This window comes from Streptomyces sp. NBC_01433, from assembly GCF_026340105.1.
In the GTDB taxonomy this organism is placed as follows: Bacteria; Actinomycetota; Actinomycetes; order Streptomycetales; family Streptomycetaceae; genus Streptomyces.
Genome location: NZ_JAPEPM010000007.1, coordinates 1 through 57,671, shown reverse-complemented (window position 1 = coordinate 57,671; position 57,671 = coordinate 1). Strand labels below are relative to the sequence as shown.

Annotated in this window: 43 protein-coding genes and 1 pseudogene (1 of these 44 running past the window's edge); 21 read left to right on the top strand and 23 right to left on the bottom strand. The window is 70.8% G+C overall.

Translation table 11 applies throughout. The annotated features are described in order from the left end of the window. Window positions 1-1,784, bottom strand: the 5' portion of a protein-coding gene (locus OG413_RS45270) for a hypothetical protein (RefSeq protein WP_266814357.1). 28 nt of this gene lie to the left of the window's left edge; the window shows 1,784 of its 1,812 coding nt (coding positions 1-1,784); it begins with the start codon at window positions 1,782-1,784; the stop codon falls past the left edge of the window. A 435-nt stretch (window positions 1,785-2,219) separates the two neighbouring features. Continuing rightward, window positions 2,220-3,146, bottom strand: coding sequence for a hypothetical protein (locus tag OG413_RS45265; protein WP_266814355.1), 927 nt, complete (start codon window positions 3,144-3,146; stop codon window positions 2,220-2,222). Between the two features lie 255 nt (window positions 3,147-3,401). Between OG413_RS45265 and OG413_RS45260 the strand changes: the two genes are divergently transcribed. The 4 genes from OG413_RS45260 to OG413_RS45245 all read left to right on the top strand — a co-directional run bounded on the left by OG413_RS45260 (window position 3,402) and on the right by OG413_RS45245 (window position 6,557). Next, on the top strand, window positions 3,402-4,538 hold the full coding sequence (locus tag OG413_RS45260; protein ID WP_266814354.1) for a competence protein CoiA family protein: 1,137 nt from the start codon (window positions 3,402-3,404) through the stop codon (window positions 4,536-4,538). Between the two features lie 14 nt (window positions 4,539-4,552). Next, window positions 4,553-4,702, top strand: a complete 150-nt coding sequence (locus tag OG413_RS45255) for a hypothetical protein (RefSeq protein WP_266814352.1) — start codon at window positions 4,553-4,555, stop codon at window positions 4,700-4,702. Between the two features lie 8 nt (window positions 4,703-4,710). After that, entirely contained in the window at window positions 4,711-5,616 is a 906-nt protein-coding gene (locus tag OG413_RS45250; RefSeq protein ID WP_266814350.1) for a M48 family metalloprotease, read from the top strand. 152 nt (window positions 5,617-5,768) lie between these two features. Then, window positions 5,769-6,557, top strand: coding sequence for a GltA (locus OG413_RS45245; RefSeq protein WP_266814348.1), 789 nt, complete (start codon window positions 5,769-5,771; stop codon window positions 6,555-6,557). Between the two features lie 257 nt (window positions 6,558-6,814). On the opposite strand, the gene OG413_RS45240 is transcribed toward OG413_RS45245, so the two are convergent. Both OG413_RS45240 and OG413_RS45235 read right to left on the bottom strand, forming a co-directional pair. Continuing rightward, a complete protein-coding gene (locus tag OG413_RS45240; RefSeq protein WP_266814346.1) occupies window positions 6,815-7,099 on the bottom strand; it encodes a hypothetical protein in 285 nt (94 codons plus the stop codon). Between the two features lie 260 nt (window positions 7,100-7,359). After that, window positions 7,360-7,896 carry a hypothetical protein gene (locus OG413_RS45235; RefSeq protein WP_266814344.1) on the bottom strand — a complete coding sequence of 179 codons (537 nt, stop codon included), beginning with the start codon at window positions 7,894-7,896 and terminating at the stop codon, window positions 7,360-7,362. A gap of 234 nt (window positions 7,897-8,130) precedes the next feature. Here OG413_RS45235 and OG413_RS45230 point away from each other — a divergent pair, with 234 nt between their 5' ends. Next, a complete protein-coding gene (locus OG413_RS45230; protein ID WP_266814342.1) occupies window positions 8,131-10,164 on the top strand; it encodes a hypothetical protein in 2,034 nt (677 codons plus the stop codon). 249 nt (window positions 10,165-10,413) lie between these two features. Here OG413_RS45230 and OG413_RS45225 read toward each other — a convergent pair whose 3' ends face one another. Continuing rightward, window positions 10,414-10,890, bottom strand: coding sequence for a GntR family transcriptional regulator (locus OG413_RS45225; protein WP_266814340.1), 477 nt, complete (start codon window positions 10,888-10,890; stop codon window positions 10,414-10,416). Window positions 10,891-12,007: 1,117 nt separating this feature from the next. On the opposite strand from OG413_RS45225, the gene OG413_RS45220 reads away from it, so the two are divergent. Further along, a complete protein-coding gene (locus OG413_RS45220; RefSeq protein ID WP_266814338.1) occupies window positions 12,008-12,814 on the top strand; it encodes a hypothetical protein in 807 nt (268 codons plus the stop codon). A gap of 115 nt (window positions 12,815-12,929) precedes the next feature. Here OG413_RS45220 and OG413_RS45215 read toward each other — a convergent pair whose 3' ends face one another. Beyond that, window positions 12,930-14,246 carry a hypothetical protein gene (locus OG413_RS45215; RefSeq protein ID WP_266814335.1) on the bottom strand — a complete coding sequence of 439 codons (1,317 nt, stop codon included), beginning with the start codon at window positions 14,244-14,246 and terminating at the stop codon, window positions 12,930-12,932. Window positions 14,247-14,431: 185 nt separating this feature from the next. Here OG413_RS45215 and OG413_RS45210 point away from each other — a divergent pair, with 185 nt between their 5' ends. From OG413_RS45210 to OG413_RS45190, 5 genes are all read left to right on the top strand, one after another. After that, window positions 14,432-14,779, top strand: coding sequence for a hypothetical protein (locus tag OG413_RS45210; RefSeq protein WP_266814334.1), 348 nt, complete (start codon window positions 14,432-14,434; stop codon window positions 14,777-14,779). 293 nt (window positions 14,780-15,072) lie between these two features. Then, complete coding sequence (locus tag OG413_RS45205; protein ID WP_266814333.1) at window positions 15,073-16,146, top strand: NYN domain-containing protein; 1,074 nt, start codon at window positions 15,073-15,075, stop codon at window positions 16,144-16,146. A gap of 165 nt (window positions 16,147-16,311) precedes the next feature. Then, window positions 16,312-16,794, top strand: coding sequence for a GntR family transcriptional regulator (locus OG413_RS45200; protein ID WP_266814331.1), 483 nt, complete (start codon window positions 16,312-16,314; stop codon window positions 16,792-16,794). Between the two features lie 257 nt (window positions 16,795-17,051). Continuing rightward, the gene (locus tag OG413_RS45195; protein ID WP_266814975.1) at window positions 17,052-17,288 is read left to right on the top strand and encodes a hypothetical protein; all 237 of its coding nucleotides are present in this window, start codon (window positions 17,052-17,054) and stop codon (window positions 17,286-17,288) included. A gap of 1,072 nt (window positions 17,289-18,360) precedes the next feature. Beyond that, window positions 18,361-18,711: a hypothetical protein gene (locus OG413_RS45190; protein WP_266814329.1), complete on the top strand. Its 351-nt coding sequence runs from the start codon at window positions 18,361-18,363 to the stop codon at window positions 18,709-18,711. Between the two features lie 5 nt (window positions 18,712-18,716). Here the strand turns inward: OG413_RS45190 and OG413_RS45185 are convergent, their stop codons facing one another. Next, window positions 18,717-19,109: a DUF3307 domain-containing protein gene (locus OG413_RS45185; RefSeq protein ID WP_266814328.1), complete on the bottom strand. Its 393-nt coding sequence runs from the start codon at window positions 19,107-19,109 to the stop codon at window positions 18,717-18,719. A gap of 423 nt (window positions 19,110-19,532) precedes the next feature. On the opposite strand from OG413_RS45185, the gene OG413_RS45175 reads away from it, so the two are divergent. The 3 genes from OG413_RS45175 to OG413_RS45165 all read left to right on the top strand — a co-directional run bounded on the left by OG413_RS45175 (window position 19,533) and on the right by OG413_RS45165 (window position 21,531). After that, window positions 19,533-19,832 (top strand): hypothetical protein, encoded by a 300-nt coding sequence (locus tag OG413_RS45175; protein WP_266814326.1) that lies wholly within the window; start codon window positions 19,533-19,535, stop codon window positions 19,830-19,832. A 144-nt stretch (window positions 19,833-19,976) separates the two neighbouring features. Next, complete coding sequence (locus OG413_RS45170) at window positions 19,977-20,558, top strand: hypothetical protein (protein ID WP_266814325.1); 582 nt, start codon at window positions 19,977-19,979, stop codon at window positions 20,556-20,558. A gap of 223 nt (window positions 20,559-20,781) precedes the next feature. Beyond that, entirely contained in the window at window positions 20,782-21,531 is a 750-nt protein-coding gene (locus OG413_RS45165) for a SpoIIE family protein phosphatase (protein ID WP_266814323.1), read from the top strand. On the opposite strand, the gene OG413_RS45160 is transcribed toward OG413_RS45165, so the two are convergent. The 11 genes from OG413_RS45160 to OG413_RS45110 form a co-directional block, all read right to left on the bottom strand. After that, entirely contained in the window at window positions 21,519-22,991 is a 1,473-nt protein-coding gene (locus OG413_RS45160; protein ID WP_266814321.1) for a hypothetical protein, read from the bottom strand. The two genes, OG413_RS45165 and OG413_RS45160, sit on opposite strands and share 13 nt — an antisense overlap. A gap of 71 nt (window positions 22,992-23,062) precedes the next feature. Further along, window positions 23,063-25,339: a hypothetical protein gene (locus OG413_RS45155; protein ID WP_266814319.1), complete on the bottom strand. Its 2,277-nt coding sequence runs from the start codon at window positions 25,337-25,339 to the stop codon at window positions 23,063-23,065. A 129-nt stretch (window positions 25,340-25,468) separates the two neighbouring features. Continuing rightward, a complete protein-coding gene (locus OG413_RS45150; protein ID WP_266815865.1) occupies window positions 25,469-26,467 on the bottom strand; it encodes a hypothetical protein in 999 nt (332 codons plus the stop codon). A 5-nt stretch (window positions 26,468-26,472) separates the two neighbouring features. After that, complete coding sequence (locus OG413_RS45145; protein ID WP_323138047.1) at window positions 26,473-29,292, bottom strand: DEAD/DEAH box helicase; 2,820 nt, start codon at window positions 29,290-29,292, stop codon at window positions 26,473-26,475. A 236-nt stretch (window positions 29,293-29,528) separates the two neighbouring features. Beyond that, a complete protein-coding gene (locus OG413_RS45140) occupies window positions 29,529-30,716 on the bottom strand; it encodes a hypothetical protein (RefSeq protein ID WP_266815864.1) in 1,188 nt (395 codons plus the stop codon). 52 nt (window positions 30,717-30,768) lie between these two features. Beyond that, on the bottom strand, window positions 30,769-33,492 hold the full coding sequence (locus tag OG413_RS45135) for a Gfo/Idh/MocA family oxidoreductase (protein WP_266815863.1): 2,724 nt from the start codon (window positions 33,490-33,492) through the stop codon (window positions 30,769-30,771). Window positions 33,493-33,532: 40 nt separating this feature from the next. Beyond that, window positions 33,533-34,576, bottom strand: a complete 1,044-nt coding sequence (locus OG413_RS45130) for a phosphotransferase enzyme family protein (protein ID WP_266815862.1) — start codon at window positions 34,574-34,576, stop codon at window positions 33,533-33,535. 41 nt (window positions 34,577-34,617) lie between these two features. After that, window positions 34,618-35,427 carry an AP endonuclease gene (locus OG413_RS45125; protein WP_266815861.1) on the bottom strand — a complete coding sequence of 270 codons (810 nt, stop codon included), beginning with the start codon at window positions 35,425-35,427 and terminating at the stop codon, window positions 34,618-34,620. Then, window positions 35,424-36,317 carry a hypothetical protein gene (locus OG413_RS45120; protein ID WP_266815860.1) on the bottom strand — a complete coding sequence of 298 codons (894 nt, stop codon included), beginning with the start codon at window positions 36,315-36,317 and terminating at the stop codon, window positions 35,424-35,426. Before OG413_RS45120 ends, OG413_RS45125 begins: the two co-directional genes overlap by 4 nt. Further along, complete coding sequence (locus OG413_RS45115; RefSeq protein WP_266815859.1) at window positions 36,317-37,009, bottom strand: hypothetical protein; 693 nt, start codon at window positions 37,007-37,009, stop codon at window positions 36,317-36,319. Before OG413_RS45115 ends, OG413_RS45120 begins: the two co-directional genes overlap by 1 nt. Before the next feature lie 197 nt (window positions 37,010-37,206). Then, window positions 37,207-38,322, bottom strand: coding sequence for a hypothetical protein (locus OG413_RS45110; RefSeq protein WP_266815858.1), 1,116 nt, complete (start codon window positions 38,320-38,322; stop codon window positions 37,207-37,209). Between the two features lie 180 nt (window positions 38,323-38,502). Here OG413_RS45110 and OG413_RS45105 point away from each other — a divergent pair, with 180 nt between their 5' ends. Further along, window positions 38,503-39,813, top strand: a complete 1,311-nt coding sequence (locus tag OG413_RS45105; protein WP_266815857.1) for an XRE family transcriptional regulator — start codon at window positions 38,503-38,505, stop codon at window positions 39,811-39,813. A gap of 543 nt (window positions 39,814-40,356) precedes the next feature. Here the strand turns inward: OG413_RS45105 and OG413_RS45100 are convergent. Both OG413_RS45100 and OG413_RS45095 read right to left on the bottom strand, forming a co-directional pair. Further along, window positions 40,357-42,129 (bottom strand): hypothetical protein, encoded by a 1,773-nt coding sequence (locus OG413_RS45100; protein ID WP_266815856.1) that lies wholly within the window; start codon window positions 42,127-42,129, stop codon window positions 40,357-40,359. Between the two features lie 375 nt (window positions 42,130-42,504). Further along, entirely contained in the window at window positions 42,505-43,203 is a 699-nt protein-coding gene (locus OG413_RS45095; protein ID WP_266815855.1) for a hypothetical protein, read from the bottom strand. 317 nt (window positions 43,204-43,520) lie between these two features. On the opposite strand from OG413_RS45095, the gene OG413_RS45090 reads away from it, so the two are divergent. From OG413_RS45090 to mobF, 3 genes and pseudogenes are all read left to right on the top strand, one after another. Beyond that, window positions 43,521-43,970: a hypothetical protein gene (locus OG413_RS45090; protein WP_266815854.1), complete on the top strand. Its 450-nt coding sequence runs from the start codon at window positions 43,521-43,523 to the stop codon at window positions 43,968-43,970. Between the two features lie 202 nt (window positions 43,971-44,172). Continuing rightward, window positions 44,173-44,361, top strand: a pseudogene (locus tag OG413_RS45085) (DciA family protein); the annotation flags it as partial. Window positions 44,362-45,304: 943 nt separating this feature from the next. Beyond that, complete coding sequence (gene mobF, locus OG413_RS45080; protein WP_266815853.1) at window positions 45,305-46,750, top strand: MobF family relaxase; 1,446 nt, start codon at window positions 45,305-45,307, stop codon at window positions 46,748-46,750. A gap of 65 nt (window positions 46,751-46,815) precedes the next feature. On the opposite strand, the gene OG413_RS45075 is transcribed toward mobF, so the two are convergent. Then, on the bottom strand, window positions 46,816-47,211 hold the full coding sequence (locus OG413_RS45075; RefSeq protein WP_266815852.1) for a hypothetical protein: 396 nt from the start codon (window positions 47,209-47,211) through the stop codon (window positions 46,816-46,818). A gap of 441 nt (window positions 47,212-47,652) precedes the next feature. On the opposite strand from OG413_RS45075, the gene OG413_RS45070 reads away from it, so the two are divergent. The 3 genes from OG413_RS45070 to OG413_RS45060 all read left to right on the top strand — a co-directional run bounded on the left by OG413_RS45070 (window position 47,653) and on the right by OG413_RS45060 (window position 53,557). Then, entirely contained in the window at window positions 47,653-49,932 is a 2,280-nt protein-coding gene (locus OG413_RS45070; RefSeq protein WP_266815851.1) for a helix-turn-helix transcriptional regulator, read from the top strand. Window positions 49,933-50,417: 485 nt separating this feature from the next. Then, the gene (locus OG413_RS45065; RefSeq protein ID WP_266815850.1) at window positions 50,418-52,406 is read left to right on the top strand and encodes a hypothetical protein; all 1,989 of its coding nucleotides are present in this window, start codon (window positions 50,418-50,420) and stop codon (window positions 52,404-52,406) included. Between the two features lie 959 nt (window positions 52,407-53,365). Continuing rightward, window positions 53,366-53,557: a hypothetical protein gene (locus OG413_RS45060; protein ID WP_266815849.1), complete on the top strand. Its 192-nt coding sequence runs from the start codon at window positions 53,366-53,368 to the stop codon at window positions 53,555-53,557. A gap of 111 nt (window positions 53,558-53,668) precedes the next feature. Here OG413_RS45060 and OG413_RS45055 read toward each other — a convergent pair whose 3' ends face one another. Further along, window positions 53,669-54,097 (bottom strand): hypothetical protein, encoded by a 429-nt coding sequence (locus tag OG413_RS45055; protein ID WP_266815848.1) that lies wholly within the window; start codon window positions 54,095-54,097, stop codon window positions 53,669-53,671. A gap of 470 nt (window positions 54,098-54,567) precedes the next feature. After that, window positions 54,568-57,120 (bottom strand): DEAD/DEAH box helicase, encoded by a 2,553-nt coding sequence (locus tag OG413_RS45050; protein ID WP_266815847.1) that lies wholly within the window; start codon window positions 57,118-57,120, stop codon window positions 54,568-54,570. Window positions 57,121-57,671 lie beyond the last annotated feature (551 nt).

The following is a 57,671-nucleotide window of genomic DNA, read 5'->3' as shown; positions in this document are numbered from 1 at the left end:
CGGATATGGCGCTGCGGTACGGCAACGGCCGCCGTGCCGCCAGCGGAAGCCGGCTCGTACGGCGTCCACAACGGAGCATCCCGGTAGGGGTGGTTCTGGTCCCAGCGGGGCGCACCGGCCAGCGCTACCACCCGGCTCAGCGGAATCCGGACCGCGTGGTGCTCTCCGCCTGGCTTGAGCGCCAGCATCCCGTCACCGACCTCGTCGAGACTGCCGTACAGGCTCGCCCACACCCCGTCACCGTCCGTGGGCCCGCACCACATGTCCAGGCGCAGAACCTGCCAGCGCAGCCAGCGCCGAAGTTCCTTGAGGAACGCGGTCTGCTCGCTCCCGCCCGGGATCCAGCAGCCGTGGCCGTCGGCGAGGGAGGACGCGATCCGCGAGGCCCGCTCGCCGTCGTCGCCGGGCTCATGCCGGTAGCTCGACGCGGCGCGGGCGCGGCGCTGCTCCTCGACCGGCTCCGGCACGGCGTCCGGGGCGCTGTCGGCGTCCGTGGGCAGCACGGGGAAGGCGGTGCGCAGCAGCGTGAGAGCTGCCGCCGTATCGGTTCGGCGGCGGCCGGTGACGGGCCCGGCGGCCACGAACCGGGGCGGGTTGTGCCGGTCCTGGACTGCGGCCTGCTCCCTCTCCAGCTTGGCGACGATGTGCCCGGGCGCGGCGATGACCGCTGAGTAGGACGGCCCGGCGGCATCCCCGGCCCCGCTGAAGTAGCCGGTGCGCCGGTAGCCGAAGGGCACCAGCGGGCCGATCACCGGGGAGGCGGCGAGATAGGCGACGGGCGTGTCCCGGGTGTTGGTGAGCGGCCAGTCGTGGACGAGTAGCAGCCGCGGCCCTGTGTGGGCCGAGTCGGCCTCGAACTCCGTCTCCATCCGCGCACACGCCTCGGCGACCGCGCGCGGCCACCACACCGCCAGCTCGGCATCCGCCCAGGCCGAGGGGCTGTCGTACCCGCCGCCCTCGGTCTGCGGCGCCGGGAGACGGGCCACGTCCACGACGCGCGCCCCGGCCAGCTCCCGGGACACAGTGTCCTGCACCAGCTCGGCGGTCCGGGCGGCGTCCAGGCCGCGCGAACGGGCCGCCAGCCACACCCCGCTCACCAGCTGCCACACCTCGACCTCCGGCTCCAACTCGTACTGCCGTGCGCGCCGGGCGGACTTCCCCGCGACCGCGGCCGTCACCTCGTCCAGCACCCGCCGCTCCTGGCTGCCGGCCGTGCGGCGCACCGCATCGCGGGCGCCGTTGTAGGCGTCCACCTCCGGGCAGTCGGCCGCGTACCCGGTCAGGAACTCGGCGAACCCGGCGGCCAGTTCCTTGCGGGCCGCGGCCAGCGTCCGGGCGTCCTTGGCGAGCTTGCGGTCGGTACGCGCCTGCTTGAGCCAGGCCTCGAACTGCTCCTCGTCACGGGGCTGTTGCTGGGCGGTGTAGCGGGCGTAGCCGAGCCAGGTGCGCGCCGCCCGGTCCCCGCAGGCGCGCTGCAGGGCCGCCGCCTTCTCGGCGGTGAACGCGGCGGCCCGCCACAGGGCATCCGGCGCGCCGGGCAGGGTGACGGAGCACTTCTTGCAGATCTCGCCGAAGACCTCGAACAAGGGATAGGTGGCCGCGTCTGCCGCGGGCCGGGCGTAGCGGCAGCCGTCGTAGGAGTAGCGGCGCAGATCGGAGTGGGGGACGTGGTACTTCCCGCTGCCTCCGCCGGTCAAGGCGATGCGGATCGCGGCGAGCGCGGGCAGCTGAATGCCCAGAGCAGAGAAGCCCTGGGCGGAGATCGCCGAAAGGGACCGGGTCATGGATCAGCCCTCGTGTCCGGCAGCAGAGGCGAAAGGGCGCAGCCGCAGGAGCGACATACGCCGCCACGACGATACAGGGCAGCAATCGCACCGCGTGACGCGATCGCCGGCACCCAGGGGGTCTGGGGGAGAAGACGGGCGAACCCGGGTACTGGCTGCGTCGGCAACGCAGGCGCAGCCGGCCCGGGCCAGTCGGGCGCGCGCGAACTGGACGGTACGGACGCGGCGCAGCCCGGCCTACAGCCCCTACCGGCGAAGGCTGCCGCTACGGCAAAGCCGTCCCAGCGGTACGGGGGCATCCACTGGGACGGCTTCCTCCAGCGTACGCACCGATGCCCGCCGCGCGGCCGAATATGGAGAACGTGTCCGGATGCGGGTGCCCCGTTTTCTTCGCCGCTCGTGAACTTGCAGGTCCTGCCGGTGAGGCTGAGCCGGTCACACCGGGCCCATCTCCAACGGCTCGATGGCCATCGCCCGGTTGGCGCGCACCAGAGCGTCCAGGCCACCTGCCTTCAAGGCGGGGCGGACCAAGCACTCGACGGCCACCTTGGCGAGCTGCGGCACGCGTACCGAGGTGCCGACCAGCTGGCGGACCCGCTGGTAGGCCAGGGCCCTCTCGTGCTCGGTGTCGCCCCCGCGCACGACAGCCATCAGGTCCGCGGCCTTCGCCAGACGGCGGGAAACCTCGGGCTCGAGATACGACGTGCCCAGGCGCCGCGCGTGAGCGCGGGCGATACGCCAGGACACCTCCAGCTCGGCCACCGCCGCGTGGTACGCAGCAGCCAGATCCTCGCCCGCGCCGTGGCGCACGGCGATGCGGGCATCGTCGGTGTCGATCCTCGCCCGGTCGAACCGCTCGGTCTCACTGATGGACGGATCGTTCAGCGCGGGACACTCCAGCGCCGACAGGAAGTCCACGAGATGCTCACCGAACTCCTCAAGCACCGCATCGTGCCGTGCCACAACGGACTCGATGCGCTCCTGCACCGCTCTCTCAGCCTGCTGAGCCTTCCTGTGGCGGGCCTGCCGGCGGCGCCACGCACGGACACTCACCGCGAGGACGACCCCGACCACCACGGCGGCGGCGAGTCCGCCGACCACGAGCCCGATGGCCCGCCATGGTATGGACACCGACGACTGCCGGTCCGCACCACCGTCCGCGTCGGGCAGCCGCGCCTGGACGACCACGGTGACCACGGTCACGAGGACCGCGCCCACCCAGTGGGCCACGGCACGCTGCCAGGCCTCGCGCCCCTCATACGTTGAGGACGACCGCGCGCACGCTCTCAGCGTGCTCAGCGCGGCGACCAGCAGCGTCATCGTCGCCAAGAGCGAGAGAAGAACGGGGATCGTACGGCTCACCGGGGCTGACCTCCTACGGGCACCTGGCCCTACGGCCTGGACGACGAGGGCGGCCCCTCGCCCCCGCAGCCTGTGGCACATCCCGCCCCACCTGTCCCCGATGGCGCTCCGCATCCCGCCCGGCGGAACGCGACAGAAGGTGCTCCGCGTACGCGGTCCGCCGGGCGGGACGCCGGGTCCTCACGGCGTTCACCAGTACCCGGGTGCCGAAAACTGCCAGCACCGAGCGGGCTTGAGGACAACCGGGGGCAGCGCATGGCAGCGGACGATCTGCTGGTGGTCGGGCTCGACCTGGACACCGGGCGGGAAGTCCACATCGAGGACCGCCCGATGGACCAGTGGCGCACGCTGGGCTACCGCCACCGAGAGAGCCTGGTGTGCGCGGCGTGCTTCCACGGCCTGGACGGGACGGTGCCCGGCACACACGTTCCGCTGATTCCGAAAGGGAAGATCGGCGGTGCCCGGCGCCACCACTTCGCACATCCGCCGCACATGGCCCCGCCCGGCGGCCACCGCCCCGAGACCCTCTGGCACCTGGAGGCCAAGGCCCAGCTCGAACGGTGGGCGCGCTCACTGCCGGGCGTCGTCCAGGTCCGTCAGGAACAGTGGACCCCTGGCCGCGAGCGCCGCGCCGACGTCGATGTCCAGCTCGCCGACAAAAACCGGATCGCTCTGGAGGCCCAGAGCGGCCTGATCACCGACCAGTTGTGGCAGCACCGCCATCGGGACTACGCCGAAGCCGGCATCCGCGACCTCTGGTTCATGCGCCCGGGCACGGCACTGCCCCACGTCCTGCTCGCCGAGCAGACCCCGGTGTGCTTCCTCGACCTGTCCGACCGCGCGGTCCGCGTCGTGTGGGGCCGGCCCCACACACGCTCCGGCCGCTGGTGGGAGAGCGAGGACCCGGCCGTCTACGCCCTGCACCACCCGCCGTGCCCAGGAGATGATCTCCACGAGGAGACCGTCGACTTGGCCGAACTCGGCCTGAGTGCCGCGGGGTTGATTCTGCCGGAGAGCCTCATGCGCCGCCTTGCCGACGAACGCCGCAGGGCGCGTCGCGAGGCCGACGACCGCAGGAGTGCCGAAGAGCAGCAGCGCCGCCGTCTGGCCGCGCAGGCGGCCAGCAGCCCGGACACCGCCCCGCTCTCGTCCATCGGACCGGCCCCCCGGCCACGCCCCGCCGTCGCGCCGCGCACCGTCCGGCCGCGCTGCGCGGTGTGCGGCGGTCGCCTCGCCGACGTCCTGGCCTCCTACGGCGCGCATGTCTCGATCCGCACCGGCGACGGCTGGATGGACTGCCTCGACCGGCCGTGCACCCCCCAACGTCCGCAGCCGATCCCCGACACGCCCGCACACGACGCCCCCGCCGCGTCCTGGCCGCACGCCGCCTGAACCTGGGAGTTTCCATGCACACCACACTGATCCGGCTCAGTGCGCCCGCCGCGCCCGTTCCGCACGCCCCCGCGCCGCGGGGGCCCGGCGAACTGCGCGCCGCCCGCCGCGGGCACCGGCCCTTCACGCAGCGCAGGGCGCTGCCCGACCGCGCAGAGCGGTGATGCAGACGATGAGCTGGATACGGGACCGGTTCTGGAGCCACTTCGTCGTCTGCTGGGTGCTGACGACCGCCGTCCTCACGCGGTGGGGAAGCGGGCCGGATCTAGGTCTCCACGCCATCCCCCTGGCCGTGATCGCAAGCTGGGCCTGGACACTGCACTGCGTTCGTGACCGCCGCGTCCAGGTGGCCGACGGCTTCCGGGCCCAGCACCACACCTGGAACAGCCTCCTGCGCTCCCACCCCCCACACGATCCCAGCCCCCTCTACCGCGAGTTCGTACAGCGGATGAGCCATGCCGAGCAGCACCTGCGCGCCGTGGCCCGCCAATACCGCCTGCAGCGCCTGAGTATCGCGTTCACCGACGGCTGGCACCCCGACGGCGATGGAAACGACGCCGCCTCCATCAGCGACGGGCGCCGGAGTCACTTGTGGCTGGGCAGCAACTGGTTCGGGCCCGAGGAGACCGTCCACCTGCCAGTCGTCCTTGAGCACGAACTCGGCCACATCCTGCGCCGTGACAACCAGCGCGCGACCGTACTCCAGGCCGTCGGGGTGCTCCTGGTGGTCATGGCGACCGCGTGGCTTCCCCTGCCCGTCGCCGTCCTGACCGCAGCAGCACTCCGGCTGCTGTACATCGGGTGGTCGTGGCGCAGCGAGCTCGCCTGCGACGCACGCGCGGCACGTGCCTGCGGCCGCGACTCCGTGATCCTCCTGTGGAGGCGCAACACCGAGCTGCTGCGCACTCTCCCGCGGCCCACGCGCCTGTGGCACAGCCTACGTTCGGCCTCCACCCATCCCCCGGTCCGGCTGCGCATCTGGTGGGCCCAGCACCTCAGCGCACCCGCCGCCCCTAAGCCCCACCCCCTCGCCGCGCTGCCCGATACCCACGACAGGATCCGGCCCCTCGCCGCCTGAGCGTGACGCCCGGCCGATCCCGTGCGACGGCCCAGGAACACAAGGCGTCGGCCCACCCTTCCCGGACGGCGGGAGCTGCGCAGTACGCGCCGTCCACGGCCGAGGAAGGCTGCGCACACTGCCCGGCACGATCGACACAGAAGGGCCCGCTCATGCCGGTGATCAGCGTCATCACGCCCGTCCATCCCGCCGCCGCTGGATTCGTCGACGAGACCTACCACTGCCTCGCCGGTCAAAGGCTGCCTGCCGGCTGGTCCTTGCAGTGGCTGGTGCAGGCCGATGGCCCCGTCGACCTGAAACACCTGCCGGACGAGCCGTGGATCTCCACCGGCACCGGACGCCCCGGCGGTGCCGCACGGGCACGGACTCTCGCCCTGGCCCGGGCCAGGGGAGTGCTGCTGCGTCAGCTCGACGCCGACGACCTGCTTCCCGACCCGCTCACCCTGGCACGCGACATCCACACCCTGATCGACAATCCGACCATCGCCTGGGTCGTCTCACCCTGCTTGGATCTCCGCGCGGACGGCTCCACCGCCCTGGGCCCCTACGACCCCGCTCCCGGTCTCCTTCCGCCGCGCACACTGCTCGACGGGCTGCTCGCCGAGCGACTTCCGGTCATGGGGACCACGATCACCCTTTACACCGAACTGGCCCGCGCACTGGGCGCCTGGCCCGCCCTGCCCTATGGCCAGGACGTCGCCCTCAGCCTCAACGCGGAAGCGGTGTCCGCCGGCTGGATGCAGGAGCAGCCGGGCGAGCTCTACCGCCAGCACCCCGGCCAGGCGACCCTGTTCCGCCCGGCCGGGGAACGCCGGATCGCCCGCAAGGTGCTGGCGGACCAGGCACAAGCCCTGCACCGAACCGACTGGGCCTACCGCCCCCCGGCCGAGGTCCTCCGCGAAGGTCCGGGCCACCCGAAGGCCCCACCGCTCGCCAGTTGACCACCGAACCAGCGGGGCCACCCAGGTAGGCCCGGACCTGCCCGTCGGTAAGCAACGCGCGGACTAAGAGCGCGTCTTCGGAAGTGACCGGTCGCCGGTCGGCACGCAGCTCGGCGGGCCAGACGCTGTCCAGGGCGACGTCGACGGAGTCCATGGGGCTCAGCGTGGCAGCCGGCCGGCCCACGGGCACCCGATTCGGCCCCGGCCCTGATCGACTCGCACCGGGCGTCGGAGCATGGCCGGCGCCCGGTCGTGAGTCAGTGCTTCGGCTGTGGGTCGATGTAGTCGAATCCCTGGGACGCTCCGATGCGCATGACCAGGGACCTTGCGGCGGCCTGGGGGTGCTGGGCGATCCACGCGCACACTGAGGGCGGCAGGTCAGCGGTGTTCTCCGGGTTGTCGGGCAGCGTCGAGTGGCAGACGGTCCACCCCTCGTCGTACGACCCGTCCGGCCGCAGCCCGAGAAGTTCACGGCGCCGCTCATCGCTGAGCCCGGCAGGGTTGCTGCGGCGCCCGATGCACGTAGTGCACTTGCCGCTCATGACGCGTGTCTTCCCGGTCTCCGGGTCGAAGACGGACGGGGCCGCAGTATCCGAGGGGCCAGCTTGTACCGGCCGGGCAGGAGGCGCTGGTCGCGGCGCGTGGTTGGCCGGATCCTGACAGAAGTTGCGCATGCTGATCAGATCGTTCCCAGGGGTGGCCATCGCCTTCTCCTCATCCGTACACGTCGGCCCGGATTCTGTCAGATCGCCGGGAGAGCGGACCGCTCAACGGCCTGACCCGCACGCCGCGTGGGGCCCTGTCAGGCCAGGGTGTCGTGCCAGCGGCGGGAACCGTCGGCCAGGTCGTCCAGAGCGGCGCGCAGCTCGGTGGGCAGCGGCTCGGTGCTGTCAACGGCACGGCGCAGCGCCGCGATGAGCTCGGCGGCCGCAGAGCGCGGGTAGAGGTCGATCACGGCGAACATGCGGACGTGCAGAGCACGATCGAGCTCGGCCACATCCTGCTCTTCCCCGACGCGCGCCGCCTCCAGCTCTTCGGGGTAGGCGCCGTGCCGCAGCAGCCCGGGCAACGGACGGCCGACAGCGGTGCACGCGCGTCGGACGAGGCGATGCCCACGCACCACGACGGCAACGGCCACCAGACCGGCCCACGGGCTGAACAGCCACCCCCGGAAAGCGGCGCTCCCGCTCAACGCCCAGTCGGCAGCTACCACCACCGCCACGAGTACACCCGCGGCGAGGACGGGCACCGCCGCAACCCGCCGGATCCTGCGACGCCACGGCTGCGCGGCCGGCGCGCTGCCGACGACGGCCACGGGCGCGTGTGCCGTGTGATCCATGCTTGCTCGCCCCTCCCTTGTGGTTCGTCGATGGTAGGCCAGCCGCACCGTGGGTGTCGGCCGTGAACAGCGGCGTTGGCTCTCCGCAGGGCAGCTGCGACCGCAGACGGCAGGGCCGGCTCCGCGCTCGGAGCGAACCCCAGGCGGCCGATGTCAACTCCGCGCACTTGATGGCCCTCTGCGGGTACGTCAGATTCGGCCCGGGGCGGTCATCGCGTCGGGCAGGATGGCGTTATGTCCCTGAAGACCAGTCCTGCACGATGTCTGCGCTGCGGAGATCCCCACACCGAAGGCGACGGCGGATGGAACGCCGACTGGCGCCAGGGCCGGGGCCACGGGCTGGTGTGCCCCACCTGCCAGACGCCCGAGGAAGCCGCCGAGGCGTCGGTGAAGACCGCCTACCTCGACTACGACAACGCGGCCGTCGGCAGCGACGGAGCAGCGCGCGTGGCCCCCTTCGGCGGATGGCACAGCGTCCAGGCTGCCCACCACCCCGTGGTCGACAACCCCGCTATCCATCTCGCGGTGACGGCGGAGAAGAGCCGCCTGCTCATCGCGGTCGCCGCCCACAGCGACGCCGCACTGCAGAGAGTCTTCGCCGACGGACCGTGCAGCACCGTGGCCCGCGAGGCACTCGACAAGGCCGGAGCCGTTCCGCGCGACCGGCGGATTGCGGTCCGGCCGCTCGACGGCTGGCCCCACGACAGCGTGATGGTCGCGGAAGACCATGCACTGGCCGCGGACGGCGAGGACCGCGGCGAGCTGGTCCTGGGCTTTGCCCGCGAGATGAATCCTCACCTTCTGGACGCGTTCGCGCCCTGGGCCGCCGACGCCATGCGCCGGCACATGAACACGGTCCCGGAGCGGGGGCCCGCCGCCCTGGAGAGCATCACCGCCTCGGCGCTGCCCGCTCCCCGCCTCGGGCGCCCCCCGGCGGCACCCGACGAGGGCTTGGTCGTCGGCGGACCCGCCTGGCAGCGCTTCTGGTTCGGACCCGCCAGCCAGGGCACCGCGCCCGCCACGGACTTCGACTTCACCACCGCGCTGAAGCAGTTCCGCTCCCGGGTGATGAACGACAGCGGCGCCGCGCAAGTCCTCGCCCAGGAGCATGGCCTGCACTGGGAAGATCTCCCGGCCGACCAGCAAGAGCCGATGCACATCCCCGGCCGGGCATCGGCAGATCCCGGTCTGGACGTGGCAGCCCTGATGCTGCGCACCCGCACCGAGGACTGGACCTGGGACGGCGCCTACGCCCGCGTCACACCCCACCGGCTCACTGAGGACCTGACCGACCTTCACTCGACGGACGTCAGCGCCCTGCGCTGGGGCCTGGTCGCCCCCAGGGCGTTCACTCCCGACCGCCGGATCAGCCCGCAGAGCAGGTCCACGCACGCGCTGGCCGCCGTGACGACCACCGCGGCCTACCTGGCCGTGGATCACACCCACTTCATCCCCGAATACCTCGCCCTGGACGTAGCCACCACTGCTGCCCTCAGCGCGAACAACCGGGCCGCCCTGCGGCTGCCCGGACCCTGGACGATGGTCCTGCACGAGCCGGTGCCACTGGCCGCCGTCCATGCCGACGACGAGGGACTCGATGCGCTGCTCGGCGGGGACCAGATCCCGCAATCCAGCCACGCCGTCCTGGGCGGCGTCCTGGCCGCGCACCCGGACCACACGATCGACACCACCCTCGGCCTCATCCTGATGACGGCCGTCCACGCCCAGCGCGGCCGCCAGTGGTATCTGCAGCCCGCCGCATACGGGGCCCACGGCGCAGGCCGCCTGCTGTACTCCTACGCCGCCCAACTCGCCTTCGCCAAGTGGCGCAAACCACCGGCACCACCTGCTCAGGAGCGCGGAAAGCCCGGCTCGACGAAGGCCCTCAAGCGCCTGGCCAAGCACCCGGACGCCCGCGCCGGAGCACTGCACCGCATGAACATCCTCGACTACACCCCGCCCCCCGCCGAACCCCGCCCCGAAGCCGACACGGCGAGCGCCCCCGGGACGGGCCTGGAATACGGCACCTGGCGACGAGCCAAATGGACAGAAAGAACACGCATCGGCATCCGGGACGAGAACGACAGACTCGTCGGCCCGGTCTACAAGGACGGCGCCATCGAGGGCGAGACCTACACCCGCGGCTCCGTCTTCCGCCCCCGCACCCGCGTACGCCCCGACCTCCCGCTACGCCCCGACACCCGCACCGTCTACCGGCTGCGCGACACACCCCCAGCAGAAGGTCCCACCGGGAGCGCAACCTCCTGAGGGCCTGTGCTCCCCAGGCGCCGTGCCGGTCACCCGGGCCTCCGCCCCTGCTGCAACAGGGCGATCAGCACGGAGTTGGGACAGCCAGCGTTCTGGTGGAGCGACCACGCCTCGTCCCAGAGGAACACCAGAGGCCTGGCATGAGGGCCCCGCGCGGCCCGGAATCGCTCGATCGGCGCCGGCGCCGGCGCCTCGCCGACCATGTCCGCGCCAGGGAGCGCCTGCGCCGCGACCGGAACCTCCCGTCGGCTATGCGGCACGGCTGCCGTGCACCCGGCCGCCGCGAAAACCCAGCCGCGCGAGCACACCACCCGTCCCGCGCAGCACGGCCACGCCGCGCGACACGGAACGCTCCAGCCACGCCCCAACACCGACACCCTGCCCTTGAACCGTGGGAGCGGCCGGAGAAGAGCCGTTGAGGAGCTGCGCGAGCTGCACCTCGACGACCTCCAGCCGCCGAAAGGCCTGCGCAAGCTCGGACTGCGCGACATCCGGCCCTTCCTCGGACACATACAGAGCCGCGCTGTACGCGTCGGGCCGCACCCGCCCCTCCTGCGTCAGGACGTCCATCGCGGAGCGCACGACCGTGTCGGATACGCGGTACTGCCGGGCGAAGCTCTTCTGGGTCGGCAGCTTCGATCCCACCTCGAACTCGCCCAGGCTGATCCTGTGCCGTATCGCCGCGGCGACCTTCAGATACGCCGAAATCCGGATGTCCGTGACCACGTGAACCCTCCTGTCGATCGCGCGGTCGCAACGCGCCCGCCCGGAATGCCCCTCCACCCAGGTGCGAGCGGGAGGGGCTGGCTCACTGTGTACCGCGCCCCGCCGCCGTTATCCGTCCGCCCGGGGTAGGCGTGCCGCGCTGGTGGACGCCGAGTTCGGTCTGCGTCCCTCCACGCGGGACCGGTCGGCGCCGATCGTGCTCGGCTTCCTCAGGAGAACCTGACCTATCCCAGGAACGAGCGTGAACAGCCAGCCGGAGCAAGAACGCTGGAGCTGCCGGTCCGTCCTGCGCAACCGGAAGTACACCGCTCGCACCGCTTCTCCCGCCAAGCGGGACAGAACTCCTCATCGCCGCAAACGAGCTGCTGAGGCCGCCCACACTTCCGGTGACGGACAGGACCACGTTGCCCGACGGCTCCCCGCCGGGCCCGAGCGGAAAGCCTCCCTTGATCCACCACACCCCGGAAGCTGTCCAAGCGGAGATACAGGAGCGTCTGCGCAAGGCCGAGAACCAGCGCCTAGTCAGAGCTGCGTCCGCAGAGCACCGCCGTCGGCGCCGCGCCGCGCGCGCGGTACGCCCCAGCCGCCTGCGCCGCGCAGTCAGGACCCTGCGGCGGGCGGCCGCCGGGAGCCTTCGCGTCCGGGACAGCAAGCAGGCCTGACCCCGGCGACGGCGTACGACGCGCGCCCGGTGCCCGCCGCCGAGCCCAACACCCCCCACTGCCGGGGCCTCTACCCGCCGCCCTCTGTTCCGGCCTCGCACCACGGGAGGGGCCACCAGAACGCAGCCCGCAGAGCGGGACAGCACCCGCGGCCCCAGCCAGCCGGCCGTCCCAGCCGTGCAGGGTGACAAGGACCGCATCACCAGCGGCGTACTGCCGCGCCCGACCCTTCGGAGACAGCCATTTCCGCCACACGCAAGACCCTCGCCGTCGCTGCCGCCGTCCTGGCGGGCGCCGTCGCCTGCGGCACAGCAGAGAATCTCACCGCCGCGCAGAAGCTCGACAAGGCCGTCGACAAGCTGGGCCAGCAGACCTCCCTCTCGTTCGAGCTCGGGCTGAACACCGACGCCGCCACCCTGAAGACGCTGGATTCCGAGGCCGCGCCGGGCGAAGAGATGCCCGAGCAGGTCGCCGAGCTCCTCGCCGGCGCCCGCATAGCCGTTTCCGTGCAGTCGAAGAAGCCGCTCCAGGACTCCTCCGAGACCGACATCACCGGCATGGCGATGAAGGTCTCCGGCCCGGACGGTGACCTGCTGGAGTACCGACAGGTCGGCGACTGGGCCTACCTGCGAGCCGGTGTGAAGTCGCTGGAGAAGGCATCCGGCAGCCAGCTCCCCTCCGCCGCGGACCTGCCCCCCGCCGCGACCGACCTCAAGCAGGTCTTGGGCGGCGGCTGGGTCAAGATGCCGGCCGACAGCCTCACCAAGAACCCCTCCGGCAAGGAGACTTCCTCTGCGGACCCCGGTGACCGCGCCCGGCAGAAGGTGGTCATCAAGGGGCTGCAGCAGCTGGTTGGCCGCGAGGTCCAGCTCAAGGACACCGGAACCAAGGACGGCGCCGACCACATCACCGCCACGGCCCCCTTCCGGACTCTGCTCACCGGACTCGTCGACGAACTCCGCCCGCTGGCCGCAGACCTCCCCCAGGGCGCCAGGCTGCCGACCGGAAAGGACCTCAAGGACGCCCCGAACAAGAAGATCACCGCCGACTTCGCCATCAGGAACGGCGCCCTCAACGAGATGTCGGTGAACCTCGCCCCGCTGGCGGACACCAAGGACGACAAGTTCGCCCTCGTGCTGCGCCTCGGCAAGGGCGACCAGGCCGCTGCTCCCGGTCAGGCCACCCAGATCGACCCGGACGCCCTGGCCCAGCAGCTCTTCGGCGGTCCCGCGATCCCGGGCCAGAAGGAGCCGGCCCTCTGACCGGCAGTGCCTCTCAGCGCAACAGGCGGACCAACGTGCCGAGACCGGCCGACGGCAGGACTCGCCCGGTGATGGTGGCGGCCGTGAGCACCACGCCCGCGGTGGCCACCGCCGGTCATCGAGCCGACTTGTGGCAGCGTCGGTAGTACGTGCACTGCTCAGGCGTGAGCCGGCGGACCGCGAACCCGCCGCACGAGGCACACCAGCGCTCGCCGGAGCGGTCCTTGAACAGGATCTGCTCCCAGAGCTCGGCCACGGTGTCGAATCCCGGCCCGAACTGCGGCTCAGCCACGGGCAGCAGGGGCAGGAACTCGGCGAGCGTGAGGATCTCGTGCTGGGCGTCCACTTCCGGCGCCCAGGAACAGCCGACGCCATGGGACATGCCTTTGTAGTAGCCGTGCGGGTTGCTCGCGTAAACCTGGACATCGCCGAGCGGGCCCAGCGCCGCCCCGTCCTGGAAGGGCGACAGGTCAACACGGTCATCAGACCCAGGGTGCGAACGGCTCCCGGCGAGGAGCGCCCCGGGATCACGTGAGCGGAGCTCGGCCGGCAGCGTACGGAGGTCGGTGGCGGGGGTGAGCGACAGCCAGTCCACGACCGGCCACTCCTCCCCGGCGGCCGCGTCCAGTCCGGCGCTGAGGCAGGGCCCGCGACGGCAGACACATCCGGTGCCTGCCTCGGCATCGCGGGCGGGAGCGAATGCGGGCCACCGGGGGTCTGCTTGAGGTTCGGGGCGGGGGCGGAAGGGGGCGCCCAGGTTGCCGATCACCACCAACTGCTCCGGGGAGCGGTCATCGGAGTCTGTGGCGAAGGTGTGGACCCTGATACCGAGTTGCCGTGCTGCGGCCCGTGCTGCGGAGCGGACCTTCTCGGCTCCGCCGAACTCGTTCACCTCGGGCTGGCCGACGGTCACCGACCAGGGGGCGTCCTGGGGCATGCCCCGTGCGGCGGCGTGCTCCTTGGCTTGGTGCATACGGGTGTTGAGAACCGACACCACGTCCCGCCGGGCCCGGGCGGGGGAACGCGCAGACAGGCGGGCGGCCTCCGCCTGTCCTGTAGTGATCAGTCCCGCCGCCCGGGCGATGCAGATCTGTGCCTCGGGCCGCGAGCCGAACGTGCCCCGCAGGTGTGCGCCCCCAGGCAGTTCCACGGTGAACCCTTCTCCGGTCTGCCGCACCGTGTACGTGCCCGCCGTCGTCTCAGCCGTCCACTGACCGGCTCTCGTCCTCACCAGCGGCACCGCGGCCAGCGCCGCCTCCAGCGGAGTCGGCGCACCGTGCTCCTCGTCGCAGTGCTCTTCGAACGTGCGGCGGGCAAGGGGCTCGAAGCGGTGGGCGCCGTCCAGCTCGCCGCACAGGGGGCACCGCACCGTGAGGCCGTCCTGCGTCGGGCGGAGCGTCGGCTTCAGGTCCCGTGGGGCGATCCGGTTCACGGACCGATGCTAGGTGTTCTCCGCCGGCCCTGTTGCCGGGGCACTCCTCGGTCATGCCGTGCCCGGGCCGGACTTTCATAGTTGTGACGCACATCACTGGGCTGCTGCCAAGATTTATTGTCGGAACTGTCCTCTGCCGGGCCTGGAGAGTAAGAGGTTCACTCAATTTGGTGCTGGAGGACTTGATGATCCCGTCAAAGACGCTTCTTCCGACGATCACTCCGCCGGGGAGGTACGGGCAGCTCGTGGAACTGATCACGGCTGCGGCTGAACTCGGTGAGGCGGAAGCGGAACGGCTCGCCGACGACCTGCTGGCCGGGCTGGGCCTGTACGGACCCACCCCTGAACTGGTTGACGAACTGTGCTCGGCGATGTTCTTCGACGCTGATCCGGACAGCGGCGGATGGGTCCAGTGCGGCGAATCACCGGGGCATGTCCTGCGCGGCGAGGTGCTGCACCGGGGCTTGTGGGGCGAGGGCCGCTGGAGCGACGACCACCGACAGGCCGTACCTGCCGAGGACAACGAGGCCTGACGCTGCCGCGCCCCCGAGCAGGCGGGCCGATGGCGGGGGCGAAACACCGTAACGCCGGGGGTGGGGTCGAGCGGACGGGCATCGGCGGCGAGGAGCTGCTCGGTGTCCGACCACAGGGCCATGGCCGCGTCAGCGCGGCCCGGGAAGCTAGGCACCCCGGGCCGCGCGCGGGGGAGAGAAGGGCGGCAGGCCAACGCCCCGCCCCACGGTGTCAAGCGGTGCCGCAAAACCGGAGGGCGCCCTACGGCGGTTGTGATGGACTGGCGGTCGAATGAGGCCGAGGGGGAAGTTTCGTGGACCGCTGCATCGTCCTGGTGGACGCCGGATACCTTCTGGGCGCGGCGGCGACGCTGCTCAGGGGCGACGCCGCGCGCTCGCGTCTGTCCGTCGACCACGCAGGGCTGATCCAGCAGATCCGCGAACGCGCGCAGACCGAGACCGAGCAGCCGCTGCTGCGGATCTACTGGTTCGACGGGGCACCGGACCGGGTACCCCAGCCCGAGCACCGGCGCCTGCGGGTGATGCCCCGGGTCACGGTGCGCCTGGGAATGCTCACCCGCGTCGGCGGTCGCGTCCAGCAGAAGGGTGTCGACGCCGCCATACACGCGCAGCTCACCGAGCTCGCGCGGCTCAAGGCGGCAAGCGACATCGTGCTGATCACGGGCGACGGTGACCTCCTGCCCGGAGTGATGAAGGCCAAGGAACACGGTGTGGCCATGCACCTGTGGGCCGTGCAGGCCGCCGACGGGGCCTACAACCAGTCCGAGGACCTAGTCGCCGAAGCGGACGAGCGGCAGCTGCTGGACCGCGCCTGGCTCACCCAGGCCATCACCGCCACCGAGCCGACTCCGCCGGAAGTTCCCGTGCAGGCCGCCCCCGACCCGTCCGCGCCCAGCGCCGCACCCCAGGCCCCCCTCCTGGCACCCGTCCGTGCCCCCACTCCGGGAGACCTGGCACGATCCGCGCCCGCTGTGGCCCTGCGCTGGTCCTCGGATTCCGGTTGGGTCGACCCCGACGACGGAATCCCGCTCCTGGAAAGCCTCACCACCTCCCGGCAGGTATGGGTGGACCGTGAGCAGGACCTCTCAGTGGGCGGCGAGCCCCATGAGGTGGGGAAGATTTTCGCCGCTCGCTGGGTAGAACGGCTCCCGCACGATCAGGCCGCCGACCTCCTGGACAGGCTGGACCAGGCGCATCCTCGGATCCCACGCTCCCTCGACAGCGAACTCCTGCGCTACGCAGCGCGGTTCGGCACCATCGCCAATGACGCACTGGACATCAGCGACGGCCACCGGGTGCAACTGCGCACGGGGTTCTGGAGCGGCATCGAGCAGTCGACCGAAGCACTGTCCACGCCGACGCCCTGAAAGACGGCCTGCCGCAGCAGTTCCGGCGATCATCCCTGATGTCACTCCGCGTCCGGATACAGCCGATCTCACGTGCGGGTACATCGAGAAGAACGACGAGTTCAGCATCAGGGGCAACGAATGGGCCCCCAGCTTTAGTTGACGTATCTCACGAAGGAGCCAGTGATGCCACGCCGCCGCTACCTCGTCGAAGGCGAGCGCATTGTCAAAGAGCTCTACAGGGCGATTCGCCAAGAGGAGTTCCCTCCTGGCACACCGCTGCCGCGCATTGAGGAACTCCGAGCTCGGCACGGGACGGATGAGTCGTCTGCCCGCGCCGCCGTGGAGTGCCTGTTCCAGCAGGGAGTTTTGGCCTTTCCGCTGGAAGGGGACGGATACTACTTCGTCAGGTTCGTGCCCACCCGCCCGTCTCGCTTCCGCCGGCGGGCCCGGCCGGTGCGTGGCTTCCGCCCACTCGTGCACCTGCACCGCCCGGCCTACCAAGAGTGGAACGTCGAGCGGCCTGCCGAAGCCAATTCGCTGTGCGGGATGAGCACCGATTCCGCGGATGGTTCCGGCCGCACCACGGACCCGGCGACAACTACCTGCCCGGCATGCCGGAAGGTGTACGCCGAGGGAGGCAACCTCCTCGGACCACACCGTCTTTGACCAGTTCGGCGCCCTGCGCTCGCTGCACCAGCACTGGCCGGATGTCAAAGGGTCGTACCTGCGCTGCTACAAGCAGGTACCCTCCTGCTGCTCCAAGCAACGAGGCCCCACCAGCCAGACACAGCACCCCGTAGACGGGCCCGGACGTGCCGCTTGTGTTGCAACGACGGGCTCCCACCGGGGTAAAGCATTCTGTCCGGCTCCGCGCGCTGTCGTTGCTGCGCCGTAGGGTGCCCAGCATGAAGGCCGAATCCGCCGTGTTTCCGGAAACCCCGATCTACAGTCGCCTCATTGCCGAACGCGGCGACATACCCGCCCTGGCCCGCGATGAAGCCGACCGCATGGACCGCTTGCAGGAGCAGATCTTCTCCCGTTCGAGCATTCCCGGCCGTCTGCAGGATGCCGGACAGCAGGGCTCCATTTTCGGCACCGCGCCGGCTCCTTCGAGGACCCCGCCGTTCAGCCGACTGGGTAACCGCCCGGCGGCGGACTGAGGTGCCCGGCACGGTGGTGATTCCCCGCCGCTCTGCGCGCTCGCCGTCGTTCCCTGCCCGGATTCGCACGAACGGCCGCACCGCCCGGATCGACGAGATCGGCGCTCGCGGATCTTGAGCTGGTGATGAGCCCGGCCACGATGCGCGGTGCGTGCTCAGGCGAGCCTCGGACGGTGAGCTGATCGGCCAGGCTCATCGTCGCGGCTGCGCCCCGGGGCTTACGTTGTCGCGTCCCGCTGCGCCCTCTTGTCCCTGAGCCACTTGCGCAGGCTGACCCCCGCCGGACGCTCGCTCTCCCACCGGACCTCGTCTGCGGCCTGCTCCGCCTGGGCCACCGCGCGCGGTGGCCCAGGCGGGCGTACACGAGGGCATGGCCACGGTCGAGAGGATGGCGGCGGCGAACCGCGGATCGTGCTGGTCTGCGACCGCCACGGCGAACGCGGCAGGGAACACCATCTCCGCCCGGGAGTTGATCATCTCCCACTCGACGTGCCCGATCCCGTCCACCGCGACCTTCCGGGGGACGAGAAGGGGCGCGTGGGCGCGGACCTCCCGGTACAGGACGGGGCTGTCCGGGGAGGTCCGGTCGAGGTGGTCCTCATGGCCGGTATGCCCCGGCGAGCGCGGCCAGGGTCTGGTCGAGGAAACTGGGCGAGCTGGGCGGGGCGGTCTCTTCGGGCACGGGGCGGCCTTCCTGGGCTGCGAGGGGACGGGGTATGCGTCCAGGCCCGCACGGTGGGCGGTGCGGTTCACCCTGGTGACGCCACCCCCGCGCACGCGGGGCAGAAGGCCGGAACTGCCCGGCTGCCACCAGGATGACAGATGCGCTCCGCGCAGGACGGCCCCACGTCCTGTCCGTCGAGCAAAGATCGGTGTGCACCGATCCGACCCCGCCGGACAGCGGCGGGTCCACCCCGCCGCCGTCCAGCCCGCCCGGCGCCAACGGCGGCGGAACGAGCGGCGGCATGCTCGGCGGAACCGGCTGACCCGACCGACACTCCGGCACCCCGGACGGCCCACTCGCCGCCCGGGGTGCCGCACGTTGTCAGTGCCGGGTGCGACCGTGAACGGCATGACCGCCACCGTCGAGACCGGACCGGACAGCCTGATCACCGCGCTGCGCCTGCCCGTGTGGAACGCGCTCGCCGACCGGGCTGACGCGCTGCGCCGCACCCTGCCCGCCCGGCCGGACGACGCCTTGGAACGGTGGGAGTGGTGGCACGGCATGACCAGCGAGCAGCAGCGCCGCGCGGCCCTCCTGGAGCACCTGGAAGCCCTGTGCGGGCACATCGCCGGGCGGCCTGCCCTCGGGTACGCCCCGGATGACCCGCTGCCGCTCGCCGCGCTGGAGGAGGCGGACGGCTTCACCAACGGCCACGTCGCCGACCTGATGACCACCTACCGGGCCGCGCGTATCGGCTGACCGAATCACGCGGCGGCCACCAGAGCGGCGAGCAGCAGCGCCGTGACGTGCGCCGTCTGATCCACGAGCGGCGCCCCGCCCTTCTGGAAGAAGTCCGTGCTGCCCGTGTGCTCCATCCACCACTGAACCGGCCAACGCCGGTCCACGAATCCGTGTGACAGGCCCACCCAGGCGAGCACGCCACCTGCGACGGGCAGCGTCAGCGGCAGGTCGAGCAGGACCGCCCCGGCGCCGAGCGCGACCGCCGACGCGACGACGTGCGTCCCGGCGTGGGACAGCAGGGCCCGCCAGCCGGCCGCGCTCCGCAGCGCCTTGTGCTCAGCTTGCGTGTCCGTTTGAAGTGCGTAGTCGGATACCAAATGTGCTGCGTACAACAGGATGAACAGGGTTGCGAACATGACGAGTTGACCTCCTGGTCGGGTGGAGACAGGCGAAGGGCCCGTGCGCCGGGCTTCTCGGCCCTGGGCGCGCGGGCCCGTGGTTGTTCGCGGTGGATCACGAAGAGCGCGTTCGACAGAGCTACTTCGCGTTTCCGGGACAGGAGTGACGGATGGGGTGGAAAACGGGGGAAAGCGGTGCGGGAGGGCGTCGTAGTCGCTACGGTGCAGCCCGAACGACACCCGGAGGAGAGCGCTTGAAGGGCGACAGGCACCCCAAGTCGGACATCGAGGCGGCGTTAAGGAAGGCCGAGGCCGCTGGTCTGAAGGTGAAGCGAGACCAAAATGGCCACAGGTGGGGTTACGTCATCTGCTGTCCGTGCAATGACGATTTGAAAGTCTGGTGTACTCCCAAGAACACCGGCACAGAAGCGAGGAAGGTCAATGAGTTCACCCGCCGACACAACAGTTGCAAGTGACCCCGAGTGGACGTTCGTGCTCTTCCCCGAGGAGCAGCCGACTGAGGAGCAGTCCGACGCGTTCGACCGCTGCGACGATCTCGCCAGTGGCGAGATCGGGTGGGAGACCAGAGGCGGCAGGGAGAACGTGATCTTCCCCTGCACGGTGGAGGCGCCGCACCTGGAGGACGCCGTGGCGTGGGCCGCTGACCGTCTGAAGAAGGTCGGCATCAGCGTCACGCAGGCTCACATGCAGATCCCGCTCATCGGCGGCGAGTCCGAGTAGGCCTCCGGTTGGCCGGGCCGCTGCCGTCCAGCCAACCCAGACCCTCGTGCACCTCACCCTACGACGAACGCCTCGCCCCTACAGCAGAGGCGAGTTCTTCCTGATCCTCCTGTGGCGCGCCTTGGCCGCGGACACAATGACGGCATGGACCTCATCGCCAAGGTGGCCTGCCGCCGGTGCCCCACGACCACCGAGCTCACCGTCCGCTCGGCCGAGCAAGCCGAACAGCGGCTGGAGACGGCCGGCTGGACCGAGGGCTCAGACGACGACGGCCATCTGTGCCCGGCCTGCTCGAAGCCGCCCGCCCGACGCCCCGGTCCGTACGTGCCGGACCCGTCGAGCCACGGGTGGAGCGCATGGAAGATCATGCCGGTGCTGCGGGCCGGCGGGTTCGCCCACGAACCCGGCGGCACCATCTGGCGATCGGGCCCCGACTTCTGCTGGGAGGAGTCGGTGTGGCGGGATGACGACGAGTGGGTCGACGGCGCCGAGTTGTGCGTCCGCGTCCACTACGCGGTGGGCCAGGCGAAGAGGGAAGGCAGCGCCGGGACGTACACGGCCGCGGACCGTGCGCACCACCGTGCGGGCCTGGACCGTCTCACCCGCTACCTCGCCGACCAGAGGTACAGCGTCATCGAGGACGCGCGCGGCGGCGAGACGACGCATCTGATCGTCTACCGGCTGGCCGGAGGCGAGAGCGACATGGGCGCAGCGACCCATGTCTGAGGGCGACTTCCCCCGCCCGTTGTGATCTCTGCCGCTGCGGGGAGGACATGCGGGTCAGTCGAACTCCATACTCCGGCGCCGTCCCCTTCCGCCGCGTCCTGTCGCCACTCCTGCCCCAGCAGCCTCAAATTCGCATTCTTGTGGACTCTTTGGCGCAGTTCTTCTTCTGCCCGGTATAGGGCGGGCCGGTCAGGCCCGGTCGACTGACACGAAGGAGAAGGCGATGGCCGAGACGAGTACGGACTGCGCGATGGACGCGGAGACGATCATGGTGGGGGTGGCGCGGCGGCCGGGCACCGAGCCGCCGTGCGCCGATGGGTACGACGTGCAGCGGCGCGGGCGCCGGGTGTGCGCGGCCGTCGTCGACGGCGCGGGCCACGACGAAGCGGTCGTCCGCTACGCCCAGGTGACGCCGCCGGTGATCACCCACATCGGCATGGTCATGGGCGGGCTGGCCGCGCTGACCACCGCCGGGCAGATGGCCCACGCCTACGACGTCCCGCCGCATGCCTCCGCTGTCTATGCCCGCATGGAGCCGGGCCAGCCCACCGCGATCCACTGGATCGGTGACTGCCGCGCCTACGGCTGGGACGGCAACGTGCTCACCCAGTGGAGCACCGACCAGACCATGGGCGAGTACCTGCGCCGCAACGGTGCGGCCGTGGAGCTCGCGGAGCACCACGACAACTGGTCGCGGACCGGTCTCGCTCAGGCGGGAGCGGCCATGTGCCGCGAGGCGCAGATTCCGGAACACGTCCGCCTGGTCCTGATCGTGACCGACGGTGTCTCGGACCAGGTGGGCCATGCACGGATGGAGGCGCTGTGCCGCACGCACGCGGCGGATCCACAGGCCCTGGCCGACGCCCTGGCCGCCGCCACGGAAACCGACGAAGAGGGCTACCGCGACGATGCCACGGTCATCGCCATGGCGGCCGCGCCGGTCTCGCCCGGCCCGGGCAGTCACGGGGTCTGATCGGGCTCCGTGGCAACGAGGAAGTCCTCCAGCGCCGCGACGTCCAGCAGGTCGATCCAGGCCATGTGGTCGGGCAGGGGACCCGTGTCGGCGGCCAGCAGGTCGGCCGTCTCACCGCTGACGGCGAACACCGCGCGTATCGCTGCCTCGTGGCGTCGGCGTAGCGGGAGTTCGCCGGGCCCGGCCTGAGAGAGCCCGGCCAGATAGGCGCGGGCAGGCGGGGTGAGGATCACGGCGTGGGAGCGCAGGAAGTCCTCGAACGCGCCGTCGGCCGGGTCGGCGGTGTTGGCCGGGTCGCCGAGCTCGGGGCAGGGCAGGGAGCAGTCGTCGAGGAGGATCGCGACCAGGCCGTGTTCCTTGTTCTCGTCCTGGTGCGGCACCACCCGCCACCCGGTCGCGGACCTCAGGTGGTTCGCCTCGGTGCGGTACTCGGCGCAGACCGCCTCCAGCAGCGACCGCAGTCCCAGCACCAGGGCGGCGGGGTCGCTCATGGCCAGCGTGTCGGGCTGCCGGGGCACCAGCAGGCGGTAGCGCAGTAGTTGGCGCACGGTTTGTGCCTTCGCGGCGTAGGCGGCGAGGGTCTGCTCCGCGCCGAACCGCGCCGCGGCCGGACTCACCTCGGTACTTCGAACGTCGGTGTGGAATGCGCCATTGGCAGAACGCCAGCCCACGCTCCACCGCCAGCACTCGCGGGAGGCGGCTCTCTCGGTGGAGCCCCAGACCGGATCGTCCCACGAGGTGAAGGGGTGTGGGTCGACGGGTTCAGCGGCCACCCGGGCCTCCAGGGGATGGGGTGCGCCGGGCACCGGCATCCGTGCGGTGAGCCGGCCGCCGCCTGCCTGCCAGTCCAGGGGGGCGGGCGGAAGCGCGGAGACGCGCAGCAGAGCGTCGCCGAGTCCGGCGAGACGGACCAGGAGGGCCTTGCGGACTGCGCCGGTCTGCTCGGGGTCCCAGTCGTGCGGGGCCACGTGGTCGAACATCCGGAGCAGTTCGGCTTCCCGGGCGCGACGGCTTCGTGGCGGGGTCGCGGCATCGGGCAGTGGATCATCGTCGTCCGCCCAGCCCCGGGCGAGGACGGGTTCCTGGTAGGCCAGGCAGACTTCGCCGCGGGTGAGGGCCATCCCTTCGGCGGCATCGTGCAGTTCGGCCGCCGACAGGCCGGTGACCAGCGCGGCCAGGTCATCGACGAGGGTGGCGGCCTGCCACGGTGTCGGCGGCAGCGTGATCGGCAGGGCCGGCCACTTCTCGGCCGTGTCCTGGAGGTCATGGACGTAGAAACGGACATCGAGCGGCACCTGGTCCAGCGCGGTGAACGTCCGGTCCACCAGCTGCGCCGCGAGGCCGGGGCCAGGCACCGGGCGGCTGCGGAACGCGCACACCGCGGTCACCAGCTCCGTGGGGGGAACCCCGAACGCGGTGGCGGCCAGCCCGGTCCGGGACATGGGTACGTGCTGGGTCATCGCCGAAAGACTCCTATCGGTCAAGGGGGCAGCACGGTTGCCACGCCGCGGCGGCCCGGGGCGTGTCGTCGTCAGGGCTGTTCTGCGGGCGGCTCGGGAGCGGGGTGTCCGAGCCGGTCGGGTGCGGGTTCGGGCAGGGGCCAGTGGCGGCGGTCCCGCTTGCCTTCGACCGTGTCGAGGAGGGTGTCCTCGGACATCTGCAGAGCGGGGGCGCAGCGGATGAGCTGGGACGGGGAGGCGGGGGCCCCGGCGAGCCAAGCGGCGATCATGGGTTCGGGCAGGATCGCCGCCTGGGCGAGCCGGAGCGAGCCCAGGCCCAGGTGCGTCATGCGATGGTGCAGGGTTCCGGCGGTCGTCATGTCGCGGGAGAGGATCGTGAGCCGTTCCTCGAGCGTGCCGGCCAGGCCGGGGTCGAGCGGTGCGGGAGGCGTGGTGCCGCGCAGATACGCGCCGGGCTGGCGGTGGTAGTTGGCCAGGGCGTAGTTGGCGCAGTCCAGAAGTAGCTCGCAGGCCCAGCCGCGGGCCTGGCGGTCATTGCGGTCGGCACCCAGTCGCCAGGTGCTGTTCAGCCCGCGCAGGCAGAAGTCGCGATCGACCAGCAGCAGGCCGGCGTGGACGGCGCTGGCGCGGGGGTTGAGCGGCCAGATGCCACGCGGCGCGAGGGAGGGTGTGGAGAAGAACAGGGTGAGCAGACGTTCCAGGGTGACGCCCATATGGATTGCGGTCGGCTCGTCGAAGAACCGACGCTGGGCCAGGCCGACGAAGGTCTCGAACTCCTCACGCAGTCCGCCGGGAAGCTCGGTCGCCGGGACCTTGCCTGCCGCTGTTTCCTGATCGCCGACCAGTGCCGGGGTGCTCGCGAAGAACGCGGCCGGATCGGCGCCGGCCAGCCGGTCGAGCAACCAGGGCTCCAACGCGCGCGGTCGGCGAGGCCGAGTGTTGCCGAACGGGGCGAACCAGGCACGGGGCCGCAGGTCCCCGATGCCGAGCTGCAGGTTCGCGGGATGCTCCGGATCGGTCACGACCTCGCTCAGATCGCTGTCGTAGTGCATCAGCACGTCGAAGTCCTGGAGGTAGTACTCCAGCACCAGATCGAAGGCGCGGTGCCTGGCGCTGATCCGGTCCCCGGCGGGCAGGCCCAACTCCTCTGCGTAGTCCTCGTCATCGAGGAGATCCACGAGCTCCTTCGCCTGCCCGACGATCAGATGCAGCGCGAGCTCCTCGGCGGTGCAGCTGGCGTTCGGGGCCCGCCCTGCCCGCAGGTCGTCCGCCAGGTTCTCCACCGCCCCGACCATCGCGAGCCGCCACGCCGCGCCCTGGCCGTCGCACAGCGGCGGCAGACTCCCCAGAAAGGAGTCGTCGCCGAGCCACAGCTCCTCGTCCTCATCCTCGGGGCGCTCGAAGACCCGGTCGCCGTAGTGGAACAGGTCGTGCCAGCCTGCATCGGCCACCTGGTCGGCGGCGGCGGCCAGCAGCCGGGCCGCCAGCGGAGTGAGCACCCCATCCCTGTCGTCACCGAAATACCCCCGCCCGTCCTCAGCCGCGTCCTGCTCGTCCTCGTCCAGCGCCCCGCTGCCCGAACGGTGGACGCTGTCCAGGTGCAGCAGCACGGCGGCCCGCTCACCCGTCAGCGGATCCGGGGCAACCAGTGCCCCGCCGTCCAGGTGCCGCTGCGCCCAGTCGGGGTGGCCGCGCTCAACGTCGCGGGGCCGGATGAAGCTGTAGGGGGAGAACCAGTAGCGAGGGGCGTCCCAGCCTTCTGCCGGCTCCTCAGGAACATCGCCGTCGTCCGCGTCCTCCTGGGGGCCGACGGCGGGTTGCGCCTCGGGGATGCTGTACTTCGCTCCTTCAACGATCAGCTGCCACGCCTCCTCCCAGTACGGTGGCTGGTAGCCGGACTCGTCGGGATGGTCAGGGACGGCGACGCCCAGCGCGTGCAGTTCCTCGTCGGTGGCGGCGAACATCGCGGGCGCGGCCTCCAGCATGCGACCGAGCGCCCACTCCTCCGCCGCGCATCGCGGCAGCGGCGCGAGGCCAGCGGTGAGATCGTCGGTCAGATCCCACAGCGCCCGCGCCACCGCGGCCCGGAATTCGCGGTCCATCCGGTCGCACGCCTCCGGCAGCAGCGTCAGCACGGTACCCGCCGCGGCAGGGGCATTGCGGGTGAACGGCTCGTCACCGAATTCGGCCGTATCGCGGTAGGCCAGGACCGCCAGCGCACGCCCGGCGGCCATCACGAGGCCCGCCTCGAACGGCGGCAGGATCTCCTCCATGCCACCGCCCGGCACATCGAACAGCTCGGCCTCCTCGGTGAGCTGGCCGAACGGGTCGTCGGAGGCGGACGTCATCAGGTCACTCTCGATCCGGGTCTTCACCGGCGCTGCGTCAAAGTCGTGCTGCGGCCCGTGCTGCGGACACGCCGACCGTGCCCACCGGGCATCGAGCATAGGGCCGCCGCAGCGCAGCGCCTGACCACGTCACTTGCCACCGCAAGCACCATGGTGGATGCCGACCGCTACCCCCGACGACTGCGAAGAGCCGGGGCTCTGGTAGGCCGAGAGCCTGGCTGCGTCCTGTTCGGGCGTCAGCCGCCTGACGGGGTCGACGAGCGGGTTCCGGCGGCGCCGCAATGCCTGGCTCAGCAGGTCGGCCGCGCGGTCGGCGGCAGCGCGGGCCAGGAGCTGGTGGGCGGGATCGCCGAGTTCGGTCCGCGGCTCGGCCGCCGCCGGCTCGGTCGGCGGTGTGGGCAGGGGCGGTAGGGGAGGGGCGGTGTGCCACTGCCGCCGGTAGTAGAGGTTCCGGGCGTCGATGGTGGGCGCCGAGAGCCTCTCGGGCCGGTAGTAGGGCTGTGTGCTGGGATGTTCGGGATCGTCCACGAGGGCGAAGAACACGGTGGGGGCGCACCCGCCCAACAGGAGCAGGGTCAGGGGCTCGTGTTCCAGGCTCCGGGCGTAGCACTCGATGAGGGCGGCGATGTGTTCGCAGACGCTCTTGCGGCTACGGCAGGGGCAGTCGGAGTTGCTGATTTCGTTCAGCGTGGGAAGCAGGTACACGTCGAGGCTGTGAGCGAGGTCCAGGATGCGGAGCATCGCGTCGCGGCTGGATTCAGTGGCGAGCTGATGGGCATGAGGGCGGGCGGTGGCGGCGAGCTGGAGCCACTGCTCGTCCGAGAGCCGCGGCCAGAACACCTCGATCGGAGAGGGATAGTTGGGATCGGCGCGGACATAGAGGGACTTCGCGTCCTCGATATACAAGTGGCCGCCGAGGCGGCCGGGCCACACCGTCAGGCCGGTGATCTTCTCGACGTACGGCGCCCCGGCGTTCATGCGCTGCTCGTCGCGGCGCTGCTGCATCAGTTCCCCGTACCAGGCCTCGCGGACAGGGCCGACACTCCGTTCATCGTCGTCGGTGGCAGTGGTCGGATGGTGCACGTAGACGGTGCCGTAGAGCTCGTTGTAGGTGTGGAAGAAGGCCATCAGCGTCAGTTCCTCCGGAGCCCGACCAGCTCGGCGAGCTGGTCGTCACCCAGTTCGGTCAGGCCCAGCTGTTCGGCGCCCAGGACCATGTCGGCGGTCTCGCGTTTGGTGGCCAGGAGTTGGAGGACCTTCTCCTCCACGGTGCCCTCAGCGATGAAGCGGTGGATCTGGACCGGCCGTGTCTGTCCGATGCGGTAGGCGCGGTCGGCGGCCTGGTCCATTACGGCCGGGTTCCACCACTGGTCGACCTGGAAAACATGCTCGGCGCGGGTCAGGGTCAGGCCGCTGCCGGCGGCACGCAGCGAGAGCAGGAAGACGGGGAAACCGCCGTCCTGGAACCGCTGAACGAGCTGATCGCGCTGCGCGGTTGAGGTCTTTCCGGTCAGGACCTGGTGTGAGATGCCGCGCTGGTTCAGATGTGAGGCCAGCAAGTCGAGCATCTGGGTGTACTGGCTGAACACCAGCCCCGCCTGGCCCTCGGCGAGAAGCTGATCCAGGAGCGTGTCCAGGAGGTCGATCTTCCCGGAGCGCCCTGCGACGATCGGGTCGGCTTCCTTGAGGTACTGGGCCGGGTGGTTGCAGATCTGCCGCAACGAGGTGAGCAGCTTCAGGACCAGGCCGCGTCGGTTGATGCCGTCGGCCGCCCGGATCTGCTGCAGCGCCTCGCGGGTGACCGCCTCATACAGGGATGCCTGCTCCCGGCTGAGCGGCACGAACGCGTCCGTGTCCGTCTTGGGCGGCAGCTCGGGGGCGATGCCAGGGTCGGTCTTCTTGCGGCGCAGCACCAGCGGGGAGATCAGCGCGGCGAGCCGCGCGGCCGCCGCCGCGTCGCGGCCCGCCTCGATCGGGCGTGCGAACCGCTCCCGGAACGCGGGCCACGTGCCGAGCAGGCCGCTGGTCGCCCAGTCCAGCAGCGCCCACAGGTCCGCCAGGGAGTTCTCCATGGGGGTGCCGGTCAGCGCGACCCGACTGCGGCTGGGGACCTTGCGCAGCGCTCCGGCGGTGCCCGACAGGGCGTTCTTGACCGCCTGGGCCTCATCCGCGGCCACGAGCGACCACGCGGCCCCGGTGAGGCGGTCGGTGGAGCGGCGCAAGGTGGCGTAGGTGGTCAAGACGACCGCGTCCGCAGGCAGGAGGTCGAGGCTGCGGGCCGGGCCGTGGAAGCGGCGGACGGGCACGGTGGGGGCGAAGCGCGCGATCTCCCGCTCCCAGGCGCCGAGCATGGTGGCCGGGCAGACCACCAGCGTCGGCCCGGCGGTGGCCGCAGTCTCCTGGTTCAGCAGGTGCAGGGCGATCAGCGTGACCGTCTTACCCAGGCCCATGTCATCGGCCAGGATCCCTCCGCCCACCGGGCCGCCGGCGAGGTGGTGGAGCCAGGAGAGCCCCCGGCGCTGGTAGTGGCGCAGCTCCGCCTTCAGCGCGGCCGGAACCGCCACGTCGGTGTGCGCGGCGCGGGCCAGGGCGGTGCGCAGGTCGGCCAGCCAGCCGGCGGGATGGACCTCGACACGCTCCTCGCCGATCTGCGCGCTGCCGGTCAGCGCGCACACCAGGGCCTCACCAGCGGTGACCTGCCCGAGGTGGCGGTCGCGGACACGGCGCAGCAGAGCCGCATCGACCCGCACCCAGCGGTCCCGCAGCCGCACGAACGGCCGGTGCGCCTCCGCAAGCCGATCCATCTCCGCTTCTGTCAGTTCCTCGTCGTCCACGGTCGCCCGCCACTGGAAATCCAGCAGCTGCTCCGCCCCCAGCAGGCTGGTGGGGGCGATGGACGCCGGGCGCGGGGCGATGACGATGCGCCCGGTCAAGGCGCGGACCAGGTCGCGGGGCCAGTGGACGGCGCAGTCCACCCTGGCCAGGCGCGCGACCGCATCGCCGAGCAGCTCGTCGATCTCACTCTCGTCCAGGTCCAGCGCCCCGGGACGGCGCGGGTCCTCAAGCAGGCGGGCGAGCGGCGGCCAGGCCCGGGCGGCACGGCGCAGGACGACCAGGGATTCCATCTGCCGGGAGGCATCCGGTGTCCCGGGCGCGGGCACAGCACGCCACAGCGGCCCGGCGTCCGCGACCCGGTGCCCGCCGAGGATGTCGTGGACCTGGACGACCGCGCGGACCCCGGTCTCGGTGTCGTCAGCGTCCAGCTCCAGGCGCAACGACAGCCGCACACTCGGAGCGGGCTGGCTGGCCATGCGGGGGCTGGCCAAGAGCAGGTGCGGCACGTGCTGGGCGGCACGGTCGGCGAACGCGGCCTGGCCGGTGGCCACCGCGGCACCGGGGGAGCGCGGCAGGAAGTCGGCCATCGCGTCGACATACGCGGACAGAAGATGGCCAGGGTCGCTCATCGACGGACCGGAACCCAGAGAAGAGTGCGAGGTCGCGTGCGCGTGCGCCTCGGGCGGCATGGCCGCGAGCAGCGCGTCGAACTGCTCCTGCCGCAGACCGGGGCCGGTGCTCTTCCACGCGTCGTACCCGCGCGCGGTCAGCGTCGGCTCCAGGCGGCCGTCGGCGACCAACTGCAGCGCCAGCAGGGCTGCGGCTCCCCAGAACTGGCAGGCCTCGTGACCGAGGCCATGGGTGCGGCAGTGCACCAGCAGCGGCCAGGCGTCTTCCAGCCCGAGGGTGTAGTACGGGACGTTCCCGGTCTTGGCCTTGCCGCCGGACCAGCGCACGATCATGGTGGTGCTCTCACCCAGGCGCGCCTCGGGCGGCACGCTGAGCTGGTCGGCCGGGCCCATCGTTGCGGCCGGACGCCAGAACCTGAAACGGCCGGTCCGCGGCGGATCCCCCGGCACGAAGATCGCCGGGTAGTCCGTGAGTGTGTACCGACCCAACTGCCCTCTCTCCCATGTTGCGCCGCCAGTGCTCTTGCCAGCCTGGCAGCGCCCACCACCATCCCAGCGCCCCTACGGCGAATACACCCAATCGAGTGAATGATCTGCGAGCAGGCTACGTGGCCGGATCGGGACTTGATGTCGGGCGACGAACCTTGATCGAACGCATGCGGGCTTCCGAGTTGTGATCGCCCAGGTGCAGTACCCCTGGCACACCGGCCGCCGGCTGTCGGGTTTCACGACTTCAGCAGCAGCGACGGGCTGACGGCCGGGATGAGCGAGGCGGTGAGGGCGCTGAGTAGCCGGGTGTTGGCCGCCTGGTCGTGGCTCAGGTCGATCGCTTGCCGCGGCAGCCGGTTGAGGTGCTCGAGAACCTCGGCGCGGGCCCTGGGCGTCCCGGCGTTGCTTCCTTCGGTGAACCCGAAGAGATCGGGATAGCGCTCTTCGTCCGAGGTCACAAAGACGCTGCTGGTGACCTCAAGAAGGCGCTCCTTGTTCGCGTGTCCAGGGGCCCCGGGGGCCGGGGTGACGCGCGGGAGGAGAACCCCGGCCGCAGTGCCGGTGGTTGCCAGAGACAGGCCGAACCAGCGGGTGAGCTGTTCGGGCCAGATGTGTGCCTTCAGTTCCCGGCCGGACGAGGACATCAGCGCACCGGTACGCCCGGTGGTGAGGGCATCGGTGACGCGCTGGTCCTGGGTGGGATGAGGCGGTTCGCCGGCCTGAAGGTGGGAGTGGGCAGAGCTGGTGAAGGTGAGTGCGTGGAGGAGCCCGAGGCCGATGGCGGCTGCGGCTGGCCACGGCAGGAGACTGAGCGTGCCGTCGGTGTTGGGACGGGCGAAGCAGCAGTCGTTTGCCAGTAGCGCGCCGCCGGCGGAGGCCAGGGTGAGAGCGGTCGTGGTCTTGCCCGCTCCGGAGTCGCCCAGGGTGAGCATGGCGTGCCCGCCGGGGAAGACCGCGGCGGAGGCGTGGAGCAGGACCCATCCGTCGGCGATGAGCCGGGCGCGCATCATCTCGCGGGCGAAGCGGGTGGCGGCGGTCGCCAGCCGCGTCGGCCGGCCCGGCGAAGCGGCCGTTTGTAAGACCCGTCGGCCGCTGATCCGCAGGTGCTGCTCGGCGGGGGCGTAGTGGAAGGCGAGAGCCGGGTCGGACAGGGTATGCGCGCTCACGGTCCTGTCTGGGTGGCGGGTGTAGCCGATGGGTTCGCGGGCGAAGACGGCGTGCTGCGGATGAAGGGTGGCGAGGGGAGCGCGGTGGTTACCTTCCTGGACGGTGACCACCGGCCCGGGGGCGGTGGAGCTGCCCGTGGTCGGCGAGGCATCCCAGTACCGGCCGAAGTACCTGGCCGCCCAGTCCGTGACCCGCGGGGTGTTGGAGCGGATGGTGACGATTTGCAGGCCAGCGGTCAGGGAGAGGGCGTGCTTCACGGCGAGGCCTTCCGGTCGGCCCGGCAGGCGGCCGGGGCGGGGCTGTGTGCGGCTATGCGCTGGTCCGGGAGACATCCGGGGCGGTGAGCTCGTCCGGTGCCCGCTCACGCAGGACGTCGGCGAGCCGCGCGATGCGGCGCAGCGGTTCGAGGTCGGGGGCGGGCGGGGCGGCGTCGGCGAACAGGGCCGCGGCCGCGTGGTGTACGGAGGTCTGAAGCGGAGAGTCCGTCAGGACTTCGTCGTGCACGACGGCGCCGTCGCGTACTGCGGTGAGCCGGTGGTGGTTGCGCTCGAGTTGCCAGCCGCCGGGTGCGGTTACGGGTTCGAGATGCAGGGTGAAGCGGGTTCGTCCGGCGTGGACGGTGACGTGCCGGTAGCGGTCGTCGGCCGCGCGAAGTCCCTGGCGCCACGGGGGCCGGGGTGCGGGTGCGGCGTCGTCGGCCTGCCCCGGGCCGAGGATCGAGGAGGTCAGCTCCAGCCGCAGCACGCCCGGGGCGCCGGGACGGGGGAGGTCGGCGCGCTCGGTCAGGGCGGCGACGAACAGCGCCGGGTCGTATTCCGGCTCGGTCGTAGTGGTGGCCGGGTCCAAGGCCAGGTAGTGCTCCCACGCCGGGGCGGGCAGGATGCCGCGGGTGACAGCGAGCATGTGCAGCCATTCGTAGCCCAGCACGCCGTAGTCGCGGTCGATGAAGCGCCCCGAAGCGCTGTCGGGGCGCCGGTCCTTGGTGAAGAGCACCGAGACCCTGTCGATGGGCGCGCCGGGTTCCAGCGCGGCGATGAGGCCGGTGAACGCTGGCAGCGTGGTGGAGTGCCGGTACTGGTCGTTGACGATCATCCGCGCGGCGGGGTGGTCGGCGAGCAGGCGGCTGAAGGCGTCGATCTCGTGCCCGCGGCAGGCCGGCTTCTCCATCAGGACGCGGGCGGCCGGGTTGTGCCGGAGGATCGCGCGGAGCACGTCCAGGTGCTCGGCGGTGGGGCAGCAGACCGACCACAGGTCGATGCCCGCGGCCACCGCCGGGGGCAGTTCGCTGACCTGGTGGGGGAAGGTCCGCAGGGACGCGGGCAGGTCCTGGTGCTTGGGGTCGATGACGGCCGGGGTGGCGCCCAGGGCGGTGAGGATCTCGGTGTGCAGGCGCCCGGCGACGCCGTATCCCACGATCGCGGCCCGCGCCAGACGGCCACGGGCAGTAGGGCGCGGGGCGGGGAAGGCGGACACCTGGCCGGCGCCGGAGCCCGGTGCGGCGTACAGGTCGTAGTACGCCTCCCACAGGCCGGCGTCCGTGATGGCGGTGTCGGCCGGGGCGGTGTGCAGTCCGGCGGGGATGCGTCCGGGGTCGGCGCACAGGGCGGTGGCGACGATGAGGGTGGCGGCGCGGTAGGCGTCGTAGCCCTGGCTGGGGATGGAGTCGGCTTCGAAGAGGTTCATCGAGCGGCCGTTGCCCAGCAGGGTGAGCGACTTCTCGCCGGGCAGACCGAAGCGCATGCCCACTCCGGGGAGCTCGACGGCTCCCGCGCGGTGTACGGCGTTCTCGGTCAGGGCGCTGAAGTCGCGGGTGGCGAAGGGGGCGAGGAGCACGCCGTCGGGAAGGACGCTCAGGTCGGTGTCGGTCAGCGCGACCTCGCCGGTGGTGCCGATGATGAGGAAGGGCCTGGTGGCGGCGAGGGCCTGGGCGGCGGTGCGGTAGGTGGTGAAGCCGTGCTCGGCGGCGTCGATGAGCGCCGGGAGGTCGGTGTCGACGATGTCGACGCGGCAGCCCAGATCTCGTAACTGGGCGGCCAGGCGGGAGCCGAGGGTGCCGTAGCCCAGCAGCAGTACCTGACGGCCGATGATCTTGCGGTCCGGGAGCAGGGCGCGCAGCCGTCGCAGGCAGGAGTCGGCGATCTCCCGGTAGCCCAGGCGGGACTTGACCTGGGAGCGGGCCATGTTCAGCACGGGGATCGCCAGCTGGCCGGCGGCGGCGATCCGCTTGATGCCGCTGACGGTCAGCTCCAGCGCGGCGTCCACCGTGCGGGGCGCGCCGGCGGCGCCGTAGCCGCGGGCCAGCAGGCCGCCGTCGTCGACGACCAGTACCCGCCGACCGGCCGCGTGCGCGGCGTCCAGGAACGCGTCGATATCCGCGCCGACGCGGGCGAGTTCGCCCTGGTGCGCGTCCGGGTCGTTGACGGCCGTGTTGTCCAGGACGTCACTGCGATACCCGCGCGCGGTGAATGTGGCGTGGACCCGGTCCCGGTTCCACGTCTTGTCGCCCTTGTCCAGGGCGAAGATCCACTCAGGGGGGATCCCGGCCCGCTCCATCGCCAGGACGAATCCGGTGCTGTGCTCCAGGTAGTGGTCGCGGAAGAGCAGCGCCCAGTTGCCGAACGCCGGCTGCTCGGTGCTGTAGCGCTCCAGCAGCGGCATGGCGGCCCGGATGCCGTCCAGTTCGCTCCCGGTGTAGGGCAGGGCGCGCGCGGACAGAGCGTCGTGGAGCTCGGCAGCGAGCTGGCTCCCGCCGGAGCCGGGCGCGGGGTCGATCAGGATGTCCACGGCGGCCAACGGCGGAGTCTGGAAGCCCAGCGTGCGCGGCGCCTGCGGTGGCAGGCTTTTCCACCGCACCGTGACCAGTACGTGTGAGGTCACCGGGTCGGTGAGCCGGAGCGTTCCGGCTCCCTCGTCGAGCGCGCACTGCAGCTGGCGGCGCTCCGCGAGCGCGGTGGCGGCCGTGATGATCGTCTCGGCGCTGATCGGTCCGCGCAGGACCACCCACTGGTCGGCGGCTATGGCCGTCGTGGACATCGGTTACTCCTTCATTCGTGGACCGCCCGGAGGCGGACCGTCAGCGGTGATGTGCTGCCCGTGCAAGGGCGCTCTCGACCTCGCCGAGGCCCGCCAGCAGTCGCTGAGCCGCGGCGTGCCGCAGGAGCCAGAACTGATCCAGGTCCTCCTGGAGGAGGCCGGGCTTGAGGTAGTGCTGCTTGACCCCGTACAAACTGGTCATCAGCTGCAGCAGCGCCACCCGGGCGCAGGCGGTGACGTCGGCGGCCGGCACGAGCGGGTTGGTCTCCAGGTAGGCGCCGACCAGGTTCACGCCCGCCGCGATCCAGTCCTCGTCGAGGACGACCGTGCGCGGGTCGAACGCGATCCGGCCCAGCTCGTAGGCGACCAGGAACGGGTCGGGGGGCAGGAAGTCCAGCACGGCGGTCAGCTCGTCGCCCTGGAACAGCAGGTTGACCGCCGAGTAGTCGCCGTGCAGAACCTGCGTCGTCAGCGGCGGAAGACCTTCCAGGAGCTCGGGGATACGGTGCAGCACCGCGCGCCGCTCGGCCAAGGTCCGCAGCGCCTGCTCGTCGAACGCGTCACGCTGGGCTCGCTCCCCAGCGATGCCCAGCAGCTTGACCGCGGTGGCTTCCAGCTTGTCGATGTCCGGGCGCAGCCACTTCTCCAGCTTCGCCGACGGGCCGGACCCGGCCGGGTGGTCGGCGAACGCGGTGTGGATACGGCCCAGCGTGGTTCCGGCTGCCCGCTGCTGGGCGGGATTGAGACCGTCTTCGACCACCGTTCCAGGCACCCATTCCCACACCGAGACGGCGATGCCGTCCTGCCGCACGACGGTGTCGCCGTTGACCGAAGGGCGCACCGAGGCGACCGGAACCTGGTGAATGCCGGCCAGCTGCGTCTGATCGACCGCGGCCTGTTCGGCGCCCAGGTCCGATTCGCTGCCCTGGTAGTGCTTCACGAACAGCACCTGGTCACCGTTACCCACGTGGGCGCGGTAGTTGACGGTCACCTGACCGACCGGCAGCCGCTCCAGCACGGCGCCGTGCAGGCCGTAGGCGCTGGCGAGCACCGCGGTGAGATCAGGCTGCGCTTTCGGGTCCACGACAACCCCTCCTTGTGACGTGTAGTGATCGGATGGACACCCTATGGCCTTCGCGGGGGAGCCCCGGAACGCTGCGCCCACCACCGGCAGGCCTCCCGGTGTCGGTCCAAGCACGCCTGGGCGGTGCGGGGTTGACCGGTCCACTCGACGGCGACCTCGATGCCCTGACCGCTACCGACCCGGTCCCGGGCCCGTCTCGCCACCAGTGCGCGGGCCGCCGCGTCCAGGCCGCTTCCGTCGTCGGACAGGTGCAGCACCCGGGAGAGATCGAGCACCCGCTCCAGCGCCTCGTCCCCCTCACCGACTGCTGACGGCAGGGCGGCGGCGAGCTGGGATGTGTCGGCAAGCACCCGTATCCGGGGCCAGCGTTCCAACAACGTCTCCAGGGCGTCCAGCGCGGAGGGTGCGAGCCAGCCGGGGTGGTGGAGCTCCACCAGCAGCGGTAGCCGGGAGACCGGCAGTTCGCCGGTGAGCATGGCCGCCAGCAGCGGCCCCCGGGGCACGGTGCGGCCCAGCAGCCGTACCCAACCGGCGCCGATCGCGGCGGCCGCGACCGCCAGGAGCTCCTGCTCGGCCCGGGCCCGGCCCCGCTCGGGGGCGGACAAGGCGAACAGGTCGGCTAGGTCCAGGTCGGCTGTCACCCCGGTGACCGGCACGAACGCATCCCCGCACCGACGCCAGTGCGCGAGCACCTCCGGTGACTGCCGGGCCAGGTCGAAACCGCGCGGTCCGCCCCGCAGATGTACGAACGGAACGCCCTGCGCTCCAGCCCATTCCAGCAGCTCCGGCACATCCATGCCCCGCACGCCGATGCTGTAGAGCCCGACGCCAGCCGCACTCACGCCGCTCACGCGGTCCTCCAGTCCAACAGCAGGACCGGTTCGGCCGGGCGGCCCGGGGCGTCGAGCAGGGCGAACAGTTCCGGCGCCTTGTCGCCAGGCACCGTCCGGCACCAGAACGTGGCCAGGGCCGGATCGAGATGCCCGGTGAGCCAGCGGCAGGCTGTGGTGAACGCGGCCTGGTACGCGTCCTCGGCGGCGGGCGCCAACTCGTGCATGCCCACCACGCTCCAGCCGGCCCGGTGCACCTGGAGCGCACCGAGTGCGTCGCCGTCGGCGGGAGTGCCGAGCAGGCCGAGAATGCCGCCGGGCGCGGTCAACGTGGCCGCGCTCGCCGGGACGCCGGCTGCGTCGATGACCAACCGTCCCCGCCCGGCGCCCTCCGACGGTACACAGATGACGCCCGGAGCCCGGCGGATCGCGGCGTGCCGACGCGCGGTCACCACCCGGATGCTGGTGGCGCCGCGGCGGGACAGCTCCAGCACGCAGCCGAGCGCGACCGGTCCTGACCCGACGACCACCACGTCGCTCAGGTTGTCGGTGGGCACCCGGTCCAGGCCCAGGCAGGCCATCTGCTGGAACCGGGCCAGCGCCACCATCCCAGGATCCATCCCGGGCGGCGTGGTCACCGCCCCGGGGCAGGCCGGCTCGAAGGCGGCGCCATGCGGCACCGGGGCCAGTACCCAGCCCGCCGCTTCGTCGGCCCGGCCGAGCGTCATGTATCCGGCCTCGCGGTCCGCCCCCGCCAGATGCCGCCGCTCGGTGCCGGGGCTGAGCACGCTGAACTGGCCCGCCACCATGCCCGGCCCCGGCACCGCCGCCGCAGCCAGGCGCGCCCGCCGCTGCCCGACGCGGATCCGCGCTCCGGTGTACCGGCGCGCTGCGGGCTTCTCCTCGGACATCAACGGACCTCCATCGGCTGAGCTGGTGTGCTGGAGTTGGCCAGGTCCTCGACCCGGCCTGCGATCGCGTCGGGGGCTCCCCATGCCGCGTGCAACGGCAGGGCGCGGGCCAGCGCCCGCACCCGGTCCTGACGGTGGGCGGCGGCCGGGCCGTCCTCGAACTGGCGTAGCACCACCGGACTGTCGTCGAGTAACCGTTCCAGCAGATGGCCGCTCGCCCGCCACCACACCGTCGCGGCCGTGTGCGCGTCCAGCACTTCGACCGCTCCCGCGCCGGCCACCGGGTCGCCGTCCACGTCCACCAGGACAGCCACCGCCACCGGGCCGGCCTCCACCGGCGCAGACTCCCGCAGTCCGGGAAGGTGGCCCAGATCCACCCGGTCCCCGCCCGGCGGCGGCAGCGCGAGGTCGGGGAACCAGCGCAGCGTCGGTCCGCGCCGGGCGAGGAACCCGGCCGTGCCACCCAGCACACGGGGCCGCTGGTCAGGCTCGGAAAGGTCCACCAGCGCCACGTCACCGGCAAGTACCCGCCAGCCCCGGCGCACCAGCGCCAGCGCGACGAGCGATTTGCCCGCACCATGTCCGCCGAGCAGCACCACGACCCGGCCGTCGGCCGGAAACCGCAAGGCCACCGCGTGCAGACACAGCGTGCCGCAGGCCAAATGCAGCAGATGCAGATGGGCGTTCAGCAACCGCCGAGCATCCCCCACCGACACACCGCCCGGCAGAAGTGCCGTAGCCGGGACGACCCCTGGCCGAACTCCGCCGGGCAAGACACCGGGCAGGTGCGGGACTATCTCATCCCACCGGGAGCCCAGCGCCGCATCCGCCTCCACCCACAGACTCCGCCCGGCGCTCACCACCTCGTACGCACCCCGCCCCAGCCCACTCACCGGCCACGCCCTGTCCCCGGGATGACGTCCTGAAGAGCACGCCACACCGGCGCCGACCGCAGCTGCTCCACCGCCACCCGCAAAACCGCCGCCGGAACCCCGGACATCAGCCCCTCCAACTGCCCGGCCCCGGCAACCTGATCCGCCAGCCGCGCCCCACCCATCAGACCCAGCGGATCGCTCACATACAGCAGCTGCTGCGGGACATGAGCAGCGCGGACCACCGCCCGATGAAGCATCCCCGCGTCCGCCCGGACGCCCTCCCCGGCGGCCGCGTCCCCGTCCACGATCACGACCGCGTCGAGCGGAACAGGAGGCGAGTACGCAATCCCGAGCGCAGCACGGTGCTGCGCCGGCGTGAAAAGGAACCGGTCGCGCCTCACGCCGGACACAACGGTGCGCTCACGCCTCCAGCCGTCGATATCGCCGACGAGCTCGGCGGGAACCGCGACGCGGGTCGGCCACCCCACCACCGTGCGGTCCGGGCCGATCAGCACCAGGTCGTCGGCCAGGAACCGCGCACCCAGCTCCCGCACCGCCCGGTGGGCGAGCGTGGACTTCCCCCCGTGGCGCCCCGCCAGGAACACCAGCGCGACGCCGTCGACGGCGACCGCCGAGGCGTGCAGCATCCGCCAGCCCGATGCCAGCAGCCGGGACGCGAAGAACACCCGCCCCAGATAGTCCGCCCACCGCAGGCCGACCACGTCCCCCGAGGCCACCACGAGCCGCGTCACCTGCTGGCGCGAGTCCACCTCCATCAACACCGGTGTCGCCCCCGGCCGGTAGCACGCCGCCACCCGCAGTACCCCGTCATCGACGCCCACGACCGCCAGGCGGCGCCCTCCGTACGGCAATTCCAGGACCAGCCGGCCGTCGAACAGGCCGCCACGATCCTCGACCTCCGGGCTGCGCTCCTCGACCTTGAGCGTCCACTGCGTCACTGCGTCCGGGGGAGCAACGGAGCAAGCAGGGACCAGCATGCCCAGCACGGATCCGAGCACGTCCGGCGTCGGCGTCTCGATACGCAACCGAACACCGTTCAACTGAGCAACGCCGTGGCCGTTCACCGGCTTCTCCGCGGTGCGGTCACCAGGGGTGATGCCAAGAGTCATGGGACTTGTCCCTCCAGCCTGAACAAGTTCGCGCGGACGGTCACTGCGGGCGCGGTCGGCCCGCGGAGTCGATTACAGAGCAACAGAGCCGATTCGCAACAGTGTTCGGGTGTCATCCCCCTGTCATCCCACCCGATGATTACGCCTCGGCGAGATGGTCCGGGGTGCTTCCATGAACTGGTGGACGAACCCATCCGGCATCCTCTGGCCTACGCACGGTGGCTGCACGGCTGGTCACAAGCCGAACTCGCCCGGCGCGTGAAAGAGGCGGCCCGACGCCGCGACCGCCGGGCCGGCACCAGCCGCCAACGCGTCTCCCTATGGGAGAAAAGCGTCATGCCGGACGAGTTCTCGCAACTGCTTCTTTCCGACATCTTCGACGTCCCGTACGACCAGGTGACCGCGTTGGGCTGGCCGCACTGGTTGCCCGGCCACGAGACCCCCGCACCCCTCGGAGCGGGGCTGACCGTCACCGTCCTGAGAAAGGCCGCGCAGATGGCCGTCGACCGCCGCACCTTCCTGACCTACACACCGGCCGCACTGGGCACCCTGGCACTCGAATGGGCCACGATCGACCCGGCACTGGCCGCCAGTTCCACCAGCGGACGCCCGGTGGATCCCGCCCTCGTCGACTGGCTGGAGAGCTCCGCGCGCAACCTGACCAGCCTGCCGACCGCGCACCGCCAGCACACCGGGCCGCTCCTCGACGGACACCTGACAACCGTCGTCGAACTCCTCGAACAGGGCAGCTACGGCCATACCGTCGGAATGCGGCTGCACTCTCTTGCCGCCTCCCTCAGCCAAACCCTCGCCTGGCACCGCTTCGACCACGAACACCACGCCGCAGCCAACCGGTACTGGCACGCCGCCGTCCACGCCGCCCACCAAGCCAGAGACAGAGACATGGGCGCCGGAGCCCTCTCCGACATCGCCTACCAGAGCATGTGGCTCGGCCATCCCCGCGCCGCCGCCGACAGCCTCGAACACGCCCTCTCCCGCACCACCAACCCGACCGCCCGGTCCCTGCTGCTCCTGCGCAAAGCCCGAGCACACGCCATGCTCCACGAACCCCGAGCCTGCTACCGCGACCTCGCCCAAGCCGAAAAACTCCTGGACTCGACCACCGACACTGCACCCCGATGGTGTACCTGGATGAGCCACGCCGACTTGGCAGTGGACACGGGCAGATGCCTGATCGATCTGGGACAGCCGGCCCGCGCCCACGACCAGATCAGCCAAGGACTCAGGCTGCTGCCCCCGGCACGAGACAAGACCAAGGCAGTGTTCCTCGGCTACGAAGCAGAAAGCCTGCTCGCTCAGGGACACGTCGCCCAAGCCGCACAGATGGCTCGCCAGTCCCTCGGCCTGGCCCAACAGATCGGCGCCTCCCGCTGCGTCCAACAGATTCGCGACCTGTCCGCCAGCTTCGACCCACTCAGCTCGGAGCACGGCGTCGACCGCCTGTTGCACGAAGTCGCCTCCACAACCTGAGAGCTGCCCTCCTTCCTTCACCCTGTCCGTGAATCAGCGCATGAGAACCCCCTCGCGTACTGGCACGGCCACAGCACCGGCACAGAGGCTGCTGTATCAGGACGGCCTGTGATAGCCCGAGTTCGGCGGCCGCGACCTCGGCCATGGCCAGAGCGCCCTCGCTCACCGATCGGACTTCTCAAAGCCGGGTGGATCCGGTCGGGTGATGTCCTGATCTACCACGCGGCTCTCGTGACACGAAGCTCGGCGGCAAAGCGGCAGCCGCCCGCTGGGCGCAGCTGGTCATCGTGCAGAGATGTCAGCCAGGGCGTCGTGCGCTCGTACGGACCCGGCGCGCGAACCGTCGAGGTGACCGACAAATCTGGCCGGGAGTTCGCACCTTCGACATCCCCACGGCCTACTGACTTCCACTTCCACCACGAACACCACGACGCTGGGTCGCCCCCGGACCACCGGTTACTACCTGAGGGGTCTCCTGCGTAGAGGCGGGCATCGAGCGGCACCTGATCGAGCGCGGCGAACGCCCGGACCAGGTGCCGCCGGTTACCCCCACCGGCCGTGGGGAGCTTCCGGCACCGGATGATCCACACGCCGCCGCAGCGCCTCCCGGTCCAGCCGGGCCGCCTCCTGATCGGCCTCGTCGCGCAGTTCGGCCCAGCCCGCGGGCGACGCGGGCTCGAGCACCCGCTGTCCGTCCCAGACCGGCCCCGGCCGGTGCAGCGCATCAAGCCGGTCCTCCAAGTCCCGCTCAAGGTCGCTGGTGGCCCGTACGAGCCCCCGTGCCTCCTCACCGCCGTCGCGCACTTCGACGATGAGACGGTGGTCGAACAGGTGGGCCAGCCGCACCATCCACCAACGGGAGTCCTGGTGGATCTGGCTGATCGGTGCGCGGGCCAGGTCCACGGCTGACAGCGCCCCGTGCTCGTTCACCCGGGCCAGTACGTCCCGGTGCAGCGCGGTCAGCCGCGGCCGCTTACGGGCCTTCCGCACGCTTGGGGGCACCTCCGCGACGCCGGCCCGGCGCCACAGCAGGGCGCGCATGCCGACCATGCACGCGTGCGCGTGCCGGGCACACCACATACCGTCCCGGCCGGGGGCGTCGACCAGTTCCAGAAGCCCCGGGCACACGTCACACAACCGGAGCACGACCGGCTCGCCCCTGCCGGACCCATCGCGGTGATCGCCCGGCCACCACGGCTGCTCCGCCGCGTCCTCGCGGCCGCACAGCGCGCACCCGGATGAGTGAAGCGGCTCCTCGGCCAGCACCGTGCGCAGCCTGCGGACCGCGCCCCACGGCCATACCTCGGCCGAGCCCTGGTACTGGAGATCATCGGCCCAGCCCAGCGACAGGCACTGCTCGCACAGGCCGACGGGGGACGAGGCCAGCGGGGCACCGCGCTGGGCAACGCGCGACGCCTCACCCTGCCGCCCGCACCATGAGCAGTTCGTCAGCGGCACGTCCGCCGGCCGTTGGTAGGGCACGGTCGCCTTCGCGGAGATGGTCAGCTCCCGCTCCTCCTCGAACAGCAGCCTCCCCCCGACTCCTCGGGCTGATCCGAATAGCCGGACGACCTTGCTGCGCCCGGCGAGCGCGAGCCGGGTACGCCAGTGGCCGTACCCGACCATGTCCCACACCCGCTGCCGCTCCCCGCGGTCGCGGGCGGCATCACGCAGGCGCTGTTCGGCCTTGCGCTGCTCGAGCGGGTCGTCCAGGCGCGGCCGGAGATCCACGGCGAGATCGACGTGCAGCAGCGACTCCTGGCCGGGATCGGCGTAGGCGCCCACCGCGCGGATCTCCTTGACCCACCACAACGTCGCATCGGGATCAGTGTTGACCGCCCGGGCGGCCTTGATCACCTTGGCAACCAGCGCGTCGGCGTTCTTGCGGGTGGACGGCTTACGGCCGGAGGCATGGGCCAGGCTCCGCCCCGCGGGGGTCAGCGTCCAGGTCCGGTATTCGTGGTACTCGCAGTCGTCGGTGCGGCAGCTGTAGCAGTGCTGGGGCTGGTCGAGGTCCTCGGGCGCGATCAGGTACCCGGCGCCGACGAGGGCGGCCAGCAGCGCCAGGCACCCTTCCCGGTCCAGATGCACGGCACGCTGGGCGTCCCGAACGTGCAGCCCGAAGGAGTCGCCGCGCTTGAGCAGGTCGCGGATCTCGCGTGTGGCATGGCCCAGCAGCGGAGCATCCAGGTCCACAACCCGCTCGCCCTCCTGCCGCCCGATACCGCCGAGCGCCATCAAACCGGGGCCGCTGTCCCCGTCCTCCCGGGCGTACCGGGCCGCCATCTCCGCGAGGAGACCCCTCAGATCCTCCACTGAACCCCTTCTCTACATCCCCTGCCGTACGAGACGCCGGAGCGATCCAGCCTGCCGTTCAGCTTCTGCCGATCCGACCCTATCGGCGCGAAGACAGGGCCCGGACGGGCATGCGCGATCACGGGTATCCAAAGGGGAGAGGGCATCAGCCATGGCCCTGACACAACCGAAGTGGTTCAGCGATCTCGCGCAGAGTGGACGCCAGGGGTGGGCGACGACATCGTCCGGCACGTGGAGCCGGTCGGTACCGACTCCCCACTTCCGCGCAGGCTGCTCGCGCTGCGGGACGTGCCCGCGTGAGGTCGGCGTGGAATTCGGTGTCTTGTGGCTGCGAGGGCCTGTGCTCGGTCGAGCTCGCTGACCGCCGCTCGCGTGTCAACGGGGTATGAGAACTTCGTGCTGTGGTGGCGTGCTCGGCGTCGCTTCCACCCACCGGGGAACTGCGGGGAGGGCCAGCGCGGCGGCTCCGAGACTCGTCAGGTTCCATCGCCAACCACAGCCGCCTCGCAGGGAGTCGGTTGCTTCGGCGTCACGTTCGACCCAGCCCCGGGCGTGCAGCCGTTTCATCACGGCGGTCACCATCCGGCCCTGGTCTCCGCCGGGGCTCCGGCTCTGCTCGCTGGTGTCCCGGATCTCGGGCCCCTCGGTGTGCTCGACGGTGAATACGGCTCCGGCCTCGACTCTCTCGAGCTCCCGGCGCTCCCTCCTCGTCGGTGGTTCGGGCCCGTCGGCGGGCCGTGCCACCGCTGCGGCGTGGACGCAGCGGTGGCACGTCGCGTAGGCGTCCACGGGTTCACTCAGGGGCATGAGGTGCGTGTGGGTGATGCCTTCGCAGAGCGCCCGGCCAGCCGGGTGCTGCCGACGGTCGCCGGTGAGCAGGTCGATGGCTGCTGCAGCGTGCCGAAGAGGGACGTCCAGCACGGAGCGGGCGTCCGTCCGTACGGTCAAGGCGAACGGCGCCGCGGCGATGATCCGCTCCCACAACTCCCGTTCCCTCTCCTGTCGGCGGCGCCGCTCCCCGGCAAGTTCCTGCTCGTAGCGTGCGAGCGCTTCGCGCTGGTCGATCTGCAGCACTGGTTTCCTCCCGGCGTGTCGTTGCCCACGAGCATGCAGGTGCAGCCTCCGGGGGACCAGAGAGTCACGATTTTCCGGAACAATAGGCGCCCTGACAGACTGCCGCCTGCGAGACCAGCACTCATGACGGCCTGTCAGGAACCTGTCAGGAACCCGTGGGGCGGTAGCGTAGGAGCCGCAGACGGCCGAGACAGACCGACTGCGTAGGCCCCGATGACGGGGTATGCGGCTCGGGGCGGCCTCACGCCCGAGAGCCGGCCTCTTCCCGCGAGCGCGGGCGCGAGACACACACGTGCCGTCGTGGAGGAGACCACATCATGCCCATGTACCGCGCCCACCTGACCTGGGTCGAGGGCCCCGCCATGTACCTCACCGTTCACGTAGACGACGAGGCTGGTGACCTCGATGTCGAGGCCGGGCCCGAAATGGAACACACCCTCGACGTCCCCGCGGATCTGCGGCAGCTCGACGAGGCGAAGACCGCAGCGGCCTCCGTACTCGCGGCAGCCGGCTGGCACCTCCACGGCGACTGGGCCGACGAGCCGGTGGAGACCACCGTCCCCGTCGCCCGGACACTGGCCGACTACGACGAGACCGACCTGATGGCCGACATCCCGCACCCTCAGGTCGAGCTCGACGCCAAGCTGCGCGAGGTGTACGGAAAGCCCGAGGTCCGGGCGGGGTGGAGGGACCGGCCCTACACCGGGCCGAAGCAGACAGCGGACGAGCGCGCGGCGTACCTGCGCGAGAACGGCATCGAGGAGTAGCTGCCTGCCTCACCCCTCGCGGAGGGAGTTGGTCGCGCGGCAAAACCACAGCTCAAGACGCGTCCGACCCTCACCCTGCTGCGCCAGCATCTCATGTTGCGCTGAGTGCAACCTGCGCCGACTTGCACTCAGCGCAACTAGTGTGGAGAGGAGAATTGCACTCAGCGCAACCAGCGGGGCGCGGTGAAAGGGGAGCCAGAAGATGACACAGCCCGAGTGGTTCAGCGATTTCAACACCTGGTGGGACCCCGCGGTTGGTGAGGACATCGCCCTACACGTAGAGCCGGTCGACATCGACGAGCACGCGCGCCTGCGGGTCCGCTGCTCAAGCACCGCCTGGAGCACCCAGACCCGCCTGCTCGCATCCCGCCTGCTCGCGCGCATCAACGCGCTGCCCGACACACCAGCGCGGGTTGCGGGGATCATCATCGAGACGAGCCCCACCCCGATCCCGCAGGCCCTCGTGGACCGGTGGGCGGACCTCGTGGGCGAGGACCTAGCCGACCAGATAACGCCGCACCTCCTCGGCCGCCGGGGACAGGAACTGCGCGCACATGCCGCCTCAGCCGACGCCCACGAAGAAGCGACCCGCCGGGGGCCCGAGATCCTGGAGCGGATCCGTGAGTTGACCGGAGACGAATGCCCTGTCGACCGCTGGACAGTGACGCTGCGGCCCGTACAGGTACTCATCACCTCCTCACCACAGATCCGGGACCCGGCAGCCGTTGCCACGGTCCTGGAGCAGACCTGGCACGACGCAGTCCAGGTACACGGCCCCAGCCACCTCATGGTCTTGGAACACGGGGACGAGACGATGGCTGATCGGTACGTGGACACATGGATCAAGGGGCTCGACAGCGCAACTCTCATCTCCTGCCCGACGGGCCCCGACCTGGCCAGCCAGGAAACACGAATTAGCCGTCGCGACCTGTGCGTGGCGCTTGTCCACCACACCGACGAGGCACTCCCGCTGGAGGAACAAGCGCGCGCCGCGGGCACTCCCGTCCATCGGGTTCTGCTTGCCGGGTGACCAGGCGCGCACGCCGACAGGACCACGGACGGAGCTCTGGGCCGCGTGGCAGAGCACCGCGAGGCGGCGCGAGTGCGCTGAACGCAGTTCGCGTCGAACACCACCTTCCCAGCCGCAGCAGGCCGACGCCGGCCTGCGGGTGCCCGTGCACCTCACCTGGCAAGCGGCGGATCCGCGCCGAAGCCCGCGTGAACCCGCCCGTCTGGCGGGAGGCACAACAACTGCAGGGAGACACGGTCCCGCCCCGCGGGACGCCCGGGCGTCTGCTCGTTGGCCTCGGGTGAGGTGGTGTCTTGTGGGCGCCATGCTGGACATCACGAGGGCAGGGCCAGACTCCTGGCGCCTGTATGTCAATCGTGCAGAGCGCGAAGAAGGACTGGCGCCGCCTGGCCTGTGGACGGGCCGGGGGCTCGCCGCCATGGGCCTTCACCCTGGCAGTGCCGTGACTGAGCGGCAGGCGGAGCTGCTCTTGGGCAAGGGCATGCACCCGAACGCGGATCAGATCAAGGCCGCTCTCACGGAAGCCGGGCAGGACACAGAAACGGTCCGGCAGGCGACGGTGCTGGGACGGCCGGTCGCGCATATCGCCCGGCCGCTCCTCGCCGTCGCTCTGGAATTCCGTGCCTCGCCGACCGTCCATCTGCTGTGGGCCCTCGGTGACGAGCAGACCCGTGCCACCGTCGAGGACGCACAGACCATCGCCCGCGACCGGACGATCGCCTGGATCGAGGACGCGGTGGCACAGGTGCGGTGGGGGAACAACGGTCGGCACCGGTCCGCAGTGGACGGCCTGGTGGTGGCGGTGTTCCGGCAGTTCGACAACCTCCGTGGAGCACCGCTCCTCACCGATCACGCGTTGGTGTCCGTCAAGGTCCAGCGCCCCGACGGGAAGTGGGGAAACGTTCATACCGCTGAGCTGTTCCGATACACGGTCGCGGCCGGGACGCTCTACTCGCTGCTGCTCATGGAAGAGATCACCGAGCGGCTCAAGGTCACCTGGGAACCCCGGGAGGTCACCGCGGGCTCACGCCCCGTTTGGGAGATCGCCGGCATCCCGGATGAGCTCATCGCCTGGAAGTCCAGCCGCCGTCAAGAGATCGCCCACTACACCCAGGGACTCATCACCTTGTACGAGGCCAAGCACGGTCACCCCCCGGGCGAGCGCGCCCGTCACGCGCTGGCTCGCTGGGCGGCCGAAGACACCGGCCCCGACAAGCACTCCCCGCTCCCCTTGCCGGTGCTGCGCCACCACTGGCGCCAGTCGGCAGCCAGTCTCCTGGGATCCGAAAGTCTGCTTCGACTGGCCCAGGAGGCTGCTGAGAAGACGCCTGCGCCGGTGCGGCAGCGGATCGACGTCGGCCTGGCTGCCGTCGAGATCACCGCAATCGTCGGCATGATGCGCGGCAGCTTCTGCCACCAGCACCTCCTTGCCGAGGCGCGCCGCTACCTTGCCCAAGCCCTGCGCGGCCAACGGCACACGCCTGGAACGGACGAGGACATCGTGGCGGAGGCACTGGCCCGGTACTGCGCCCCGGCAGGCACCACGGCGGGTACCTGGAGCGCCGACTGGTCGGCCCTCTACCCGGACCAGAGCGACGACGGCACAAAAGCCCCGGAGCCCTGGCCGACGTCCTCCAGCCGCTATCAGCGAGCCCAGATCACCGCACGGATCCGAACAGACAGGCTGAGCGCCATCCGCCGCGACCGTCGCCTGTCCTTCTCGCCGGCTACAGCAACTCCGAACGGCTGAAGGGCCGACCGGCCGAAGTCCGTGCGTCGCTAGCAGGGCGGACCAGCGCACGTGGCAGGCCGCACTCAGATGACCGGTTCCAGCCCCATGGAGCGGATGAACGACCGGTAGCGGACGATGTCCTCACCGGCCGTGCTGTCGTCCTGGTACCGGAGACAGGCCAAGAACGCATCAGGATGGTCGGAGCGGGAGCCACGCCACTGGTCGGCGTCGCTCACCATGAGGTCGCGGGTGCCGACGCGGGGCGTCTCGGCCGCGAGGTCACTCCAGAGCACACGGGCCTGCTCCTGAGAAGGCGCGACGATCACCAGCTTGTCGCTATGGCCGGTGAGGGCCTGGTCCCCGTTCTCATCCCACGCCAGAGCCAGAGCCGGCCCGTCGAGGCTGAGCGCGATGTACGGCGGTTCTGACTGAGACCCCGGATGCAGTCGGCGCGGCTTGCCCGCCTTGATGCGACCCATCGGCAGTTCCTTCTCCCTGGGTGGCACAGGACAGCGCGGACACAGGGGAGGCGCCAGACCTCGCAGTCCCCGCTGTACAACGCCGACCCCGCCCTGCAGACACGGTTTCTGCCCAGCGGATCCTGGACGGCAGGGGCCTATCGATGGTAGCCGGGCGCCTGCTCGCCCCGGGTGGTGTCCGCTGAGCTCGATTCTCCCTCCGCCGCGATGCCGGAGAGCTGGATATCCGCCGCCGCGGACGGCGTGATCCTCACGTGGAAGGCGCCTTTCGTGTGGCTGAGAATCCCTGATCGGCAGTAGCCGTGAATCCCGCCGTGGGACGCTGGGCAGCAACAGTACGAAACGGACCCCGCAGGAAGGCGTCCTCTGCTCGAGGCCGCAGACCAGACAGCTCGGGAACGCATCACGGCGAACACGGCGGACACAGGGAGTGCGGGCACGATGCGGTGGGGCAAAGCCGAACAGTTCGCCTTCCTGCGTGGAGTCGACGCCGTGACGGGACTGCTGACTGTTCCCGCCGGCGACAGCCCCGCGGGACGGCTGGTCGTCGCTCGGCTCGTGGCGTCGATGTTCGAACTCCTGACGGCCAGCGAAGTCGAAGAAGAGGTCGAGCGGGCCGAGGGCTGCACGGACGGCCTGGCGGCGAACGACACCGCGAGCGAGGCGAACGTACGCCAGTGGCTGACCCGCGCGTGCCGGAAGCGGGCGCAGGACCACAACTGGGACTTCGAGGAAGGGGAGTGGGGGTCGGTTGGCGACGACCACGACGTCTGGACGCTGCTGGCGCTCGGCCCGTTCGCCCGGCGGCTGCGGCTGTGGACTGGCGCGGTCAAGCTCAGCGCCCCGGCGCTCGGCGCGGCCATCGGGGTGGGGGCGCACCAGGTCCGGCACTGGGCGAGCGGGCGAACGCTGCCGTCAGCCGAGCACCGCATCGCGCTGGCCGAAGCGATGCGCGTGCACCCGGCATGGCTCGCCGCCGCCCGCGACCACAGCGCCGACAGCGATCTGTACCTGTACCCGCGCTGCCCCTGCCAGACGGGCGCCGCGTTCACACGCGACGTCATTGCCACATCCCAGGCGGAGTTGAGCGTCCGATGGTGCCATGGCTGCGGCCAGCCCTCGATGTCAGCCGGGTACGGCGGACTGCTCCCGCTGCCGGTGGCCGAGCTGACGGACCCGCCGTCGGCCGGCCGCGACGAGCCCTTCGCGTTCCATGCCGTGCACACCAAGGGCGGAGGCGGCCTGTCCGCGCCCTGGCCGCACGGTCTGTGGTCCCCAGGCCCCGGCCCGCGCCAGCGCGGGCCGGTCCGTATCCCCGACCTGCTCACCCGCCCCCCGCTCACCCCGTTGCAGCCCGCACCACCCTCACCTCCGGCCGTACGGACGCGACGCACACCGCGCCACGGGGGCCCGACCCCGGACGCCGAAACAGCGCGCAGCAGCCCGGAGAAGATCCAGGCGTTCCTGCGATGGATCGGTGACGGTCAGCCCTTGACCGTCACTGGCCAACTGCGCCTGACCGACGCCCGAATGCTCGTAGAAGCACTGCCGACCGGGGACGTGTGGGACCCCATCGAGTTCGGGTACCAGACCCGCACCCGATCCAGCGCCGAACTGCCACACCTGCAGCGCATCGTGTCCTGGACCCTGCGATCTGGGCTGCTCAACGTCGACGGCGACCACCTGGTCCCGGCCCCACGAGTCGACCTGCGCCGCTTCGAGGTCCTGCCCGACCTCGTACACACCCTGACCGACGCCCTGCCTGCGGTCACCCTCAACCACCTGCAGACGCACGCCCAACTGCTCTCTCCGATCGCCGAGGACGAAGAAGGGGTGCAGCTGGCGCTCGCCGTCGTACGCCATGTCCTGCTGCGCGCCGCGAAGCCGGTGGCCGAAACCCGGGTCGGCGATGTCCTGTGGCGCGAGCTCACCGACGACGGCGAGGACCCCTTCGAGGAGGACGAACCCGGCGAGGCCGAGCGCACCGTCCGCCGGGACCTCGGACGGCTCCTGATGGTCTGCCAGGACCTCGCCCTGGTCGAGCGGAACGCGGAACTGCTCACCCTGACCGAGACCGGCCGCACACTCCAGTGGGCCGGCGAGCTCGAAACCGACGACTGGTACCCGGCAGACGGAGAGGAAGCGGAGGAGGAGTTCAGACCGCCCAACTACGGCAACCTCTTTCCCCTGCGGTACTCGCGCAGCAACGCCTGGCAGTTCACGCCGCGCACCGCGTATGTGCTCGATGCCCTGCTGACGCAGCTCGGTGCCGACGCCGCCGCAGCTGTTGACGTCCTGAAGGACACCGTGCTGACGGAGGAGGACCGGACCAGGGGCAGCAGCCTCTTCGCCGGCTTGCCCCGCGCCACCTGGACGCAGGGGTACTCCTGGCGTCGTGACTTCGCTCACCGGATCTACGACCTGGCCGGGGACATCGTCGCCGGAAAGGTGCCCCGCCCCCGGTGCGTGACCGAGCGGGTCGCCCTGGACCTGGCGCTCGACCGTGCCCGCGCGTACGTGCAAGGACTGGTCGGCGCTACTCCCGTCTACGACGAGCTCCCGGTGCACCAGGACGACGACTGGGACCGTGTCGATCAAGCCCTGAGAGCCAGTGACCATCCGCCCGCCGAGGGACTTTCAGTGCTGTGGCGCGTGGCCCCCAACGACTGGTTCATCCCCTTCACCAAGAGCAAGTCCCGCCACACCGAGCTGGCACGGTAGCGAGCGCGTCCTGATCCTCCCTCGCTGCAACAGGTCCGCTCGACCCAGCTTGTCCGAGGGCTTGGTAGGTCCTGCGGGGGAGAGGCGGCGGGGGCCTATGCCGACGGCCCCTGCGAGGACACCATTGTCCGCTACACACCGGCCGCCTGAACCCTCCACTCGCACGGCAGAGAGAGGCCCCGCATCTGATGGTGCGGGCCCTGCCGTGCAGGGGCCGGGTCGCGTTTGATCGTGACACAGGTCATCCGCTCCTCAAGCCCGGTGACCTCGGCGCAGAGTTCACCGCGACCGCAGGACAGGCGGGGTACTGCCGCACACCACAGCACCCAGCCTTCAGACCGTACGTTCGGCGAAAGCGCCCTGGCCCCTACAGCCGTCCCCACACACGGACCACGAGTCCCGGCAGTTCGACCGTCCCGCCCGTCCCGCGGGAGGCCGACCGCTTTCCCACTCCGATGAGCCGCCGCCGGTGCCAGCCTTCGTGCATGTCGGACACAGATGCCGCACGGCAGAAGGTGACGAAGGGTGAGGACGATGCCTTGGAGCCGGGCCCATCCACACCGCGCCTGTACTCGCTGACCACGCGCTACACCGACCAGTTCCTCGGCGAAGAGGACGGCCCGGATCTGCTGTGCGACGACGCGATCACCGCGCTGCACTTCGCTCTGGACGTCAGCAGTTCCAGCTCGTTGGCCGTCACCTGCAGCGCCACTACCGACGGCCGAACCTGGACACGACTGCCACTGCACGCCCTGCACGCGGACGCGGTAAACGCCCTCCGGCAGTTCGAGAAGCCCCCTGTGTACCCCGTCCCGCTCGACCCGCGCACGGTCCTCACTCGCCCTCGTGCGGCCCTGAGCCGTCTCATCGAGCACACTCAAGCGAACTGGCTGGATTCTGTTCTGCGCCAGCCCGTCGATGAGGCCTCGACGTGGGTGCCGGACGAGCCGGCCACCGCGGACTGGATCCGTGCCGGCCGACTGTGGGCGGCCGTCTGGGGCGAACCCCCCAGCGAAGCCGTTCTGGACCAGCTCCCCATCCCGGCCGGCACACCCTCCACCACTGCCGGCAGAACTCTGCTGCGCGCCGAGGCCACCGCCGTCCTGGACGCGATAGCCCTGGCCCACACTCCCGCCACCGACGACAGCCTCGCCGACCTGCACGCCGCCTGGAAGCTCCTTGACGAAATCGACGAGTGGACGCTGGACCCCCAATACGGGCCCGGCACCGACCTGCGCACCCCCGTCCACCGGCTGCTGGACCGCATCGCAGCCCTCCACCCCGACACCGCCGCGCCCCTGGCCGCCACCCGGGACCACCCCAACGCCGCCCGTATCCGAGCCGCCGCCGATGCCTACCTGAGGTACGTGCTTCCGCTATGGCCGGGGACCGCTGACTGGACGGACCCGGCCCGCACCGCATACCTGGAAGAACTCCACGCACTGCGCACCACCAAGGGCGGGCCAGAGCCCGGCCCGCCCGAAACACAGGCACAGACGGTGCTGCGCGCCGTGCTCGCCCCCCTTGCCGAACCCTCGACACTTTCCCGTCACGAGGCCGCGGCCCTGTGGCGCAGCCACTCCGGCCGGGGCGCCGAACAGGCAGGCTGGGACACAAGCGTCCAGACGAACCGCTTTGACGACCTCGCCCGAGCCCACACCACCGAGGGAACACCACGGCACAAGGGCGAAGGCATCGCAGCGGCCCAGCGAAACCTCACCGCTGTCACCCGCTACCACGACGAGCATCTGACCACCCACGCCGCACGCGGGCACCTGCACCAACTGGCCGCCTCCCTCGTCATCCTCGACAAGGCGCAGCGCACCCTTCAAAACGGCATCTGGGACATCGCCGGCGCACGCCGCGCCCAGCACGACCCCGCTAAGGGGCCCTGGAACGGCCACGACGAGCACCGGGCCACGGCCGACCTCACCCCTGTCCTCGCCGCCGGAGAAGCCCGCATCGCCCACCTGCGCCAGCGCCAGCTGGACACCACCCACGAAGCCCTGACTGACCTGATCCCGCAGCTCACCGACATCCCACGCAACGGCCACCGGCACCACAAGATGCGCAATTATCTGGCCCCCTTGGACCGGTTGCGCCAGGACCTCGACACACTGGGCTCGCTCATCGATACGCGACGCCGCACCTGCACCGAACTCCGCACTCGCCTGAACACGCCCCCGCGGTTCAGCGAGAAGCACGTCACCGCCCACGACCTGGCCGTCGCCGAGAAACAACTGCAGGACCTGGAACGGCGCTACGCCGACACCCAGACCGAATTCGCCCTGTCCGTGACCCTCGGGCGCACCTTCGACCAGGTGCGTACTCCCCCGCCCCCAGACGACACCGTTGACGCCGCATCACGTCCCTCCCGCCGCACCGTCCCCTCCACCCCGACAGGCCACGACCAGGCCACCGCTGCTGCGCTTCGCCCCGGCCCTACCGCTCACGGCAGGACGACAGGCGCCTGACCGAGCTGCCGGGGCAAGCAGGTCCTCGGCGTCTTGCCGCGTTGTGTCCCCTCTGGAGAAGCGCAACGCGAAGCAGCCGAGTGCCCCGTCCCAGCGCAAGAGGACCGGGAACTGTGAGCAGCCGGAGGCCCGGCGCGGAGCACATGGCCTCCGACTACCGGCCTGCGGCCACGGACGCCTCTTCCGGGCATCCATCGGCGATCCGGTCAACGAGCTTGGCGAGTGGACAGGGCCAGGCGGCGCGGACATCCACGTCGACGACCGGCAGTGTGTAGTTGCTGGGGCGGGCACCCTTGCTGCAGGTCCCCACCTTCCCAGGCCGCCTGACAACGTACGGAGAGAACATGCCAGACCAGACCGAGTACGACTACTTCTCGCCCTACCCCAACGAAGGACCGGATCACAGCCCAGACTGCACACGTTGCGCAGACGCGCGCCCTGAGCTGGAGAGCATCAGAGATCTCTCTCTCGCCCAGCGGGAGCGGTTCGCCGATCAGGCCCTCCACCCGTACGTCGCAGGGAAGACCTCTCTCCACCGCAGCAGCTGCACTACTGTGGAAGACCTTGCGCGGCAGGGACGCCCGCGGTCGTGGGGCGAGCGAACAGAGTCGGAAGAGGACGTGTTCGAGAGAGAGCTCCTGGGATTCGCTCACGCAGGATCTTTGTCTGCGTATCGGCCGAACTTCACCGTCATGACCGCGCGGGAAGCGGCCGCCTGGGCTCGAAGCCGCACCGGCCCCCGAGGCGGAACTCGATACCGCCTGTGCAAAATCTGCACGCCGGACGCGCCGACCAACGCGGCGTAGGCCGTTGAGGAGATCGGGCGCCTGCGCCTGCGATTGTAGCTGCCAGACAACCAACTCGCCCTCGCCGAGCTGGACTGGCAAGTGCGGCCATCCGTCGCCTCGCCGGACTGTACCGCGGTGCTGTGCGAGCCGGGATCGGCCGACGGCCGCGAGATGACCGAGGAACAGCACCGCGAAGCGGCGGCCAAGCTCGGCCGCTTGTGGTCCGCAATCGGCTTCGAGCCTTTCCAGAACGGCGTGCACTTCCTCGACTGCCACCTGCAACGCCTTCTCGACCTCCTGTCCGGGCGTCAGCAAGAGTTCATCGCGCTAAGCCGCTCCGGGCATGCCCAGCACAGCTCCTGACCTGGGCATTACGCGACCTGGATGGCAAGCGGTGGGCTACTGTCAGGCGAGGTTCGTGGAGTGTCCGCAAGGAGCGCGTTGAGCCGCCAGAGGGCGTCGACGTCACTGGAATCACAGCCGGCCCCGCAGGTAATCGCTCATGTACTGCTCCTCGCCTGCCACAAGCCGCGAGGTCAGCCCCTCCATCCGGTGTCGGCTCAGGTCGATGACCTTGGTCAGCTCCTGCGAGACGTACAGGCAGAGGTTGTCCTCGTCGACGCCGGTGTCCTCATCGACACCCAGCTCCTCCAGCCGCTCCATCCCGATCCACTGCCCGTCGACATACAGCACAGCCTGGAAATACGGCTCGCGGTCGTGCGGGCGCCGGAGCAGTTGATAGGCGTGCACGACGACCTCTGCACTTCTGAGCCCCGACATCATGCCTTCGGTGTGCACCCCACAGACATACGCAAGGTCCAGCTCGGATTGGATGTCGAGAACCGCGGCGGTCGCATCCCATCGAGCCAGGCCGATTCCCGGAGCTGCCAGCCAACGCCGCACAGACCATCCTGCTCGCTGCCGACCAGATCCATCCGTTCCCCGGACGCAGCTGGATGCGCCCAGCCAAGAGCCGGTTCTCCGTCGCCCACGGTGTCTCCTCGCTCTTGGCGCGCAGTAACTTGCCGCCGAGCCTGTCCTGCCAGCTGGACTTCCGGACATCGGCCGCGTTTTCGTTCCGCCCGGTGGCCCGCTGCCTGCGTGGGATAGTGGATGACTTCCGAGCGGCGGGAAACCCGGAGACCGAGATGCTTGGCAAGCACGAACGCCCGTCACTGGCAGACAGGGCACTGGCTCTGCGGGACTACAAAACCGCACCCACTTCGAGTTGCGCTGAGTGCAACTACCCAGAACCCGTGAGGAATTGCACTCAGCGCAACTCGGGTCCGGCCTAGAGAAAGTTGCACTCAGTGCAACCGGAAGGCTTTCCGTTCGCTCCACCTCGGCGGCCGCCCGGGATCCGCGCCGACGGCTCAGGCGAACAGCCCGAGCGAAGCGGCCTCCTCGTACTGCTGCTTCGGCAGCTTCGCACGGCGGCTGCGCGTGTTGCTGCGCCACACGCCGATCTGCATCACGTGATGCACCCCTGCCTGGTCGACGACAGTCTCTCGGTAGGCCCGGGGGATGCGCACGTGGCCTTCCCGCTGCCGGTACTGACGGGCCGCGGCGAGGTTGCGCTCCCAGCTGCTGGCCTCCGCTGCCAGCAGCACCCCGCCCCCGCCCGTTGCTCCGACAGGCAGAGCCACCCGGACCGTCGGCAGCACCCCCACCTCGAGCAGCAGCCGCTGCTGCTCTTCGCTGAGCCGGCCCCAGTCCTTCTGCTGCTGGAGGAGCCACAGGCCGATGTCGTCGCCGAACACGAGCATCCCGGGGCGCAGGTCCACCAGCGTCGCCCCGCCGTCCACGCACGCCTTCAGACCGGCGTAGTGGCGCTGCCAGGTGATCGGCCACGGCGGGTTCCAGTCGGGATCGACCGCGCGCAGCAGCCCCTCACGCGCCCGCGCCCGCTCGGCGTTCTTCCCCAGCCCGCCGGGCTTGCGGAAGTTCGCCAACGCCTGCCCGATCGCCCTGCCGTCGATGACCGCCTCCCGAGGAGCAGCCAGCGTCCCGTACACCTCGAAGTACCGCCGCGCACAGGACACCCACACCTCGAACGCCGCGTCGTGGACCGACCACACCATCCCCAACGCGTTGAGCATGTCGAACCGCCACGGCGCCAACACCCCCTCCCGCTGCGCCCGACGCTGCTCACTGACCCAGCTACCCAGCGCGTAGACCTCGTCCTTGCTGCCCGGCGCCGGTACCGTCGCGGTCAGCGGGACCTGCGCGTGCCCGTGCTCGCCGACCCACCGGTGCAGAAAGTCGTAGCCCGTCAGCCAGAGCTCGGAGTCGGGCGGCAGGATCCGGCGCTCCACGAACCGCGCGATCAGGTCCGGATCGCGCGGCGTGGAGAACTTCAGCAGCTGCTCCCACATCTCGGCCGCGCGCCGCTGGCTCTCCTCGGCCTGGTCCTGGTCGTCGCCCTCGCTGCTGTCGCCCGGGTCGCCGGCGTCCTTCGCTCCGTGCGGGGTGACGGGGTGGGGGTCCAGGCCGGTGACGTCCTCGCTCTCGCCGCGGCCGGTGTGCTCGGTGCGCAGTGTGAGCCGCTCGATGAGGCCGTCCCCGTGTGAGCGCAGCCCTTGCAGCACGGCCACCAGGGGCCGGTAGGAGGGCGAGGTCAGCATGTCGTCTGGCTTCTCACCGGGCTGCAGATACACCGGCACCACGATGCGCGCGATCTTGCCCTCGCCCGGCGCCTGACGAAGGGCCCGGCCCACGTTCTGCACGATCTCCGTCGCACTGCCGCGGGTGTCGGCGAACACGACCCCGCCGACCCCTCGGCGCCCGCGGATGTCCTGTCCCTCCCCGACAGCCTTGCAGGAGGCCAAGATCGAAAAGTCCGTCTCGCGTCCGTCCTCGTCCACCCCGTTGCCGAACCGGTCCATGACCAGCCGCCGTACCTCCAGGGTGTGGTCCCCGCACAGCCACTCCGCACATACCCGCTCCGGATACCGGTCGGGATGACTGGCATGCAGTTCCGCAGCTGTTTCCGGGAATGCCCGGGCGCACGCCATCGCGTCCACGGTGCGGGTGTGGAACGTCATCAGCGACCGCACGCGCACCTCGGCCGCCAGTTTCAGCAGCGCGGCCTGCAACACCGCCAGCCGGCGCCCGCGCACCGCCTCATCGTCCGCGTCCGCGCACTGCGGGTCGGGGTCGGCGATCTCCAGCACGTCGATCTCGAACCGCGCCAGCGTTCCGCGTTCCACGGCCGCCACCAGCCCGTAGGTGAAGGCCCGCTTCCCGTACACCGCCTCGCTGTCCATCGACACCACGAGCCGGTCCTTCCGGCCCGCCCGCCCCTCGGTCACCGCCCAGATCTTCGGCGTTGCCGTCAGATACAGCCGCCGATCCGCCACGATCCGCGTGTTGTCATGCACCGCCGCCCACGGCTTCGACCCATCCCCTGACGTGTGGTGCGCCTCGTCCGCGACCAGAAGGTCGAACGGCTCCAGCTGCTGCCCGTACGCACCCAGCAGCGCCTGCTCGATCGGCCCCGGAACGTCCTCACCGTCCTCCTGGCGCAAGCTGAGCGAGTCGTAGGTGGCGAACACCCACACCGGCCCCCGCCCGGCCCACAGCCCCAGCTGTGGAGGACTCGTCGTAGCCTGTACCCCGAACTCCGCGAACGCCGGCCGGGACTTCGAGACCACCGCCACCCCCCGCCCGGAGAAGCCAGCAGCACGCCACGCCGCCGCCGTCTGTACCAGTAGACTCCGCCACGGAGCCAGCCACAGCACCCGGCCGCCAGGAACCACCTTCCGCGCCGTGCCGAACCCCACGGCCGTCTTGCCCGTCCCCGGCGCCGAGACTCCCAAGGTACGAAGCCCCGCCGCCGGAATCCGAGCGCCGGCCGACAACTCCCTTGCAGCCGCAGCGATGTGTTCCTCAATGTGGCGCCACTCCGGCGCCCCGCCACTGCTCATCGGTCACCCCACGGGGAGGACACGAACGAGAGCATCATCGTCACCGCCTTGCACTTTTTGATCTTGACGAGTTGATCGGTGGTGACACCCAGGGTCTTCTTTTCCCAAATCTTACCCGCTGATGCATCACCAGAAATCGTGTACGCTGGTGACCTCAAGCTACCACTCGCAACAAGATCCCCGCAGGAGTTCGCGCCGACAGTTGCACAACCAACCAGAGGGGTGAATAGCCGGCTAGGCCAGCGTTGATGAGCCATTGCAACCATTACAGAGCAACCACCAACCAAGCTGACGGTTGCTCACAGTGCAATTACCCGAGCAACCGTCAAATGACCTGCACACAAAGGTTTCAGACCCACCCTATCCCGTAGCCAGCCGCTTTTGTCTTTGAGAGCAACCACCCCACGGAGACGGAGACTAAGACCAGAGCAACCATTACGGACCCGATGTCGACCGTAGTTGCTCCTGAGCCGCGTAGCGGATCAGGACCGGGACGCCGTCGGCGTCCAATGCAATCCGCTGCGTAGCAGCGGCGCGTCGTGTCTGCGTAG

Bases quoted from the DNA above. Each gene is read 5' to 3' on its own strand.
- OG413_RS45260 (WP_266814354.1), top strand. From the start codon at position 3,402: ATGGCAGCGGACGATCTGCTGGTGGTCGGGCTCGACCTGGACACCGGG.
- OG413_RS45255 (WP_266814352.1), top strand. From the start codon at position 4,553: ATGCACACCACACTGATCCGGCTCAGTGCGCCCGCCGCGCCCGTTCCG.
- OG413_RS45250 (WP_266814350.1), top strand. From the start codon at position 4,711: ATGAGCTGGATACGGGACCGGTTCTGGAGCCACTTCGTCGTCTGCTGG.
- OG413_RS45245 (WP_266814348.1), top strand. From the start codon at position 5,769: ATGCCGGTGATCAGCGTCATCACGCCCGTCCATCCCGCCGCCGCTGGA.
- OG413_RS45240 (WP_266814346.1), bottom strand. From the start codon at position 7,099: ATGAGCGGCAAGTGCACTACGTGCATCGGGCGCCGCAGCAACCCTGCC.
- OG413_RS45235 (WP_266814344.1), bottom strand. From the start codon at position 7,896: ATGGATCACACGGCACACGCGCCCGTGGCCGTCGTCGGCAGCGCGCCG.
- OG413_RS45230 (WP_266814342.1), top strand. From the start codon at position 8,131: ATGTCCCTGAAGACCAGTCCTGCACGATGTCTGCGCTGCGGAGATCCC.
- OG413_RS45220 (WP_266814338.1), top strand. From the start codon at position 12,008: ATGCCCGAGCAGGTCGCCGAGCTCCTCGCCGGCGCCCGCATAGCCGTT.
- OG413_RS45210 (WP_266814334.1), top strand. From the start codon at position 14,432: ATGATCCCGTCAAAGACGCTTCTTCCGACGATCACTCCGCCGGGGAGG.
- OG413_RS45200 (WP_266814331.1), top strand. From the start codon at position 16,312: ATGCCACGCCGCCGCTACCTCGTCGAAGGCGAGCGCATTGTCAAAGAG.
- OG413_RS45190 (WP_266814329.1), top strand. From the start codon at position 18,361: ATGACCGCCACCGTCGAGACCGGACCGGACAGCCTGATCACCGCGCTG.
- OG413_RS45185 (WP_266814328.1), bottom strand. From the start codon at position 19,109: ATGTTCGCAACCCTGTTCATCCTGTTGTACGCAGCACATTTGGTATCC.
- OG413_RS45175 (WP_266814326.1), top strand. From the start codon at position 19,533: ATGAGTTCACCCGCCGACACAACAGTTGCAAGTGACCCCGAGTGGACG.
- OG413_RS45170 (WP_266814325.1), top strand. From the start codon at position 19,977: ATGGACCTCATCGCCAAGGTGGCCTGCCGCCGGTGCCCCACGACCACC.
- OG413_RS45165 (WP_266814323.1), top strand. From the start codon at position 20,782: ATGGCCGAGACGAGTACGGACTGCGCGATGGACGCGGAGACGATCATG.
- OG413_RS45160 (WP_266814321.1), bottom strand. From the start codon at position 22,991: ATGACCCAGCACGTACCCATGTCCCGGACCGGGCTGGCCGCCACCGCG.
- OG413_RS45155 (WP_266814319.1), bottom strand. From the start codon at position 25,339: ATGACGTCCGCCTCCGACGACCCGTTCGGCCAGCTCACCGAGGAGGCC.
- OG413_RS45150 (WP_266815865.1), bottom strand. From the start codon at position 26,467: ATGGCCTTCTTCCACACCTACAACGAGCTCTACGGCACCGTCTACGTG.
- OG413_RS45135 (WP_266815863.1), bottom strand. From the start codon at position 33,492: ATGTCCACGACGGCCATAGCCGCCGACCAGTGGGTGGTCCTGCGCGGA.
- OG413_RS45120 (WP_266815860.1), bottom strand. From the start codon at position 36,317: ATGTCCGAGGAGAAGCCCGCAGCGCGCCGGTACACCGGAGCGCGGATC.
- OG413_RS45110 (WP_266815858.1), bottom strand. From the start codon at position 38,322: ATGACTCTTGGCATCACCCCTGGTGACCGCACCGCGGAGAAGCCGGTG.
- OG413_RS45090 (WP_266815854.1), top strand. From the start codon at position 43,521: ATGCCCATGTACCGCGCCCACCTGACCTGGGTCGAGGGCCCCGCCATG.
- mobF (WP_266815853.1), top strand. From the start codon at position 45,305: ATGCTGGACATCACGAGGGCAGGGCCAGACTCCTGGCGCCTGTATGTC.
- OG413_RS45075 (WP_266815852.1), bottom strand. From the start codon at position 47,211: ATGGGTCGCATCAAGGCGGGCAAGCCGCGCCGACTGCATCCGGGGTCT.
- OG413_RS45070 (WP_266815851.1), top strand. From the start codon at position 47,653: ATGCGGTGGGGCAAAGCCGAACAGTTCGCCTTCCTGCGTGGAGTCGAC.
- OG413_RS45065 (WP_266815850.1), top strand. From the start codon at position 50,418: ATGTCGGACACAGATGCCGCACGGCAGAAGGTGACGAAGGGTGAGGAC.
- OG413_RS45060 (WP_266815849.1), top strand. From the start codon at position 53,366: ATGACCGAGGAACAGCACCGCGAAGCGGCGGCCAAGCTCGGCCGCTTG.
- OG413_RS45050 (WP_266815847.1), bottom strand. From the start codon at position 57,120: ATGAGCAGTGGCGGGGCGCCGGAGTGGCGCCACATTGAGGAACACATC.